Origin of the sequence: Weizmannia sp. FSL W8-1119 (genome assembly GCF_038008605.1) — a bacterium.
GTDB classification, from domain to species: Bacteria; Bacillota; Bacilli; order Bacillales; family Bacillaceae_C; genus Weizmannia; species Weizmannia coagulans.
The window spans coordinates 2,701,639-2,759,309 of sequence record NZ_JBBOZL010000001.1 but is presented as its reverse complement, the minus strand read 5'-3'; the positions used below and the strand labels follow the sequence as shown (position 1 = coordinate 2,759,309).

Sequence of the window (57,671 nt, the reverse complement as noted above, 5' to 3'; positions counted from 1 at the left end):
TTCAAGTCGGCCTTTCGATTCAAATACGCCAGCTTCAATTAGCTTTCTTACGCGATATTCGAGAAATGAATCCCCCACGTATTGGTCTAAATGCCCAATTACCTCACCAATGACCCGGGCTGATTTTATAAATGCTCTTTCCTTTCCTGTACCATGCAGTTTTTTTACTTTGCCTGTAATAAATTCATCGAAATAGTCTTCTGAAACGCCAAATATTCTTCCATTCTGCCAAATCCGTAAAGTCTCCCGGGTTTCTGCAAGATTAAGCCATTCTTTTTTCAAACTTATTCTATCATGGTCCGTTAACAGATTTCCAGTTCCATGTTCATATAAGTGTTGGAATTTTTCAGGGATCATTTCGCCTGAATGAAGCAATGTATATTTGACCTTTTTTACCGGAAATCGCTTTTCATACTCTTTTGACGTATTTATAACGGTTATATCAATATTTTTATCTTTTAAAAGATATACAGCAAATCGCAATCCTGCTTGTTCGTGTGCATTATCAGCGGCCCAAATTGTTACATGTTCCCCTTCAGCTACTGAGATGATCTGATTGAGTGATCTTTTAAATTCTTTGAGATAATCTGGAAGTTCATCAAATTCATCACTCATGCACTTTTCCATCCACTTAAATCTGGACTTAACTCCGATTTCCTTATTTAACTTGTAAATGGGGCCAATGGAAAATATATCCGAAAAGGAGATGACCTTATCCTTCTTGTCAAGCCCCATTTTTCTTAATGCATGTTTCAAGCTGCCTGAAGCGGAGGCACCAAATAGAATATGTATCATTCTTTATCTTTCTCCTTTAGTTTTGCCGTTTTCCTTCCTTCCATCCAAACCAAACCAGAAATTGCCCGAGAAACCTTCTATTGGATACAGATCGAATAGAAAACCTATCAAATCCTTCATGTGTCGTATATGATAAGAGAGATTCGTTAAGCCTTCAGGTGAATTGAACCACACCATTTATTTTTTTCTTCTATTTTAACATTTAATTTTGGAGAAAAAAGAGGTGATGCTTTTATGCCGAGTTATGCAAGATCTAGTCCCCCTGTAAACTTTTGTGTGCCACAATGAAAGATTGCAAAATGGCCATTCTAAAATCTGCATCGAATGGCCTATTTTATTGCCGTTATTTGGAAAATTTTATGGAAAAAGAGTCAGATTGGCTTTCAAATAAGTGCATATTTCTGTGTTTTTCTGTCATCTCCCCCTTCCATTTACCTATGTGCCGCCGTTCACCAAATTGACAACGTTTCCGCTTCGCTGGATAATAAAACCAAAATATTACGAAATCCGGGGGTAAACATGAGTATCATTCCGTTAATGAATCTTCAACTCTCACAAAACCAGGAAGAATTGGAACGTCTGAAAAAAAGCAAACAGGCATTGCTGGAATCAAAGCACGCACTGGCGGAGAAAGAAAAGCGCTCTCTCCAGCCCGCCCTGTCCGCCTCAACATGGGAGGGGCAACTCGCGAAGCAGTTCCAGGCAGTCCGAAAAAACGAACTGCTTGAAAGCTATAACGCAACGGAAAAGCAAATCAATTCAGCCCTGCAACTGCTGGACGAGAAAATCAGCAAGCTCATCACTCAAAACATCCAGATTGAAAAAGCCATCCAAGCCGAAATTGTAAAAATGCGCAAAAAAGAGGTGTGAAGATGGAAGTCAAAATCCAGTTCGAATCAGTTGAAAAGTCGCTTGCAAAGATTCGCTCACAAGCCCAAAATTTGGACATTTCAATGGATGGCAGGGGTTCGTATCCTTTACCTTCCCTTCAGCAGCTTGCTTATTTGAACCAAAAACTGGAGAACCTGTTCACTGCATATCAGGCCGTCACATTAAAAAATGAGGCTGCAGCTAAAAAAGCCGTCCATGCCATGAAAGAATATGATGAACAATTGGAAAAAGGTTTCGAAGGCCGGGCGATGAGCAGGTGAAGCAATGAAAATTCTTGATGTCCAAGCATTTGAACAAGCGGTCACGGACACGCAAAGGGCTCTGAAGGAGAAGGCTGAACAAATCACGGGCCTCCAGCAGGCAATCGACTCTTTTGTAAATATGGAAGATGCGTTTAAAGGAAAGGCCGGGAATGCCATACGCGGCTACTTCCGGGATTTTCACCAGCCGTTTCTCATATACCTGCAGTCATTTTTAGCCGGGTACAACGGGCAGCTGAACGAGATTCTTAAAGACTTATCAACTCTCGAGCCCGATCCGAACGGCTATATTCAAGAAGCTTTTATCCAGGACAGCGTCATCCCCGCACTGAAAAAGCTGGAAAATACCGTTGGACACTTGCTGGAAGACGCCAATACTGCAATACAGGAAGTTCCGGATCTTGTTGCACTGCCCAAACTGGACATTGATGAAAAACTGTATCCAATCCAAAAAGCGCGGAAAAAAGCAACCAGGACGCTGGAACAGCTGTATGACTTTGATACAAAAGCCACCCGCTCCCTCGAAGCTTTAGACCAGGACATCGACGCAATGGTGAAGTTTGTCCGGCAAATGGAATCGATGGCGGGTGACGGTTCGTTTGATATTGCCACTTACAACCCGAAACAGTTTGTCACAACCGAAGCCTACCGCAGTTTGGAAGGCGGGCTCATTCAGAAAGCCGGCGTAAAACCGGTTCAAACCGTAGACGGCAAGGACTTTGAAGGCCATTTGTCCGTTAAGTTCCATTTCTATGAAGACGGAGCCATGGTGATGGAATACCGCAAGCCCGCGAGCAAGCAGCCCTATTATGAACTGGTCAATGAAATCCCAAAAGAGGCCATCCCCGGTTCAGAAAATCCGGACGACCCGCTGCTGGTTGACGTTTGGAATGGATTTTATGACGGCGCCGGAAAGACCGTCGGTGAAATTTACACTGGTCTTGTATCATTAGGAAAGTCCGTTTTAGATCAAGATACTTATGCTGCACTCGGAAATGATGGAAACAAGCGCTTATCCTCCCCAATTGCAACCTTGAAAAGCACGGCACATAAATCGGTCGATATGGCAAAGTATATGGGGCTTGCTGTCCAAAAAGCTTTTGAACGGGATGTCATCCACGGCGATGCCAAAAGCCGGACTGAGTTCTTCACCTACGGGCTTGCTTCTATTGGAATTTCTCTTCTTGGCGACAAAGGCCTCAGCAAACTGGGCACAACGGCGAAAATTGCCAAGACCGGAAATCTGGCAGAAAAGGCCGGGAAGCTGAAAGTCAATACAGGTTTTGCTCCTGCACTTGAAGCGGCCGGGGCAGGGCCTGTAAAAATTCCGTATAATGTGATGGATGAGCTGGGAGTCAGGATTCAGAAGGCAACATAAAAGTTCTCTATGCAAAAAAGGGGATGAATTCGTTTACGACGCACACATGAAAACATCATCCTCGAGGTTCGTCAAAATGATAAATTTTTTGTTTCTGTGGTTTAAAAAGCCCAACCCTGTTTCACTTTGTATCCTGAAACCAGGCCCGGGGGTTAAACCGCCAAGCCTGTGTGTTTTGGTTAAAGTAAGTTTAAATTTTTTACAATATGTCTTGGACCGCCGCCTGCTGTCATTCCACCGTCCACTGCCAGTTCGGCGCCGGTGATGTAGGAAGCGTCGTCAGAAGCCAGGAAGGCAACGGCTTTGGCGATCTCTTCAGGTTCGCCCGGACGCTCCAGGGCTGTGATTTCATTGAAAGCATCCACCATTTTGCTTGCAGCTTGCGTCAGCGGCGTATAAACAAATCCCGGATGGACGGAGTTAACGCGGATGCCCCAATCGCTGAATTCCATTGCGGCAGCTTTTGTCATCCCCCGGATTGCCCATTTGCTTGCAGTGTAAGGCACGGCAAAATAACCGGTCAGGCCGGCAATCGAGGACACGTTCACAATTGCGCTTTGCTGCTGCTCTTTTAACAGCTGGCAGGCGTGCTTCATGCCTAAAAAGACGCCCGTTTGGTTAACGGCAACGACCCGGTTCCAATCTTCAAGCTCACAATCGGCAAACTTGGCCCGCTTATTGATGCCGGCATTATTGACGAGAATGTCAAGCTTTCCGTAAGTTCTCCGGATTGTTTCCATAACCTTCGCCCAATCTTCTTCCGAACTTACATCAAGCTGAACCGGAAGGACATTAGTTCTGAATTGTTCTTTAATCTTTCCGGCAGTCTGATTGGATTCTTCCTGCAGCACATCACCCAGAATCAAATTCTCTGCGCCCTCTTCTGCAAACGTAACGGCCATTGCCGCCCCAAGGCCCCGCGATCCGCCGGTAATAAGGGCAGTTTTTCCTTTTAATTTTGCCATCATCAACACCTCCAATATGTTGATCTAAGTATACGCCCTTTTGTTTCCGCTTTCATGTTTTTTTGCAGACATTCACCGCTTTGTAAAAAATTTGGCGTGTGTAACCGGCAAAAGCTGGTCCGGGTTTACCCGAATATAGGTGCAGTTCTTATACCACCAATCTCATAAACCGCTGATACCGTTTGGCAATTTGGATGTTTTTTTGTCTGCCTCTAAAACAGCTTGAAAAAATGATAAATTTTTTGTTTTAGTGGTTTAAAAACCAATGCCTATTTCACTTTAAATCATAAAAACAGGCCCGGGGGTTAAACCGCCAAGCCTGTCTGTTCATTCAAGTAAGTTTAAATTAAAGCCTTGTCTTTGCCTGCGCTCCTTTCATGATCTGGATTTCGGCGCCGGGGCCCAGAGGCTCCGGGCCCCCTGCTTTGTAAAAGCCTTCACAAAGGCCCTGCCCTAAAAAGTTAAGCCAGGTTCACTTCAATGTTGATTTTGTTATCCGTGATCGTGTATATATAATCTTTTGTAATCCATCTGGCATTTTTAATTGTGCAATGGACGAGGTCAGGATCTTTGTCTTCAAGCAAAATTTCCAGCAAACTTTTTAATTCTATTAAATAGTCGTAATCCATTTTCATGAACGGATTGTATCCGACTAAATAACTGGCACGCTTCATCAGTTTCACTTTCTTTGTTACATGGCTGTGCCAAAAAATATCGCCTTGAATGATCAATTGGTTTTCCTGAAGGTTCTTCATGGCTTCGCCAACATAATTTTCTTCAATTTTATAAATACCTGGGGTCACTTTACTCAGCTTTTCCATATTCATGCGTACTCACCTATTTTCTCATCGCAGTATGGCAGAGAGGTTTTTATTTTTATACCCTGTTTCAAAGAAGGTAAGCCAGACATATACGGGGTGGAAAAACCGAAAAATTTTCCAAAAAAATCTTGATCGCCCAGAGAGAGGCCATTATAATAAAAATGAAGATTGCAAAGTATCAAACTAGTTTTCCGGGAGGGATCCGCATGAGAGCAGCAGTCGTCAGTTCTGATAAGCAAAAGCTGGTAGAGGTCAAAGATGTGCAGTTGCGTCCGCTTGAGTACGGGGAAGCTTTGGTGGATATCGAATACTGCGGTGTCTGCCATACGGATTTGCATGTGGCAAAGGGCGACTTTGGCGATGTGCCGGGACGCATTCTCGGCCATGAAGGGGTCGGCATTGTCAGGGAAGTCGCGGATGGTGTCACTTCTCTTAAAGTGGGCGATCGTGTAAGCGTTGCCTGGTTTTTTGAAGGCTGCGGGCATTGTGAATACTGTTTAACGGGAAATGAAACATTTTGCCGTAATGTGAAAAATGCAGGCTACAGTGTCGACGGGGCCATGGCAGAGCAATGCATTGTCAAAGCGGATTACGCCGTAAAAGTGCCGGAAGGGCTGGATCCAAGGCAGGCGACAAGCATTACTTGTGCCGGTGTAACCACTTATAAAGCTATTAAAGTCGCAGATGTGAAGCCGGGCGAATGGATTGCCATTTATGGAGCAGGGGGCCTCGGGAACCTTGCTGTCCAGTACGCCAAACATGTATTTAATGCGAAAGTCATTGCGGTCGATATCAATGACGACAAACTTTCACTGGCAAAAGAAGTCGGTGCTGATCTCACCTTTAATTCCAAAACGGATGGCGATCCGGCTGAGTGGATTCAGAAAGAAGTTGGCGGCGCGCATGCTGCAGTGGTAACGGCTGTTTCGAAACAGGCATTCAACCAGGCTGTCCACTCCGTACGGCCGGTGTCAAAAGTCGTTGCTGTCGGGCTCCCTCCGGAAACAATGGATCTTGAAATTGTGAAAACAGTCCTTGACGGGATAGAAGTCGTCGGGTCTTTGGTTGGCACAAGAAAAGACCTTGAGGAAGCTTTTATGTTCGGTGCGGAAGGAAAAGTCGTCCCGGTTGTGCAAACGCGCAGGCTGGAAGAAGTTGGAGATGTTTTTAAGGAAATGGAAGAAGGCAGAATACAAGGCAGGATGGTTCTGGATATGTCGTTGAAATAAGTGCAGGCAAAACATCATAAAGTAAGCGAAAATGAAAATCCCTGTTTGCACGGGGATTTTTCGCTTTTTTGCCGGTTTGTTCGTATAATAGGGATGAGTACCGTGTACAGGGAGGCGCCGAACTTGCGGAGGGAAATCATTGCTTTTTTAAAAGAAAAAATAGATCCGGATTTTATCATTGTTCGGTTCGTATGCAAAAGATATGCCCGGCCGGATAGTGATGTTGACATCGCTTTTACAAAGAAGGCGGTATACTGGCACCCTATGAATGTTTTTTATTTGCCCAGGAACTTGCAGATAGATTAAATAAGGATGTGGATCTTATTGATCTGAACCAGGCCCCTACTGTATTTCAGGCGCAGATTTTTGCAACCGGCATCGTCATGGATATGAAAAATGAAAATGCCCTGAATGTAAAACGAATGCTGGCGTATCGTTTGTATGCAAATCTTAACGAGGAACGTGCCTAAATATTGAAAAATATTGCAAAAAACGGGGCTGTGTATGGAAGATGAAGTGGTCTTGAACAAGATAAACCCCCACTTCAATCAAACCGTAAGGTTGATAAGTGGAGGGTAGTTCACAGTAAATCTTATTTTACAGAAAGCAGGCGTAACTCATGCTATCATATATCGTAATTGGCGGCGGGGTGCTTGGGGCATCTGCTGTATACCATCTTGCAAAAGCAGGCGCAGTTGTTACACTGGTTGACCGGGCGGATCCCGGGCAGGCAACGGAAGCGGCTGCCGGCATCATATGCCCGTGGCTGTCGCAGCGGCGCAACAAAGACTGGTACCGGCTCGCAAAAGCAGGTGCAAAATACTATCCTGATTTAATTGCCCAATTGGAAAAAGACGGGGAGACGGAAACCGGTTATAAACGGACTGGCGCCCTCAGCATACATACAGATGAAGAAAAGCTTGATAAAATGCAGGAACGCGCGTTAAAGCGAAGGGAAGATGCGCCTGAAATCGGGGAAGTAAAACGGCTGTCTGCCGCCGAGACGCATGCCATGTTCCCGATTCTGGACGAAGGGTTCAGTGCGGTCTATGCCGGCGGTGCCGCGCGCGTAAACGGGAAGGCATTGCGCAATTGCCTGTTAAATGCTGCTTGCAAACGTGGAGCCAAAGTCATTCATGGCAATGCCCGGCTGCTTGTGGAAGGCAGAAAAGTCATCGGGGTTGAAGTCGGAAGCCGCACGCTGCATGCGGACAAAACAATTGTGGCAGCGGGTGCATGGGCAAAAGATTTGTTCAAACCGCTCAGTGCGGCTTTTCAAGTCAGCCACCAAAAAGCGCAGATTCTCCATTTAAAACTGCAAGGTATGGACACAAGCAGCTGGCCGGTCGTCATGCCGCCGAATGATCAGTATTTGCTGGCATTCGATGGCGGCCGTATCATTGCCGGCGCCACCCATGAAAACACGGAAGCTTTTGATTTGCACACAACAGCCGGAGGGGTCCACGAAGTTTTAAATAAAGTGCTGCCGGTTGCACCGGGTTTGGCTGAAGCTTCCCTTGTTGATGTGAAAGTCGGATTCCGGCCGTTCACGCCGGGTTTTTTGCCTGTGATCGGCACATGGCCCGGTTATGATGGGCTACTTTGCGCAAACGGGCTCGGGGCATCCGGTTTAACGGCCGGCCCTTTTCTCGGCGCTGAGCTTGCAAGGATTGCGCTCGGCCGGAAAACAGAACTGGATTTGTCACCGTACGGGCTGGAACAGGCAATTGCCCCTTTATAAACAGCAGGGCCGGTCTTTTATCAAGAAAAAACAGGAGCGAAACAATGAACGATTCCTACTTTGACGGAATTTTGCATATCAAAACAACCGGTGAGCAAAAAGGGTTTAATGCATCACTGCATTACAACCGTTATGAGCCGACGCCTTATCATGCGCTTGATGAACTGTTCGATCATTATGAACTGGATAAAAGCGACCATGTGGTAGACTTCGGTTGCGGCAAAGGGCGGCTCAATTTTTATATCCATCATTTGTTTCGCGCAACCGTGACCGGCATTGAAATGAATGAATGGTTGTACCGGGAAGCCCTCGAAAACAAGAAACGCTATGAGAGAAAATTCCCGGTCCAGCCCGCCCGTATTCGGTTTATATGCTGCCTTGCCGAAAATTATAAGATACTGCCGGACGACAACCGTTTTTACTTTTTTAATCCGTTTTCCGTTCAAATCTTTATGAAGGTTGTGCAAAATATTTTACGCTCGGTGGAAGAAGCATACCGGGAAACAGACATTATTTTATATTATCCGTCGCAGGACTATATTTACTTCCTTGAAGACCATACACCATTTGAAAAAAAACTCGAAGTCCCGCTAACGCTTTTATACAAGCATAATCCATACGAAAAATTTGTCGTGTACCGGCTTGCATGATTATAATGGACATTTTTACGGTGCGAATAAGAGGCAGCGATGGCAGGAACCGTTCAAAAACGTCGTCAGCATTGCTGGGATTTTTAAAGACAATATGGACGACCCCCCGGCATCATTGAAGTTATTAACCGGAACGCGGAGGAAACTGCCGGGGCATAAGGGGACACGGAAGAAGCAGTGCCTGTCGTTTCTCCCTATTTCTGAAATATGGCATTGATTGCGAAGCGATGAGACTAATCCTTATATGATCATTAATGTAGGACATTCCCTGTATCATGAGTGGCACAGCGATACGGGGAATGTCCTTTTCTCTTCTCCAGATTCTCATTAAATTCAGTTTGTTACCCGTAATAAGGAGATGGTTGCCTTTTTTCCTCTTTAATGCTGCACATACAAATCATGATAGTTTCCCACGCTCGAGTTTCCCCTTCACGGCAAGAAATTTTTTCTCCAGCTCCAAAATGTATTGTCCTGTCTCCTCATACACACGGTCATCCGGTCTTTCCTTTTCTTTTTCTTCTGCCAGGTACTTAAGGAGCCCAAAGTCTACGGTGTAAGACGGCTTGACCAAATTTTCATTTAAAGACAGCTCCTTAAATAAGCGGATCCAGTCTGTAACGCTAAAAGTAAGATCAAAATTTGCCTTGATTTCTTCCTGGAGTGTCGTGTTTTGATACGTTATTGCGGATTCATACAGCTGGATAAGGATTGCTTTATAAGGGGCTTTGAATAAGTCCATGCATATCGCCGCACGATGAATAAATTTTTCTTCTTTTAAATGGATAAAAATAAGGATACAAATCTTTACTGATCAGCATTTGACTCGCAAAATAGTCCGCCTTGCGTTCTGTTAAATCAAATTCAGTAGAAATTTCATGTGAAACAACGGGCAAATTGTCTTCCGTTAAATGGTAAATTTCATGCCAGCAAATAAAGTATTGATATAAACGGGGCTGCGCTGTATTGATGACAGGTACCTTTTCCCCATTGGGAAGCTCCCTGATAGCGCCTCCCCAGTCCGGGTCAGGTATCGGAAGCTGAATCAATAATGGTTTTTTAAAATCTGAAGAGCTTGTTTTTCAGGAGAATGGATTTCATATTTAGCAAGATGGATGGAGAAAAAACTAATACGCCATTGAATTGTAAAAAAAGCAATCAAAATGATTTTTCAAAAATAGCAAGGGGCGCATCGTATGGCCCCTTTTGCATGTATTTTTTCCAAGTCCCTTTGTTTTTGGCGATCTCTGACTGTTTATAGTTGAGGTCCAGCTCATAAGCTATTCACTTTCAATAGGTTAATGCCCAAAACCATTTTCTTCAAATAGCCCTTCTTTTTCTAAACGGGCCAGCATATTGAAAATTCCTTCCTGGTTATGGCTGTCAGTAAGGTAATTGGCAAACTGTTTTGCATTAGGAAGCGCATTTGCCATGGCTATGGAATATTTTTTTCTGTTAAACATAGAAATATCATTTTCACTGTCGCCAAATACAATGATTTCATCATCACGGATCCCGTATTTCTTCATAATGATATCTAATGCTTTTCCTTTTGAAATTCCCTTGTTTGTAACTTCCATTTTTCGTTCATCTGAAAAAACAAATTCATATTTGTGATAAAAGGGATTGTTCATTAATGTTTGACGGACAAACCCCATATAAAGAGGGTCCTGTACAATAGAAATTTTATTGCAAAAATCAGGCGAGCCTTTCAAGTCCCTGATCAAAATTTGATTTGGATATCCGTCACGGGTATCACATAGCCAGCTGTACATGCCACCTGTCCATGGGTAATCTTCAGGAAGCCGCATTTCCGCTCGAATGTTACGTTTGATATTATAAATGGATTCCGGCAAATAAGTATAGATGGTATCATCCTGGCTGTACTGTAATTCAACATTAAATAAAGAAAAGAAATCGTTAATTTCTTTAATGTTTGAAGCGTCCAAAACGCTTATTCGAGTCCGTTTACGGGTTTTAACATGATAGATGGAAGTGCCGTTCACGTCTATCAAAATTCCATCATATTTATCCATATTCAGTTTTAAGGCATCCGGAAGGAGTCTGATATAGCTACGGCCACTGGCCAATATGAGCCTAACCCCTTTCTTTTGCAGTTCAATCAACTTATGGAATGTTTTCGGTGATATGTTATTTTCGGATGTAAGCAGGGTTCCATCCATATCACAAACAATCGCTTTAATTGTCATTCTTGTGCACCACTCTTTTTTGTGAAATATAGCGCTTTCCGTATCTTTTCAAGCGACTTCTTATTTTCCTCTTCATCATAATACATGACAGATACGTATAAAATATCAATAATGGTTAGATAAAGAATACGTGCAGTTAGTGACTCCGATCGAAAAGCAGATTCCTCAGAATAAACAACAAAGGCAGTATCCGAGAGTTTGACTAATTCCGAATCATAATTTCCCGTTAATGTAATAATTTTTGCCCGGTTTTCCCTCGAAATTTTTGCTATTTCAATGGTATCAAGTGTCTCTCCTGAATGTGAAAATAGAAACACACAATCATCGGGACCTAATTTTGTTGCATAACTGAGCTGCATATGTAAGTCAGCAACATAGTTACAATGATATTTGGTTCGCAGGAATTTATGGTAAGCATCAAGGGCAATGACGGATGAGGCCCCCTGGCCAAAAAAGTAAATGCACTTTGCCGGATAAATTAAGCTCAATGCTTTATTTAGTTGCTCCTCTTTCAAAGATTGAAGTAAATTTTCTAACAGCCCTTTATTTGAATTTATAATTTTTTGTGCAATAACATGCGTAGAATCAGATTTACAAATATCCGGAAAAACAACAATCTCTTGGCTGCGTTCTTCGTTTGTACGAAAGTTTGAGGCAACAGTAATTTTAAAGTCTTGAAAACCGTCGAATCCGATTTTTTTAACAAATTTAAAAATTGTAGATTCCGAGACGCCAGTATCCTCAGCAATATTGGAAAGGGTTTTGTTTACAACTTTCTTACCAAGTTGCATGAAATATTCTGCAATGATTTTTTCGGTATCAGTAAAACTTTTCAAACGAGGGCGAAGTAAATTTCTCAAATAATCGTAGGTCATCGTATTTCACCTCTTGGAAGTATAGTATCCTAATTGAATCCGTTTTATTGTTTAAATTCTCCTTGTGTGCTTGAATGAAAATCATTTATCGGCCTGTGACCTTTTTAGCTTTTTCAACCGCCACTTATGACGTTTTTTCTTTCGGCTAACTGCCACGTTTTTGAAATATTTGTATGGATATTTGGTGTTTGCTTACGAGCTTCAAATGACTGTGTCATCTATGATAAATCCTTTAGCAATGCCTGGGTATTCATTTCCCGCTTCCAAAGTATTTGGACCCTTTCAGTTTGATATGAGCCGGAAAAACGGGGTTTTCTGACAGATGAAGGCAATATTTTCATTTAACCGTTTCACAAGGGTTTCGCCACCCCCCATAGGTTACTTCTCCCGGTGTCCCAAAATGGAATCATTGCAAGTGGTGTGGCACTTTAATAAAGATTCATAGCAATGGACTGTTTCCATCATCTTTATTCTTAGATGCCAAATAAGATCTTTGTGGTAGAAGGTCAGAAGCAAGCGTCACTTCAATCTCTTTTTTGTCTCTAATCAATTTTCATTATACAAGACTTAGGGAGAGATATTTCTTATTTTGTCCTCTCAAATCCTGGAGAAACGGGAAAGAGGAAAAAAATCAATTAAATTACTGCAGGTTTCATCCTTTAAAGTTATGATATCACACTCACGGGATTGAAAAAAATATTTTTCCTGTAAGCCTTTACAGATAAAAAAATATTTGCTAAGATGAACTTGATCATTGATATACCCCAAAATTTCTCAGGGAAGTGATAAAAAACAAAAAAATCCAGAGATTGATATTCAAAGCTGCTTTATAAGAATCAGCCGTTTTTGACATGAGTTTTTCCAAGCTAAGCCATGTATTTTTTGGGAAGCTGGTTTTGTTTTTCGCCGAGTAAATTGATCAATGGAGGTTGGTCTGATGAAAGTAGGCATGATAGGGTTAGGCAAAATGGGATGGAACATGCTGCTGAATTTGCAGGAAAAATCGGTGAATGTTGCAGGATATGATGCTTCAGAGAGTGTTAGAAAAAAAGCTTACGAGGAAAACTTGCCTGTTCAAGATTCACTTGATGCGTTATTAAATGTTTTAGAAGAGAAAAAAATTGTTATGTTAAGTACACCTGCGGGCAACATTACGAACACATTAGTAAAAACGCTTTTAGACAAACTAAACCCCGGGGACATTATAATAGATGCGGGGAATTCCTATTACAAAGATAGTGTCAAAAACTTCGAATTGGCTCAAGAAAAAGGAATCGGGTTCCTCGATTGCGGAACGTCCGGGGGCATAGAAGGGGCCAGATACGGTGCATGCTTGATGGTCGGCGGAAAAAAAGAAATTTTTGATCAAGTTGAAGAAATTTTTTCTAAATTGGCATGTGAAAAGGGTTATACCTATACAGGCAAACCAGGGAGCGGCCATTATTTAAAAATGATTCATAACGGGATTGAGTATGGCATGTTACAGGCTATCGGAGAAGGATTCGATGTTTTGCATGCAAGCCAGTATGATTACGATTTTGAAAAGGTTGCTTCAGTCTGGAACCATGGTTCTGTGGTTCGCTCCTGGCTGATGGAATTGGCGGAAAAAAGTTTTAAAGAGGATCCAAAGCTGGATCATTTGCGCGGGATTATTGACGCAAGCGGTGAAGGAAAATGGACTGTAGAAGAAGCGCTTGATTTGAATATTCCTGCTCCGGTTATTGCAAGTTCATTGTTCGTACGGAACGCTTCAAAAATTGAAGATAGTTTCTCTGCAAAAGTTGTATCAACAATTCGGCATCAATTTGGAGGACACAAAATAGTTGAACACTAAGGAGTAGTCATTATGGGTGAAAAAAATAAAATTGCAATCGTAAATTCAAGCAGTTTTGGAAAGATTTTTCCGGATCATATGGAAAGATTGCGTCAGTTAGGGGAGGTTGAAAGATTTCATTTTGATAGTGAAATTGATGGGAAAACACTGGCGAAAGAGTTAAAAGACTTCAATATGATCATCGCAAGTATAACGCCCTTTTTTACAAAAGAATTTTTTGAGTACAAAGATGAGTTGAAGTTAATTACACGACATGGGATCGGCTTTAATAATATCGATCTTGAGGCTGCAAGAGAACATAATACAGTTGTTTCCATTGTACCGCCTTTAACGGAACGTGATGCAGTTGCAGAGAATAATGTTACGAACTTACTAAATGTGATGCGGCAAACAAATAAAGCGCATCAAAAAGTTATAAAAGATAAATGGGAAGAACGGGCAAATTTTATTGGCCATGAGATCAGTGGCAAAACAGCCGGGGTCATTGGAGTAGGAAACATAGGCAGCCGTGTTGCCGAAATATTCTATTATGGATTCCGGTGTGAAGTACTAGGATATGACCCTTATAAAACTAAGCAAGACCTGGCGGCATTTGGTGTTAAAAAAGTTGAACTGAATGAGCTGTTGGAAAGAGCTGAAATCATTAGTATATGTGCAAGTCTTAACAAGGATAATTATCATATGTTATCCGAAAAAGAATTTGCCAGGATGAAAGATCATGTCTATATATCGAATACTGCCAGGGGGGCATTAATTAAAGAAGAAGCGATGGTAAAAGCATTGCAAGATGGGAAAGTGGCTGGTTTTGCAACAGACGTATTGGAAGATGAACCCGGCAGATCGGACCATCCTTATTTAAACTTTGATAACGTTATCATGACGCCGCATACTTCTGCATATACAATGGAATGTCTGAGAGGTATGGGGGATAAGTGTGTTACGGACTGTGAAATGATGGCAAAAGGAATCCTCCCGAACCGTTCTGTACAACCGGTTAGTTGCTATTTAAAGTAGGAGGTTTTTAAAATGATCCAGGATTTAAATGTGAAAGTTGGCCCTCAATTCTATCGATATAGCGAGGGTGCAATAGATATTATACCTGAGATACTCCAGGAATATCAAGCTAAAAACATCATGATTGTCCATGGGACGGTATCTTGGGAAAAAGCAAAACCCTTTATGAAAAAGGTAATGGGTTTAGATAAAAAAATTATTTATGAACAATACCATGGCGAATGCAGTTATAATGAGAGCCACCGGATTGCAGAAATCATCCGGGAAAATGATATTGATTTTGTAATAGGCGTCGGGGGAGGAAAACTAAGTGATTTGGTGCTGCTCACCAGTCATTTAACAAGTACCCCATTTGGCTTAGTCCCCACTTTAGCCAGCAATTGTGCGGCATGGACGCCACTTTCTGTTATGTATAAAGACAACGGCTTAGCAGAAGGGAAAACGGAGCATGTGAAACGCCAAGCTGCATTTCTTGTTATGGATCCAGCACTTGTCATTGATTCGCCCGTAAAATATTTTATTGCTGGCATTGCAGATACTATGGCGAAATGGTATGAATCTGATTTGATTTTGGAACAAGACAAATTTAGCAGAGAACCTTTTCCACAGCTGGCACGGTATACAGCACGGATGTGCAAAGATACGATTTTAAATGAGTCCATGAAGGCGATTGAAGATATGAAAAATAAAACAATCTCCGATGAATTCACGCATGTTTCAGAAATTATTATAGCCATTTCCGGTTTGGTTGGGGGATTGGGTGATAAATATGCACGCAATACTGCAGCACACGCAATCCATGACGCGATCTCTGCCTATATACCGGAAGTGCATAAATATTTACATGGAGAAAAAGTAGCGTATGGCATATTTTATCAATTGGCATTGGAAGGAAAGTGGAAAGTCATTGATGAATTAACTCCGTTTTATGAGAAATTGAATTTACCGAAGTCTTTAACGGAAATGGGCGTATACCCTATGTCTGAAAGTTTATTGAAAGACATTATTCAATTTGTTAATAGCAAACAAAAAGTACACTTGCTTCCAATTGAAATAAATGAAAACGTTTTAACGGAAGCGTTAATCAATTTGGAGAATTATATTAATAAATAAGGGGGTTGCAAAGCGTGGAAACATTAACATTTTGGCAAAGTTTGATCATAGCGCTTTGGGTAGCAGCCATAATGTCGCGCGCGTTTTTAGGAGGGGCAACATTAACATTACGCTTTTCCCCATTAATGACAGGTTTAGTTGTAGGGATAGTAATGGGGCATGTAGCAGAAGCAATGATCATCACCGCAGCCATTCAGTTGATCTATATGGGGGTTTTTTCTCCTGGGGGGACAATGCCTTCAGAGCCCTCAATTGCAGCAGCCATCGCTGTTCCGGTTGCAATATTAGGTAATCTAAAGCCGGAAGCAGCCATCGCGGTAGCAGTACCTGTTGGGTTGTTAGGTGCATATTTATATCAATTCCGCTTTTTCATTAATACTTTTTTAGGCAAAATAACTGATAGGGCTGTAGAAAAGTTGGATGATGGTGCAATTACTCGCAGTATTGTTCTTTATCCTGTTATAGCGTCCTTTATCCTGTTTGTTCCGTTGGTCTTTATTGCATTGTATTTTGGCGCTCCTGTTATCGCTGATGTTATTAAAGCTTTGGAAGGAACTGTCGTATTTCATATCCTTGAAGTCATTGGAGGCGGTTTAGCAGCAATTGGTATTGCGACAACGATTTATGTCATCGGGCGCCGGGAATATATTGTCTTCTTCCTATTAGCCTTTTTTATGAGTGTTATTTTTGCAAGTTTAAAAATCACAATGGTAACATATGCAATCCTGGGCGCATTAATCGCTGCGATATTCGTGCTTGCTAAAAGTTCGAATAATAGAACGGCTTCAACAAATGCAAATGATGCAAGCGGTTTTGATGACGATGATGATGACTTCTAATAGGCTAAAAGAAAGGAGAATTTAAAATGCAGGACAAAGGAAATAAACTGCCAAATGCATCAGGTTCAAATTTGGAACCTGAGCAAATTACAAGTAAAGATGTATCCAAATCCTATATAAGATGGCATTTTGCGAATGAAATCCCGCACTCTTTTGACCGTTATCTGGCAGCTTCATTATTATGGGCTATGATGCCAATACTGCGTAAATTGTATAAAGATGATGAAGCTTTACGTGCGGCATATAAGAGGCAACTGTTGTTCTTTAACACGCAGTTAACCTGGGGCGGCGGTATCATTACCGGTTTAATGTCTTCAATGGAGCAGGAACGTGCCCGAGAAGAGTATAACCGTGAAGAAATAAAAATGACCGACGACTTAATGTATAATACGAAGGCCGGGTTGATGGGAGCTTTAGCAGGTATCGGGGATTCAATTGACTCAGGTACGATTCAATACATTTTTATTGCAATTGCCATTCCTTGGGCTCAACACGGTAGTGCCTTGGGTGCACTTTTCCCGTTTGTTTGCTTTGCTACCTACCAGGTATTGATTGGTTTGTTTTTCGCACGCCAAGGATTTACAAGAGGCCGTAATGCGACTACATTGATGCAAAGTTCAGGGATTCAAAATATTATTGACTTGCTTTCAATTTTAGGTTTGTTCATGATGGGCATTCTGGCCGGAAATTATGTAAAAGTTTCATCGTCTCTGAAGTTTGAGTTATCCGGGCGCGAGTTTAATATACAAGAAACATTAAACTCTATTCTGCCTGGAATGTTGCCTCTGGCAGTAGTATTAGGAGTATATTGGTACTATACGAAGAAGGGGTTGAAAGTTACCCGGGCATTAATCTGGCTAACCGTAATATTGGGTGTACTTGCGGCTGTTAGAATTTTATAACAAAAAACTTTTAGCAAAGGGGATAGAATGAATGGGTGTTGTAAATCTGGCTCGTGTTGATGAACGTCTAATCCATGGACAAGTGATGATCACCTTATCGAAGCGCAACGGTGTTAACTCCATATTCGTAGTGGATGATGTTGTAGCAAAAGATAAATTTATGAAAGACCTCTATAAGAGTGCAGGCAGCCGTACAGGTCAAAAAACAATTGTAATGACCCTGGATAAATGTAAGTATTATTGGGATGAATATCGTTTTAAAGAATATAGCTGTATTCTCATTGCCAAAACCATTGATGTCATGTATGAGTTAGTAAAACATGGGGTTCCGATGAAAGAACTAAATATCGGCGGCATTGCTCAAAAGGATTCTGAAAAAGACGTGCTGGTCACCAAATCTGTTTATTTAAATAAAGAAAATGCACTGAAATTAAAAGAATTAAACGAAAAATATGGGGTTGAAAATATCTATTTTCAAGCAACGCCCTCAGCTCCCCGTACCAGCTTGAAAGAGGTATTAAGTAAATTCAAGTTATAAAATTCGTTATTAAGGAATGATATGGATGAACCGACAAGAACTTTTGCAGGATTGGTATGTTCGCTATCGTTTGATTTTTAATAAGCGTTATACAATAAAACAGAAGGATCGTTTTTTGAAAAGCTTATCTGCTGATATCCTTCCGTTTCGTAAGGATATCAAGCTTGATATATTTAAAATAAATGAGAAAGATAAAAGCGAATACAAAAATCTTTATGTGGGCAATGTAAAAAAAGCGGATACCATTTTCTGTACTTATTATGATACGCCAGCAGCCCGGTTCAGTCCATATCATTTTTTTGATGTCGAGAACAGGAAGAGAAGTATAACAAAAACCATTTTATTTTCTTCCATTTTATATATTATTGTTGGATTGCTATTTACTTTATTTGTAGCCATTCCAATATTCCAAGCAAAAGAAACAGGGAAAACTTGGTTCGTATTATGTATTTTGATATACATCCTGTATTTTTATTTCCTGAATAAAATTACACGAGGGTGGCCTAAAAAAAATAATGTAATACAAAACACTTCTTCTATATTATTGCTTTTGAATTGTATCGCCTCTTTCCGTTCAGAACGGCTGGCGTTTGCTTTTGTGGATGCTGGTTGTACAAACAATGCAGGTTTGAAAAAAGTCATGCATGACAGTCATGCGAAAATTTTCATGCTGGATAGCATTGGTGCTGAAAAACCACTCTATCTGGTAAATCCAAAATCCGGGCAATACAGCGCCATAAAACAGGGGGGCCAAGAGGATTCACTAGCTTTAAAGAATGAACGTCTGGTTTATATCATTAGCGGAGATAAAAAGGATAACCAATTTGTATTATCACGGAATGATTTGAAGAAAAAGAAGCTGAATGAAAGTAATATGGAGAATGCGTTTGCGTTTTTAGAGCAAGTCGCAAGGAGGAAATCCAAATGATCGGGATCATTGTCGCTACCCATGGGAAATTGAGTGATGGTTTAGTGGACGCTGCCGAACTTATTATAGGCGGGACAGACAATATTGTAACCTTGAATTTGTTTCAAGGAGACAATGTTCAGGATTTAAATAAACAAGTACTTGAAGCAATTAATAAAGTTGATCAAGATAATGGCGTTATGATTTTCACAGACCTTTTTGGTGCAAGCCCCTACAATCAGGCTACCTTAGCCGTTCATTCACTCCCTGTTGAAAAGCAGGAAAAAATATTTGTTATTACCGGTGTTAACTTGCCAGTGTTAATTGAAGCGATCAATCAGAGAATGATGGGCACTCCTATTCATGAGGCAGTGAATGCTATTTTAAATGAAGGCCAGCAGAGTATGGTGGTATGGCCGTCAGAAAAAGATCCTTCTGATGAAGAGAATGAAGACTTTTAAGGCAATGTAATATAGTTGATCAGGCTGCTTAACTTTCTCTGGAAATGGATATTCTCTCCTTTAAGGCAGTACCAGTGGGGAGAAGCTGGAAATAAGTCGGTACTGTAAAAGAATCATTAAGGGCAATTCTGGGTTCTCTTAATAGAGATAAAGGGTGTGAGCATTTTGAAAAAAGGTAATATATTAAGCGCTTTAGAAAAAAATGGGCTTATTGCTGTTTTACGGACTAATACCGTTGAACGAGCGATTACAATTACAGATGCTTTAATTGAAGGCGGTATCAAAAATATTGAATTAACATTTACGGTCCCTAACGCGGATATCGCAATAAGAAAAATTACAGAGAAATATAAAGATCGGCGGGGCATATTGATAGGGGCTGGCACTGTTCTTGATTCCGCGACTGCTCAAATCGCACATCTTTCCGGAGCGAAATTTATTGTTTCACCAACTTTCGATAAGGGAACTGCCCTGCTATGTAATCTTTATCAAATTCCTTATATCCCGGGGTGTATGACTGTTAATGAAATGAAAGAAGCGATGCAGGCAGGTGCGGAAATAATAAAATTGTTTCCAAGTAACATTGTCGGCCCGGCTTTTGTAAAAAATGTTAAAGCCCCTTTGCCTCAACTGGAAATTATGCCTTCAGGCGGCATAAATCTGGATAATATGGGGGATTGGATAAAGGCAGGCTGCAGAATAATTGGCGTTGGCGGAAGCTTGTTGAAGCCTGCGGAAAACAATGATTTTGCGGGAGTTGCCAAGATGGCCAGGGCTTTTGTACGGGAATATCAATTACAGACTGAAGAAATGAGTAATCAGTACGTATCATTTTGATAAGTATACAGGACAGCACTTCCTTTGATGGATACGAAGGAGGTGCTGTTGTTTATTGTGCTATTCAATGGAATCTTGAAAGACTCATAGCAGTTAAAACATTATATAAACTCGAAAGTATTACCAACCTCAAATAGTTCACTTAAATTCTCTCCATTAAGTTAACCCAACATCTTTTGTTGTGCTCCATATCAGACAACAGCCAAACAAGGCTGCCTGCGTGAAACAGGCAGCCTTAGGCTAAATGCGTTCGATTCGCGTTTTTTCTTTTGCAATCAGTTTGATTAAAACCGGCCCTAAAATTAAATAAAAGAAGAAGTTTCCCGCGGCATGGTAGCTGTCAAACAACAGCCCGCCGAGGTAGTATGTCCAAAATGCAAACGGCCCGCCGATAAATAAATAATTTAATGAAACCATAAAGCCGAACAGGAAGCCGGTAAAAGCTGCATACAGACATAACACGAGATGCGGGATTTTTTTGTATAACTCTTTCTTGCCGAGCAGGCCGGAAAGCACCGCGATACTCCCCCACGCAAGAAATTGCATGATCGCAAACAGCCCCATGCCGAGAAACATGTCGGAACCGAAGACCGTCAAAAAGGCAAGCGCCAAACCGAAGCGGATGCCGAAAACAAAAGAACTGCAAATGATGATCACGGTGCACGGCTGGACATTCGGGACCGATGCCATCAAAATCCGCCCGGCGACGCTCAGGGCCGCCAGCATGGCAAGAAGCGCCATTCTCCTTGTCAGCCGTGAAGCGGTTTTCGCTGACTTCCTTTTTTCAAGCGGCTGATTCCCCATTTTATGCATCTCCTATTTAGAATAGAACCAGACAACCTGATCGCCGGTTTTTAGTTTATACGACCCTGCGGAAACGTTTGGCTCTTTTCCGTTTACTTTATATTTCCAGCCGCTCATGCCGCCTTGATCCCCTTCATACTGTCCATTAATGCCCTTTACATAGACGGTTGCACCGGACCCGGAATAATCGAGGCTTACGCCTTCAGAAGCGGCGGCTTTTTTTAAAGCGGAAAATGCAGTGTCTCCGCTTTTATAACTGTATTTGCCGCTGAAAACCGGCCCTTTGTAGCCCTTTACGGTTAAGGAAACCGTTTCGGCTTTTGCTTTAGATGGCGCTGCGGTGTTGCCGGAAGCGTGGCTGCTGCCGGACCCGGACGAAGAAGCCCCGGTTGTCGTTTTCGTTGATGTGCTGGTTGTGACCGCCGTTTTGGTATTTGTGGCAGGTGCTTTATCCGTCTTGCTGTCTGCAGAAGCCTTTTCTTCAGCATTTTTGGAGTGGGCAGCTGAATCCGCCGCATTGCTTTCGGATCCGCCCGTATTGCTTTTTTCATCCGTTTTGTTGCTGCCGGCGGCGTCCGTTTTCTTTCCGGTTGTACTGTCTTTTGCTGCCGTATCCTTTTCCTTCGCTGAAGTGTTTGCAACTTGTGTTGTTTCAGAATAAGTTTTAACGGTTTTCGATTCAAAATGGAAACCGTCGATAAAAAACCAGGTGCCGAATGCAATCAATAAAACGGCAATACTATCAATAATGATACTTTTATATTTCATTCCTGCTCATACCCCCAGAAATTTTTTACGGATGATTAGCAGGATGACGCCTGCACCCGCAGAAAGGGAACCGACCCAGCCGTGCACAGGAGAAACACCCGTTGTTTTGGTAATGACGACTTTTTTCGGCTCTTGCTGCGCATCTTCTGCAGGGGGTGCCTGGGCAGCTGCAGTTGCAGGTTTGTCCTCTTTTTTTGCATTTGAAGCTGTTTTTGTTTTTGCCGGCGTTTGTTTTTTGGCTGCGGCCGGTTTTTCCACCGTATTGGTTTTTGTAGTGGTGTTGTTATGCGTAATCGTATGGTCTTTCGTATTCGTAATGATGTTCGTTTTGGTTACGACTTCTTTCGTATGCTTTTCAACCACTCTCGGAGGAGCTGCAGCCGGGCTGTGACCGGGACTTTTGCCTGGATCTTTGTCTTCAGCATCCGAATCAGTTGCGCCCGTACTGCCGGCATGGGATCTGCTAATATTCCTGAAGTTATACAGGGTATCTCCTTTTAGAAAAAGGTCATAGGCGACAAGGGCTTGGAAAACCTGTTCTGTTGAAAAGCTGTCTGAAGATTCGCTTGTCGTTTTCCATTTGTATCCGCCGTTTTTGGAATCTTTATATGTGCTGAGTGCAGAAATAGGATTCGTGCCTTTTTTAACAAAATCACGGGTTGTCGGGTCAACGCCGACAGAGACAAGACCGATGATGGCCTGGGCGGTTGTGCACGAATTAATGCCGTAGTTGTCAAAGCTGGCGTTTTCTTTTTCTGCTGCCTTCAAGTATTTGATGCCGTCCCGGATTGCCTGGTTCACATCTATATCATGTTTATCCTGATAAGTGCCAAGTGCGGTCAGTACCATGCCGGTTGAGTCAACATCCGAATTTTTGGCGGAAGAACTCCAGCTCCAACCGCCGTCCGGAAGTTCCGCATCAACCAGTTTTGCTGCAATTTTAGCAGGTGTATTTGGTGCATCACTCGGAATCTCATAGTCATCCGTATTCAAAGCGATTAAATCATAGGCATATCCGGTTACCGAGCTTTCTGCCGCCGTATCGTATACGCGTTTGATCAAATTCTGCTTTTGAAAGTTTTCCGGATCCTCTCCAATCGCTTTTAGAGCGATGATGGTCTTAACGAGTTCCGTACCGGTTACCTTTTTGGCATTCACCCGGTCTGTTAAAACTTTCCGGTACTGCTTTATCTCATTGGCTGTTAGCAAATTCTCCTTTGCCAGTGCGGCTACTGCAAAATCAGAGTTTAAAGCGGAAGATTTAAAATATGATGCCGTATTCTTTATGTCTTTGCTGACAGATACTGCTGCAAAGCTTTCGGACGGGAAGGATAACACAAAAATAAGAACAATTCCCCAGAGAATCCCGAACCATTTTTTCCCCACCATTACCGCTCTCCTTTCCATAAAAAAACCCTGTACAAAAAGAGGTATACAAGGGCAAAAATTTTTCGCCTATACCTCGTAGGCTTCAAATAAACCGACAGCTTGGGAGAAAGATCTGACTTAGGAAAATTTTTTCCATCACAGTGGCGGGACCGTACAGGAATTTCACCTGTTTCCATCGCCCAGGCCCGTATTTAGATGTCAGTTACTAATTATAGAACAACCCCTGCCTGTTGGAAAGGACAATTTCTGCCACTGTTTCATTGACAAACAAGCGGTGCTGTGCTAAAAAATAAGATGTTAGCACTCTTGCGTTCGGAGTGCTAAAGGGGCATTGCCATCATTTATACATATAAAGGAGAGATCGAAGTGGCGGTAAAGGAATTTAAAGCAGAATCCAAACGGCTTCTCGACATGATGATCCACTCGATTTACACGCAAAAAGAAATTTTCTTGCGCGAGCTGATATCCAACGCCAGCGACGCAATCGATAAAATTTATTACAAGGCTTTGACAGATGAAAATTTAACATTTGATAAAGACAGCTACTACATTAAAATTACCCCGGACAAAGAAAACAGGACACTGACGGTTTCCGATACCGGGATCGGCATGACAGAGAAGGAACTGGAAGAAAATCTCGGCACCATTGCGCAAAGCGGTTCACTTGCGTTTAAAAATGACAATGAAATGAAAGACGGATATGACCTCATCGGCCAGTTCGGCGTCGGTTTCTACTCGGCATTCATGGTGGCAGATGAAATTACCGTCATTTCCAAGGCTGCAGGGAGCGATCAGGCTTATAAATGGCAGTCGAAAGGCGCGGAAGGCTATTCAATTGAACCGTGCGAAAAAGACGGCAACGGCACGGATATTATATTGAAGCTGAAAGAAAACACAGAGGATGAAGACTACGATCAGTACCTGGAAGAGTACCGGCTGCGGGCCATCGTGAAAAAATATTCTGATTTTATCCGCTACCCGATTAAAATGGAAGTAACGGAAAGGCGCCTGAAAGAAGGCAGCGAAGATGAGTACGAAGAGGTCAAAGAAGAACAAACGCTCAACAGCATGGTCCCGATCTGGCGCAAAAACAAAAACGAACTGACAGACGAAGATTATGAGCAATTTTATATGGAAAAGCATTACGGCTTTGACAAACCGGTTAAGCATATCCACATCAAAGTCGACGGCACTGTGCGTTACAATGCGATTCTTTACATTCCGGAAAAAATTCCGTTCGATTATTATACGCCGGAATATGAAAAAGGGTTGGAACTGTATGCGAATGGCGTCCTGATTATGGAAAAATGCCCGGATCTTTTACCGGATTACTTCAGCTTTGTCAAAGGGATGGTCGATTCCGAAGATTTGTCTCTGAACATTTCGCGGGAAATGCTCCAGCACGACCGTCAGCTGAAGCTGATTGCGAAAAATATCAAAAGCAAAATCAAACGCGAACTGGCAAACCTTTTGAAAGAGAACCGCGAGCAGTACGAAGCGTTTTTCAAATCATTCGGCCGCCAGCTGAAATTCGGTGTGTACAATGAATTTGGCGCGCACAAAGAAGATTTGCAGGATCTCCTGATGTTTTATTCTTCAAAAGAGAAAAAGCTTGTTACGCTTGATGAATACGTAAGTCGCATGCCGGAAGACCAAAAATACATTTATTACGCAACCGGCGAGTCGATCGACCGGATTGAAAAATTGCCGCAGACGGAACTTGTGCTTGATAAAGGATACGAAATCCTTTATTTTACGGAAGATATTGATGAATTTGCGATTAAGATGCTCATGAATTATAAGGAAAAAGAATTCAGGTCCGTGTCAAGCGGCGACCTCGGCTTTGAAACGGAAGACACAAAAGAAACCGATGCCGAGGAAAAAGAAAACAAAGATCTCTTTGCATTTATGAAAGAGTCACTGGACGGAAAAGTGAAAGATGTCCGCGCCTCGCACCGCTTAAAATCGCATCCGGTCTGCTTCACCACGGACGGCGAAGTGTCAATTGAAATGGAAAAGGTGCTGAGCGCCATGCCGAACGGGCAAAATGTGAAAGCCGATAAAGTGCTCGAAATTAACATCCATCATGATGTATTTAACGCATTAAAAGAGGCGTTCGCCCATGACAAGGACAAATGCAAGCTTTATACAAACCTGTTGTATAACCAGGCGCGGCTGATTGAAGGGCTCGAGATTGAAGACCCGGTTGCATTTTCAAATGATATTTGCAAAATGATGGCATAAGGAAGCCCGCATATTGCAAAAAAGCCACGGGACATCCAGCAAATCTACGGCCCCCGCGACGGCCGGCATGGTTGCTGTGCCCGTGCCGGTGAGCACCGGGGCATTTGCAAACCATATGGCTGGAACATTTCATGAATAGCAGTAGTTTATATGACGAAGAAGGCTCCATCTGAAGCAAGATGGGGCCTTTTTGTATTTTTTTAAAAAAAAGGCTTGTCGAATAAGGAAAGGTGATGTATATTTATAACATATTATTTATAAATATTAACTTTGGCGCACACGAACAATACAAGGGGGCCATCTAATGAAGGAACAGCTTAGACACCATTTGAGTCAAATCGAGTCCAAGCTTTGGGAAATGAGCGACTACTTATATCATCATCCCGAACTTGGCGACCAGGAATACCAGTCCATGAAATTGCTCACGGACTTCCTTGCGTCACACGGCTTTGCAGTGGAAAAAGGAATTGTCGGCAGGCCGACTGCTTTTAAAGCCGTTTATGACAGCGGAAAACCGGGACAGGTAGTTGCCTTTTTATGCGAATATGATGCGCTTCCGGGTGTCGGCCACGGCTGCGGCCACAATATGATCGGAACGATGAGCGCAGGTGCGGGTGTGCTTTTAAGCAAAGTCATTGATGAAACCGGCGGCCGTGCGGTGGTGCTCGGAACACCGGCGGAAGAAACGAACGGCGCGAAAGTTGCGATGGCAGAACAGGGCATTTTCAATGGGATCGATGCCGCGATGATTGTCCACCCGGCCGATGAGTCGTATGAAAGCGGCGAGTCGCTTGCGATGGACGCGATCCAGTTTGACTTCCGCGGGAAATCAGCCCATGCGGCATCCAATCCGGAAGACGGCATTAACGCACTCGACGCGGCGATCCAGTTGTTTAACGGCGTAAATGCGCTCCGCCAGCATGTCACTTCCGATGTCCGTATCCACGGCATTATCAAAGAAGGCGGCATTGCCGCAAACATTGTCCCTGATAAGGCGGTAGCCCAGTTTTATGTGCGCGCCAAAGCACGCGCTGTTTTAAACGAAGTGGTTGAAAAGGTGAAAAGAATCGCACAGGGTGCGGCGATGATGACCGGTGCCGCCGTGCAAATATCCAATTACGAACTAAGCTATGACAATATGATCACCAACAAGACATTGTCGAAAATGTTCACGGAAAACCTTTTACAAACAAAAGTGAAAAAAGTCAATCCGCCAAAAACCTCATACGGATCCATTGATATGGGCAATGTCAGCCATGTCGTGCCGGCGATCCACCCGTATATTGGCCTGGATGCCCCGGGGCTTGTCGCACATACAAAAGCATTTGCCGATATGACGATTACGGACAATGCGCATCAGATCTTATCGAGCGGCGCGCTGGCTTTGGCCATGACCGGATTTGACCTTCTCACAAATGGGGAACTTTTGGAAAAAGTAAAAGGTGAGTTTGCAGAAACCGTTAAAAAAATACCGGTAAGCAGCTGAAAAATGGCAATCCTTTTTAAAATAAGGATCTTTTCAAACATTGCGCATCGTGTTAAAATACATTTTGTTGAATAAAGATACTTACCAAGAATGATATATTCATAGGGGGAAACATTGTGAAAAAGATCGTGTTAGGCATCGCAATTGTATTTTCAATGGTGATTGCGGCAGCTTGCGGCCAAACGAACAGCAGCAAAAGCACCGCGAAAAAAGAAAAAACGCTCGTCATGGGCACTTCAGCCGACTTTGCCCCGTTTGAAACAAGGGACACAGCAGGAAAAGTCATTGGATTTGACGCGGATCTCGCCAACTATATTGCAAAAGAACTGGGATACAAACTCGAAATTAAAGATATGAAATTTGACGGATTGATCGGGGCGCTGCAATCGCATCGTGTTGACATGGTCCTTTCCGGGATGTCCGCAACGAAAGAACGCGCCAAAAACGTCGACTTCTCCACCCCGTACCATCATTCAGGGGAAATGTTCGTTACGTTAAAAGGTTCCCCTATCAAGACACTGAATGACTTGAAAGGCAAAACTGTCGGCGTCCAGCTCGGCACCATTCAGGAAGAGGGCGCGGACAAGCTGAAAGGGAAGTACAATTTTACGGTCAAAAAACTGGACAATTCCACAAACTTAATTGAAGAATTACTTTCAAAACGGATTCAAGTAGCCTATCTGGATAAATCGGTCGCAGAAGGTTATATCAAGAAGCAAAACCTGGTTGGCTTTGATGACCCGACCTCGAGCTCACCGGGCATGGCCGTTGCTTTGCCAAAAGGCAGCAAATTGACGGTGAAAGTCAACAAAGTGCTGGCAAAAGCAGAAAAGAACGGGAAGCTGGATGAGCTGAGAAAGAAATGGAAACTTGACAAACAGTAATGCATGCAGGCGCCTTGCTGAGCAGGGCGCTGTTTTTTCAAAATAATCAAAGTGAGGTGTAAGGCATGAATTTGGATTTCAGCCAAATTGTGCCTTATATTCCTTTTATTTTAAAAGGAATATGGGTAACTTTAAAATTTGTATTCTTTGCGATCCTTTTCGGGTTCGTGCTCGGCACGATTTTTGCCCTTTTTAAAATTTCACATATCAAAACATTAAAATGGATTGGCGATATTTATACATCGATTTTCCGGGGCACGCCGCTTATTGTGCAGCTGATGCTCATTTATTTTGCCATCCCGCAGCTGACCGGTTACGATATTCAGCAGTTTCCGTCCGCAATTCTCGCATTCGGCCTGAACTCCGCCGCTTACGTTTCGGAAATCATCCGGGCCGGGATCCAGGCGGTCGACAAAGGCCAGACCGAAGCTGCCCAGGCGCTCGGCGTACCGTATTATTTAATGATGAAAGACTTGATTTTACCGCAGGCGATGAAAAATATTTTGCCGGCGTTGATGAATGAATTTGTTTCCCTGACAAAAGAGTCTGCCCTTGTATCGACCATTGGTTATCTCGATTTGATGCGCCGTGCCCAGGTTGTCGGCGCGCAAACGTATCACAATTTTGAACCGCTGCTGTTTGTTGCCGCGATTTACTGGGTGCTTGTCTTTATCCTCACCATGCTTGGCAGACAAGTGGAAAGGAAGATGAAATACAGTGATTAAAGTCGAACATCTCCATAAGCAGTTCGGGCATAATGAAGTTTTAAAAGATATTACAACAGAAGTCGGAAAAGGGGAAGTCGTCGTTGTCATCGGACCGTCCGGATCCGGCAAATCGACCTTTCTGCGCTGCCTGAATTTCCTGGAGGAGCCGACAAAAGGGCGGATTTGGATTGACGGGGAAGAAATCACCGATAAAAAAACGAATGTAATGAAAGTCCGCTCGGAAATTGGAATGGTGTTCCAGCACTTTCATCTTTTTCCGCATAAAAAGGTGCTGGACAATCTGACTTACGCGCCGATGAAAGTAAAGAAGATGAACCGCCATACCGCCGAAGCAAAAGCGCGCGAATTGCTGGCAAAAGTCGGCCTGACGGAAAAAGAAGGCGCATATCCGGACAGCCTTTCCGGCGGGCAGAAGCAGCGTGTCGCGATTGCGCGCGCGCTGGCGATGGAACCGAAACTGATGCTGTTTGACGAACCGACATCCGCACTTGATCCCGAGATGGTCAAAGAAGTGCTGAACGTCATGAAAGACCTTGCCCAAACCGGCATGACGATGGTCATCGTCACACACGAAATGGGCTTTGCCCGCGAAGTGGCCGACCGCGTCCTGTTTCTTGACGGCGGAAAAATTTTGGAAGACAGCACACCGGATGAATTCTTTTCGCGCCCGAAAACAACCCGGGCACAGGACTTTTTGGACAAAGTATTGTAAAAAACACAGTTGTTCACCGAAAGGAGCTGCTGGAAACGAAGGCAGCTCCCAAAAAGCGAAGCTAAGAAAAGACGTTGGGACACCGCCTCAACGTCTTTTTCCGTTCTATATGTTGTATACTGACATGCAAAATCACTTTTCCAATGGCTTCCCAAACAGCAGGGCAGCCTTTTTCTTTTTTCACAGTTGCCTGCCGTTCCAGTCAGCCGGCTGTTTTCACCGTAACTTCAAGCTCCATTTCCACATTTCCCTGAATGGCCCGGCTGATCATGCATGATTTTTCGGCTTTTTCCGCGAGTTTCCGCGCGAGCCGGACGTCGCTCTCGGATGCGCCCGGTTTCAGCACAATTTCCGGCCGGTGGATGATCTTTTTATACGTAAATACGCCGCCGGTCACATCGACGATCCCTTCTGATGCCATTGTCAAACTTTCTTTCTCCAGGCTGCTGCGTTCCATCATCGCCGCCAGCGTAATGATATAACATGTTGCGGCAGCCCCGAGCAACATTTCGTCCGGATTTGTGCCGGCACCCGGACCGCCCATCTCCGGAGGAATGGAAATTTTTGCCACCAGATTTCCGCATGCGATGTTCCCTGTATCATTGCGAAGCCCCGGCCAGTCTGCTTTTAAATGAAAGTGATGTTCTGCCATGTGCAACCCCTCCTGTTAAAATTTACTTTCTGCTGCTGTTGTGTTTTTGCTGGCTGCTGCTTTTCTCCCATGGACGGCATAATAAACGGCAATACACAGGACAACCCAGCCCGAAACCGCAAGATACAACATCCGGAAATCCATCAAACCGGCAACTGTCCCGAGCAGATAAGGCCCAGATCCGCTTGCCAGGTCAAGAAAAATGAAAAACGTCGAAGTTGCCAGGGCTTTCCGGTTCGGCGGCGAAAGCTGAATGGCAATTGCCTGGAAACTGGACTGCACGGTGCCGTAACCGATCCCGATCAAAGCTCCTGACAAAAGCAGCATCCATCCGCTGTGCGCCTGGCTGAGCAGGACGAAACCGGCAATTAACAAAATAAACAGCGGGTAAACGACAACATTTTCCCCGCGTTCATCAAACCATCTGCCTGTGAAAGGCCTTGTAATGACGAGCGCTGCCGCATATACAAGGAAAAAATAAGTGGCGGCGCCGGTTAGTCCAATGTCCCTTGCATACAAAGATAAGAAAGACAGCACGCTGGAATAGGCAAGCGTAACCGCAAAAACTGCACCAGAAATCGGCACGGCAGCCGGTTCAAAGTAATCTTTTACTTTAAAACGGGCCATTTCCTTCACTTGTGCATTCGCAGGCGCCGGTTTTGGAACGGATAACAAAATGGCAGAAATCAGATCGATGAATGCAATGATGCTTGACACCAGCACGATCATCTGAAAATCGGCAAACCGGGTAATCAGAATCCCTAAAAACGGCCCGATCGCCATCGCTAGATTCATGCTTGTCGCATAATAGCCGGTGCCTTCCCCGCGCCGTTCATTCGGGATGATATCCGCGACAATGGCGCCGGCCGCTGTCGTAATCACGCCGTGCATTGCTCCCTGGATAAAGCGCAAAACCATCAAAAACAGGAGACTGTCAGCTTTAAAATGAAGCAACATCACCGCCAGAAAAACAACCAATCCGCTGACCAGCATCTGCTTGCGGCCGATTTTGTCGAAATATTTCCCGGCAAATAACCGTGCAATGAGCGAAGCGAGCACAAATATTCCCGCCGCAAGCCCTGCCATCCCCTGGCTTGCATGGTAGGCGGTTGTGACATACATGGCAATACTGGTCATTAACAAGTAAAATACAACGTGCGTAAAAAAATTTGTGGAAGAAATCATAATGAAGTCTTTCGTCCACAATTTCGGTTTATCCAAAGGAAGTCCCTCCCCATTTCTAACATACAAAAACAGGTAACTTCATTATAGAACGTTTCAGCAAGAATATTCAATTTGTTTCTATACCAGAAATAACAGAAGCTCTTCTTCGAATATGTCCATGCCGCATTTTCCACCTGGCATGGTGGGGGTGCCCGGCGCAGAACCGTGCTGCAAAGAGTGCAGCACCGGCAAAGGGATGAAAATCAGCCGACGCAATTTTTTAATATAGGTGCCCATGCTTCAGGGGGTGCGGCACCCAGCGAGAAAGATTACCAAGCACACTTTTTCAGCAGCCCCCTTGCGTTTCTAACGCAGCGCCATCGAAGAACATTACAAAGTCAGAACAAGCATTCGGTCCGATGGTTTACCATGGGGGAAACGTGCACATGCGCAATCGTTGCCTTATCCCTTAATGCCGGTGTATACTTTGAAATATAAATGTTTACAAAGTGAATAATTTAAATATAGAAATACTTTCCAAAGTTATCACAAAATATTATTCTCATGGCTGTCAAAACGCCTGCTATCAGCACGGCTTTTCCATCCGCAAGCTTCCCGCAACCGGTTTGCCGGGAGACAGATTTTTTAAAAAACAATCTTGAAACCGGATACGGTTGCGCTGCTTAAACAAAGGGTTCGAAAAACGTTAAAGCAGCCAACTGCTACTTCTTTCTTGCAGCAAATCAAAACGAAATGCTGTGGCATTACCGGCTGGGTTTTTTCAGTGACAAAATAGAAAACATTTGTTATTATATGATAATAATCTTTTTAAATGAATACAAGGATGGAGGCGTCTATATGGATTTTCAATTGTTTCCGGAAGGCGACGGCGCAATCCTGATTGAAGCAGGGAAAGAAATCAGCCTTGCAAACCACAGGAAAATCCGGGCGATCGTTTCATTAATCGAAAAAGCGGCGCCTGCGTGGATGATTGAATATATTCCCGCCTACACAACAGTCACCGTTCTGTATGACCCTTTCAAAGTTTATGCAAAATTTGGCGAATATCCCTACAGATATGTATCCCGCTATTTCACCCGGCTTCTTGAAAAAGCGCAGCCTACATTTATCCCGGAACCGCGCACAGTCGATATCCCGGTATGCTACGGCGGCAAATTCGGGCCGGATCTCGAAAATGTTGCCCGCATCAACGGCCTTACGCCTGAAGAAGTGATCCGCATCCATGCTTCCGGCGACTACACCGTATACATGATCGGATTTGCACCAGGTTTTCCTTATATCGGCGGCATGCCTGAAAAAATCGCAGCGCCAAGGAAAAAAACGCCGAGGCTCAAAATACCGGAAAGATCGGTCGGAATCGCCGGGAAACAAACCGGGATTTATCCGATCGAAACACCCGGAGGCTGGCAAATCATCGGCCGGACCCCTGTCAAACTGTTCCGGCCGGACCGGGATGGGCCAAGCCTCCTGCAAGCGGGCGACAAAATCCGCTTCCGGCCGGTGAGCCTTGAAGAATACCAGGAACTGGAGAAGATGCCGTCATGATTAAAATCATCAAACCGGGCATGCTGACAACGGTGCAGGATCTCGGGCGGCACTACCAAAAATACGGGGTTGTCCAAAGCGGGGCAATGGATGCTTTTGCCCACAGAGTCGCAAACTTGCTTGCCGGCAATCCGGAAAATGAAGCAACACTGGAAATTACGCTCACAGGGCCGGTGCTGGAGTTTCAGAACGATACACTGATTGCCATTTGCGGCAGCGGGTTCCATGCTGTTTTGGACGGGAAACCGGTCGGGCTATGGCGCCCCGTGAAAGTGAAAAGCGGCAGTGAACTCAGACTGAAGCAGGGCGGGACCGGCTGCCGCGTCTATTTGGCAGTGGCCGGCGGGATATCTGTTCCGGAAGTGCTGAAAAGCAAGTCAACTTATTTGCGCGCAAGGATAGGCGGTTTCAACGGCAGGGCGCTCCAGGCGGGCGATGTGCTCGAAACCGGGACTCCCGGGGAAGTCTGCAGGCAACTGGCTGCATCTCTTGAATACCCGCCGGCATGGTCTGTATCGAAAAACATGCTGCCGGATTACAGTCCGTTTCCAACGATCCGGGTCATTCCGGGCCGCCATCACGATTTATTTGCCGCAGAAAGTATTGAAACATTTTTCCATGAACCATACCGCCTTTCGCAAAATTCCGACCGGATGGGGTACCGCCTCGAAGGTCCGAAACTGGCGGTAAAAGCGGCGCAGGAGATGTTATCTGAAAGTGTCAGCTTTGGAACCATCCAGGTGCCGTCCGGCGGGGAGCCGATTGTCCTGTTGGCAGACCGGCAAACGACAGGGGGATATCCGAAAATCGCCCAGGTTGCTTTTGTAGATTTGCCGTTACTCGCCCAGCTGAAGCCGGGTGATAAGCTCAGGTTCAAAAAAATAACGTTGCAGGAAGCACAGTTGCTTTATATAGAAAGAGAAAAACAAATTCGCATGTTGAAGGGAACAATTGCCTATCAGGCGAGAAGGAGGGGCACGCATGCTGAGCGTTGATCTGAACTGTGATATGGGCGAAAGTTTTGGTGCCTATACCATTGGGAGAGATGAAGAAATACTGGATTTGGTCACTTCCGCCAATATTGCGTGCGGTTTTCACGCCGGCGATCCGGCTGTGATGCGGAAAACGGTCCGGATGGCGGCTGAAAAAGGGATTGGGATCGGCGCGCACCCCGGGCTCCCGGATTTGATGGGGTTCGGGCGCCGGAATATGCAAATTTCCCCGCAAGAGGCTTATGATATGACCATCTACCAGGTCGGTGCCCTTGCTGCGTTTGCAAAAGCGGAAGGAAGTACCGTCCGGCATGTAAAACCGCACGGCGCACTTTACAATATGGCAGCCAAAGATGCGAGACTCGCCGAAGCCATTGCGGAGGCGGTTTATGACGTCAGCCCCGGCTTGATTTTATTCGGGCTTGCCGGCTCGGAACTTGTGAAAGCCGGAGAGAAAGCCGGCTTAAAGACGGCGAGCGAAGTTTTTGCCGACCGGACTTATCAACAAGATGGCTCTTTGACACCGCGGCGCGAACCGAATGCCTTGATTGAAGACCGTGAAACGGCGGCAAAACAGGTGATCCGGATGATCAAAGAAGGCGTGGTCACCTCCGTGCAAGGAGAAGATGTCAGCGTCCGTGCGGATACAATCTGTATCCACGGCGACGGCAGACAGGCGCTTGCATTCGCGGAATTTATCCGCCAGTCGCTTGAACGGGAAGGAATCAAGATAGAAAAAATCAGCCATTTGAGCTGAACAGGGTGGCGCCAACTGGAATTCCGGCCGCCACCCTTGGAACGGGAGGAAAGCAGCATAACGGCTTATCCCGAAAAATCGCAGTCTCTCCGCGAAAAACCGGGCCCAATGCTATGACCAATATATTTCCCGAGTCTGCAAGGGTTAAACATTCATAACCTTCCCTCGCAAAGCCGGGCCCAACCAACTGCTGGCAGAAAACAAGCAGCACAACGGCATATGCCCGATTGGTTTAACAAATCACCGCGGAACTGCTGCAGATTGAAATTATACATTTTCCCATCACACGTGAATTCCCCCGCCTTAAAGATTACAGAACAAAAAGTACGGGCGGGGGCTATCTGTATATAGAAAAGGAGTGAACGGGTATGGTATTGATCGGTGTTGCACTGATTATCATTGGATTTGCACTCAAATTTAACCCGCTGGTCGTTGTGACCGTTTCGGGCCTTGTCACCGGATTGATCGCGGGCCTCCCGCTGAAACAACTGATTACGCAATTCGGGGAAGCTTTTACAACAAACCGCTATATGTCCATCTTAATTATTACCTTGCCGGTGATCGGCCTTTTGGAAAGAAGCGGGTTGCAGGAACAGGCGAAACATCTCGTTTCCAAAATCAAAGCAGCAACGGCCGGTAAAATCCTCACGTTTTATCTGCTGATCCGTGAAATTGCCGCAGCACTCGGCCTGAACAGCCTTGGCGGGCACCCGCAGACAGTGCGGCCGCTCATCGCGCCGATGGCTGAAGGGGCGGCGGAAGCAAAATACGGCGATGTTCCGGAAGAAGACAGAGAAGAAATCCGTGCCCAGGCGGCTGCTGCCGATAATATCGGCCTGTTTTTCGGAGAAGATATCTTTGTTGCGGTCGGCGCCATTCTTTTAATGAAAGGATTTTTTGACCAAAACGGCATTAAAGCGGATCCGATTTCGATGGCGCTTTGGGGGTTGCCGACAGCCATATTTGTATTTATCGTCCATTCCATCCGGCTCCGTCTCTTTGACCGGAAACTGGACCGCAAGCTTGGAAAAACCGGAAGCAAGGATGTGGAAAAATGATCATTTCAACTGAGTGGATTTATATCATCATGGGAATCGTTTGCTTTTTCTGCTCTGCCTACACTTTTTTTGATCAGGCAAACAGCAGGCGCATCCCGTCCGGCCTTTTTTACCTGATTTATGCCGTTACACTCTTGTTTGGAAAAGTGATCCCGCCTTTTTACACCGGGTTAATGGTGCTTGCCATGGTGGCAATTGTCGCATTTGGCGGCCTGCAAAAGGGAAGCTACAACGGGGTGAGTGCGGATGAGCGGGAAAAAAGCCGCAAGCGGTTGGGAAACAAGCTTTTTCTGCCGGCAATTCTCATCCCGGTTTTAACCGTATTGGGCTCAAAATTGCTGGCCAATGTAAAAATTGGCTCGCGTCTTTTGCTGGATCCTTCCAATCCGACGCTTGTCGCGCTCGGGGTGGCGTGTATGATTGCCATCCTTACCGCAATGATGCTGACAAAAAGCCGCCCGCAAACCACGTTTAAAGAATCACGGCGCCTTTTGGAAGCAATCGGCTGGGCTGTTGTCCTTCCGCAAATGCTGGCGACGCTCGGTACCATTTTTACAAAAGCAGGGGTCGGTACAGTGGTGTCAGGCCTGATTACAAAAGTGATTCCGGAAAATTCGGTTTTCTGGGTCGTGTTTGTTTTCTGTGTCGGGATGGCACTTTTTACGATGATCATGGGCAATGCGTTCGCCGCTTTTCCGGTGATGGCGGCCGGGATTGCGATTCCGTTTTTGATCGAGCGGTTCGGTGCCAATGCGGACCAGATTGCAGCCCTTTCGATGTTCGCCGGTTACTGTGGCACGCTCATGACCCCGATGGCAGCAAATTTTAATATTGTGCCGGCTGCGCTGCTTGATTTAAAAGATAAAAACCATGTCATCCGTGTACAAGTGCCAACCGCGTTGCTGACACTTGCATTTAACATTGTATTGATGTATCTGTTAGTCAAATAGGAGGCTGGGCCTTACCCTGCTTATATCCATTTGAAATTTGGAGAATACGAGATTAAACGAGAGATCATTGCACTTTATTGAAGGAGGAGAGGAAAATGGAGAAAAAAGTACTCTTAACCGGTTTTGATCCTTTTGGCGGGGATAAAGTAAACCCTGCCCTGGAAGCCATCAAGCAATTGGACGGAAAAAATATGGAAGGCATTCACATTGTCACGCAGCAAGTGCCGACCGTATTTCACGAATCGATCCGGATCGCTGCTGAGGCCATTGAACGCGAAAAGCCCGATGTTGTCATTTGCGTCGGGCAGGCAGGGGGGCGCACGCAAATCACGCCGGAACGTGTGGCGATAAATATCGATGATGCCCGCATCCCGGACAATCAGCATAATCAGCCCATTGACGACCCGATTGCAGCGGACGGCCCCGCGGCTTATTGGTCAACGCTGCCGATTAAAACGATCACGAGGCAGCTGCGGGAGGCGGGAATCCCGGCTGCTGTCTCCAACACAGCAGGCACATTTGTCTGTAACCACCTGTTTTACGGCGTCATGCACCATCTGGCAAAAAACAACATATCGGCCCGCGCAGGTTTTATCCATGTGCCTTATATTCCGGAACAAACAACCGAAACAGGCGCTCCAAGCATGTCCCTTGAAACGATCGTCAAAGCGCTTGAAATTGCTGTTTCCGTCTCCGCCACGACCGAAAAAGATCTGGTGGAAACAGGCGGAGCCCTGCACTAAGACGGGGCGAACGGATGAAGGGCAAAACGGCATGGGCTGCAGTCAGAAATGTTTTCAACAGGGGTGTCTGGGCAGGGCAATGATCGTCAGCGTGCAACAAACGGAGAAAAATTGTAGCAAATCAAACAGTGTCCCGCTGCCAGCCGGCTTGCGGGACACTGTTTGATTTTCCAGGAATTTTCCTATCCGAAATGTTCTCCCGCGGCATCGCGGCGCCTCAAAAAAACCCGCCTGGAAAGTTCATTTCCTGACGGGTTTTTCGCTTTTCTTCCTATTATAATAAAGCACTGCAGATCAAGTTGATCAGAAATAAAGCCCCTAATAAAATCATTACAGGGTGCAATGTTTTTGCCTTCCCTTCCAGGATTTTCAGAACGGGCCAAGCTACAAAACCAAAAGAAAGGCCGGTGGAAATACTGGACGTAAAAGGAATCAGCACGATGATCAAAAATGCCGGAAACCAGCTGCTGAAATCATCGAAATGAAGGTCTTTTAACTGCTGCATCATGATTGCGCCGGTAATGAAGATAATCGGCGCAATGGCAGCCTGCGGAATATAACCCAACAGCGGCGTAAAGAAAAGCGATAAGGCAAACAGAATGCCGGCTGTTACCGCCATGATCCCCGTTCTGCCGCCGCTTTCGATTCCGGCCGCGCTTTCTGCAGCGGCAACGGTCGGGCTTGTGCCCAATATACCCGAAATCAAGCTTGTCGCAGCACTCCCTTCGAAAGTCCGTTTGAAATTCCTTTTATCAGGGAGGATTCCTTCCAGCATGCCCATCGATTCAAAAATAAGGATCATCGACATGGAAAAGACTGCAAGCAAAAACGGGAGAGAAAGCAGGTGTGAGAAATCCCCTTTCCCAACAATCGCGCCATAGCCCGTAAAATTGGATAAGGACACATGCGCGGATTCGCTGCCGCGGATGCCAAACAGGATGCCGGTAATAGCTGTCACTGCAATGCCGATCAAAAATCCGCCGTTAACTTTTTTGATAAAAAGCATCAAGTTGACAAAAAGGCCGAACAAGAAAAGAAGGACATTCGGATTGGTGAGAGAGGCGAGTTCGATTAATGAAGCTTTCCCCGGCTGGATCAAAGATGCCTTTTCCAGCCCGATTTCAACAAGAAACAACCCGATTCCGACTGTAATGCCGGTTTTCAAGGAAGCCGGGATGGCCGCCGATAACACTGTGCCCAGTTTTGTAAAAGCCACAAGCATATACAGCACACTGGCCAGCATGGAAATCGCAAGCGCTTGTTGCCATGGCAATCCCATATTGACCACAATCGTATACGTAAAAAAGGCATTGACTCCCATTCCGGGCGTCAGGATGATGGGTGCATTTGCCCAAAACCCCATAATCAGGCAGCCAGCCACGGAAGATAAAATGGTGGCAAATACACTCAAGTTGACGGGAATCCCGGCATCCGCCAAAATCATCGGATTCACAATGATGATATACGAAATGGCAAAAAAACCGGTTATTCCGGCTGTGATTTCCCTTTTTACAATGGATTTATCAGAAAAGGCCTGCCATAAGGATGGCCGGCCGGAAGACAGCGTGCGATCATGATAGAGCTGGTGATGAGACATTTTGATTCATTCCCTTTTTATTTGTATGTTCTATTGGCAACCGCCCTGTTTAGAACGGGATGTTTGCTACACCTCCCGCCGGCATGAACAGACAGAAACCGTTTTTTCAAACAGCAGAAAGATGAAAAGCCAGCAACAAGTCGGAAAACGAGCGGCTCCTTCGACACCTCTTCACCATCTGTCCAGGTATCAGATAGAGAAGGAGACCTCATCTAAAGAGCCGTACACCCCATCCGCGAACAGGAAGGGTGCACGGATTTTTTTATATTTATTCTTCCGGAACGAATCTCCCTGTTTTCAGGGGAAATTTTACACATGATCATCCTATCACCATACAAACAAACCGACAAAGCCGGCGCTCATGAGTGAGACAAGGATACCGGAAAGGATTAAATAGCCTGCATTTTTCGAAATATGGTTGACGGTGGCCTTGTCCGACAAATCTTTAAACGCACCGATCACCATCCCCAGCGTCGAGAAGTTCGCAAAAGAAATCAGGAACGTGCAAAGGACGGCGCGGAAATGTGGTGCGAACGTATTGACTTTTGGCGCAATTTCACCCATTACGACAAATTCATTGGTAACCAGCTTTGTCCCCATATATTGTGCCATATGGAAAGCCTGGTCTGCCGGCAGCCCGAGCAAAAAGCTGAACGGGAACAAGATGATGCCCAAAATCGATTCCAGTGTCAGCCAAGGGGCTATGAGCATCAGAAGTTTGTCAATCAATGCGGCAAGTGCGACAAAAGCGATAACAGAAGCGGCAATGATCAAAATCAATTTGCCCGCTGCCAGAATGGAGTCGCCAAGGAAAGAAAAGAAAGGTTCTTTTTCTTCTCTTTTGACTTCCACCACTTTATCTTCATCCGGATCTATCTTTACAGGGTTCAGGATGTTGACCACAATAATGGTGTTGATAATATTGAGCGGAATTGCAGAGAGCACAAACTGTCCCGGCACCATTTGTGTATAGGCCCCGACAATAGCCGCGGTAATGCAGCTCATCGACATCATCGCCAGCGTTAAATTCCGCTCCGAGCTGTTCTTTTTAATTTGCAGGCTGGAAACCGCCAACGCTTCCGTATTGCCCAGAAACATCATTTCAACAGAGAAAAACGACTCGAATTTCGGCTGGCCGGTAATTTTGGACAAAATCCATCCGAGTTTGTCGATAATCCAAGGCAATACATTGAAATAAGTTAAAATGTCAAATAAAGGAACGACGAGCAGGATCGGAAGCAACGCACTGACGAAAAAGTCCATTTGCTTGACATGCACCCAGCTGGAAAATGCAAACCCGATGCCGTCGTAAGCCGTCTGCACGAGCCAGTTAAAACCGTATGCTGCCCCATGCACCATGGCGCGCCCTACCGGAAAACGGATTAAAAACCAGGCCAGGAAAATATTGAGGATAACCATCACGGAAATGGATTTCCAATGAATATTCTTTCTATCCTTTGACAATAAATAAGCGACGCCAATAAATACCAAAATGCCAACGATGTTGAGAAGCAAATATCCGAACATGGCACAGACCTTCTTTCCATTAAGATAAACAAAACATTTATGAAGCTTTCAGCATGTCCCTTGTACGCTTCCGGTTACATCTGAAACTTCAAATGTTTTCGGAAAAAAATCATACAAAAACATGGTGGCTGTGTTCTGTTTCACAAAGTGAATATAACACTGAATTGAACAATTATAAACGCAAACATAAAATTATTTTCAAAGATTAAATTTTCAGTTTACAGGAAAGGGAAGAAAAACCAGGAAGGGCAATAGATTCCGGGAAAAAGAAGAGCCGGCCGATAAACCGGCCGGCAACATTTTTTGCTTACTTTACAGCAGCATCTAAAGCAACGCGGATCATGTCATTGAATGTAGTCTGGCGTTCTTCGGCCGTTGTCGCTTCCCCTGTTAACAGGTGGTCGCTGACCGTTAAAATTGCCAGTGCTTTTCTGCCATATTTGGCTGCCAGCGTGTAAAGGGCTGCAGTTTCCATTTCTACGGCCAAAATGCCGTATTGTGCCCATTTTTCGTGGTCAGCGTAGTCATCATAGAATAAATCTGCACTGAACACATTGCCGGCTTTCAAATTCAATCCTTTTTCCACGCCGCTTTCGTATGCGCTTTTCAGCAAGTCAAAATTTGCCAGCGGTGCGTAATCCATTGCACCGAAAATTTTCCGGTTGATTTGGGAGTCGGTCGATGCCCCCATGGCTAGAATGACATCGCGGATTTTGACATCTTTTTGAATGCCGCCGCATGTCCCGACACGAATTAAATTTTGCACACCGTAATCCTTCATCAGTTCCGTGATATAAATCGAAATGGAAGGAATGCCCATGCCTGTGCCTTGGACCGATACTTTTTTGCCTTTATACGTTCCCGTAAATCCGAACATATTTCTCACTTCGTTATAGCATACCGCGTTCTCAAGGAAATTTTCCGCAATATACTTCGCCCTGAGCGGGTCTCCCGGCAACAGGATCGTGTCAGCAATCTCGCCTTGTTTTGCGCCAATATGTGTGCTCATTTTATGATGCTCCTTTACTGAAATTGTCATCCGTAAAAATGGCCGGATGCAGCATGCCTGAATTGTTGAAAAAGGTGAAAAGATAGTCAAACCAAGATGCATCTTGAATTCTAGTGCCAATATAACACGCCCGAAAAATTTTGTAAACGCGGACATGAAAATAATTTCACAAACCCGATTGCCAAATGAAAAGAAGAATGGTTAAAATAAAGGCAGAAAGGGCTGCTGCATGTTTGCATGCCAAGCCATGCTGCCGCGCTGCACGAATTTCCAAAAAAATTTTACACAAAGCGCCATTTTCGTGTCAGGCCGGGGAGGGGAACCTGATGAAGAAAGAAATGGAGAAAAGCAAGTTAAGCATTGAAGTGGCAGAGCTCTATTATCAATTGAACTACAGCCAGCAAGAGATATCTGAACATTTGAAAATATCACGCCCGACGGTTTCCAGATTGCTGCAATACGCGAGAGAAAAAGGATATGTGCAAATTAAAATTGCGGACCCTTTCGTGGATTTGCAGCAACTCGAGCAGCAGCTGGCCGAAAAATACCGCCTGAAAGAGGCGTGTGTCGCGTTTTCACCTGCATCAGATCCGGCAACCATTCTGCATTATGTGAGCATCCGGGCGGCCGAATATTTAAGCGGGTTGATCCGAAACGGTATGAGTATCGGCATCAGCTGGGGATCGACCATCTATGAGGTCGCGGCAAAACTTCCGAAAATGCATGTAAAAGGGGCAGAAGTGGTACAGTTAAAAGGCGGGACGAGTTTCTCGCATGTAAACACGTACGCATGGGAAACGTTAATGCTTTTCGGCAATGCCCTGCAGACGCTCCCTGTCTATTTTCCGTTGCCGCTGTTGTTTGAAAAGGCGGAAGCCATGGAAATCGTCATGCAAGATCAATCCATCAAAAAAATTATAGAGAAAGGCAGGGAAGCCCAGGCAGCCATTTTTACGGTCGGGGCTGCAGATGAAGAGGCCTTGCTGTTTAAGCTCGGTTATTTTACCGAAGCAGAAAAAGAAAAACTGATGGAAAAAGCGGTCGGGGATGTGTGCTCACGGTTTATAGACCGAAACGGAAAGATATGCGACACGTCGATTGACAGGCGGACGGTGAGCATTGAACTTGCGGAACTGCGCAAAAAAGAATGGTCCATCCTCATTGCGGGCGGCAGGCGGAAAGTCCTTCCTGCCCATACGGCACTTACAGCCGGCTATGCAAATGTATTGATTACCGATCAACATACCGCCAAACAATTGCTGGGCATGGAACAGGGATAAAGTAGGGGTTCCGATAAAAGAAGAAAACAGGCATGCGGTTTCCTGCATTGTGATAGCCAAGCAACATAGCGCAATACAAATGCCGGGATAAAAGGTCCGCGGAAAACGGGTGTGCTGATTGGCTGGATTTTCCGGATTGCCGGCTTGCAATAAAGCCAATCCTGAATGGACGCAACGCGCGAAAAAACAGGCGCCCCCAATATCGCTGTGTCCCAGATATTGACAAAGAAAAAACAGAGGGCTATGATGGGGGCGAAAGGAAGCGATTACAGCAGGTAAAAATATTTACCGCGTTTTCCGGGTCTTCCTTGCTGCCTGCCGGCCAACCGTTTTTTCAGGTAAACCTTTCAATGTGGCTGTCATTCTGTTTTCACAACGGGGTGCCTGAGCAGTACCAGCAAATGAGGCAAGTGAGTTTTCAAACCATGTTTTGGCATAAAGGAGAGAACAATGATGGCAGAAAAATTTAAAAGAGTATCGATTATTGTACTGGATTCGGTCGGAATTGGAGAAGCGCCCGATGCAGAAAAGTACGGCGATGAAGGGTGCGACACACTCGGCCATATTGCCGAAAAAATGAACGGGCTCAACGTCCCGAATATGGCAGCGATGGGATTGTCCAATATCCGTCCAGAAAATCCGCTCGTTGGGGTGCCGGTTCAGGAGCATCCGAAAGCTTTCTTCACCAAAATGCAGGAAATTTCTGCAGGGAAAGACAGTATGGACGGCCACTGGGAAATGATGGGCCTTCCTGTCACAAGCCCGCTGCACACGTTTCCGGAAGGTTTCCCGGATGAATTGATAAAAAAAATCGAGGATTTTAGCGGCCGCAAAGTGCTTTGGAACAAACCGGCAAGCGGCACGGAAATCATTAAGCAGTTCGGTGAAAGGCAAATGGAGACAGGGGAGCTGATTGTGTATACTTCCGGGGATTCTGTTCTCCAGATTGCGGCCCATGAAGAAATCATCCCGCTTGAAGAATTGTACAAAATCTGCGAATATGCGCGGGGGCTGACGATTGATGAGCCTTACCGGATCGGGCGCGTCATTGCAAGGCCGTATGTCGGAACGTCCGCCGATAATTTTACAAGAACATCCAACCGGAAAGATTTTACGCTGGAACCAACGGAAGAAACTGTGATGGATTTTATCAAAGACAGCGGGCTGGATTCCATCGCCATCGGCAAAATCAACGACATATTCAGCGGTCACGGGATTACAAAAGGATTCCACACGGAAAGCAATATGGACGGCATGGATAAATTAGTAGACGAACTGAAAAAACCGTTCCACGGCCTCTGTTTTACAAACCTTGTCGACTTTGACGCGAAATACGGCCACCGCCGTGATCCGATCCGTTACGGACAAGCGATTGAAGCGTTTGACAAACGGCTGGATGAAGTGCTGCCGGAACTGTCGGAAGAAGATTTACTGATTATTACAGCTGACCACGGAAACGACCCGGCGTTTAAAGGAACGGACCATACACGGGAATTCGTGCCGCTGCTTGTCTACTCCCCGCGTTTTAAAGAAGGCCGCGCCCTTCCTGTAAGGCAGACGTTTGCCGATCTCGGCGCAACGGTCGCAGAGAACTTCGGTGTCCGTGCGCCCAAAATCGGGACCAGCTTTTTGAACGAACTACGCTGAAAAGAAAGGTGACGAGCCATGCGGATGATCGATATTATTGAGAAAAAACGGAACGGCAAAGAACTGGCAACAGAAGAAATCAACTTTTTTGTGAAGGGGTATACAGAAGGCACCATTCCCGATTATCAGGCAAGCGCCCTGGCTATGGCCATCTATTTCCAGGATATGTCAGACCGTGAAATCGCGGATCTGACCATGGCGATGGTCCATTCCGGGGAAACGCTTGATCTGTCCGCCATCCACGGCATCAAAGTGGACAAACATTCAACCGGCGGTGTCGGTGACACAACAACGCTTGTCCTGGCCCCTCTTGTCGCAGCACTCGGCGTCCCGGTAGCGAAAATGTCGGGCCGGGGCTTGGGGCACACAGGCGGTACCATTGACAAACTGGAATCCATTCAAGGGTTTCATGTTGAAATTACGACAGACCAGTTTATTGATTTGGTGAACCGGGAAAAAGTCGCGATTATCGGACAAACCGCCGACCTGGCCCCCGCTGATAAAAAGTTGTACGCACTCAGGGATGTCACTGCGACGGTGGACTCCATTCCGCTGATTGCAAGTTCAATCATGAGCAAAAAAATTGCTGCGGGTGCAGATGCCATTGTTTTAGATGTCACAACAGGCGCCGGCGCTTTTATGAAAAATGAAGAAGATGCCATCCGCCTCGCTGAAACAATGGTCCGGATCGGCAACCATGTCGGCCGCAAAACCATGGCCGTGATTTCCGATATGTCCCAGCCGCTCGGATATGCCATCGGGAATGCCCTCGAGGTAAAAGAAGCCATCGATACGCTAAAAGGAGAAGGCCCTGACGATTTAACGGAACTGGTGCTTGCGCTCGGCAGCCAGATGGTGGTGCTTGCCGGAAAAGCAACGACATTGGAAGAAGCAAGGAAGATGCTGAAAGAAGCCATCGCGAATGGCGCCGGTCTTGAAAAGTTTAAAAAATTTGTCGCCAACCAGGGCGGGGATCCTTCTGTGATTGACCATCCGGAAAAACTGCCGCAAGCGAATTATGCGATCGATCTCCCGGCAAAAACTTCCGGGTACGTTTCCAAAATGGTTGCAGACCAGATCGGGGTTGCGGCAATGATGCTGGGGGCAGGACGCGCCACGAAAGAAGATAAAATTGATTTTGCAGTCGGAATCGTTTTGCGGAAAAAAGTCGGGGATCGGGTAGAAGCCGGGGAACCGCTCGCCACGATTTATGCAAACCGGGAAGCAGTCGAAGAAGTAAAGGAAAAAATATACGACAATATCACCATCTCCGATCACGGCGAGGAACCAAAACTGATCCATAAAATCATTACAGAATAATCGATCCTATTGAAAGGGGAAATTTTATGACGAACCTTGCAGCGTATATTGATCATACCTTATTAAAACCGGAAGCAACCGAAAAAGACATTTTAAAATTAACAGCAGAAGCTGCACAATACCATTTTGCATCTGTCTGCATTCATCCTTACTGGGTGAAATTGGCTGCCAAAGAGCTGGCTGGAACAGATGTGAAAGTCTGCACCGTCATCGGCTTCCCGCTTGGCGCCACAACGGCTGAGACAAAAGCCTTTGAAACGAAAAAAGCAATCGAGGACGGTGCGGATGAAATAGATATGGTCATCAATATCGGCGCATTGAAAAGCGGCAATACAGAAGCCGTGGAAGCGGATATCCGTGCGGTCGTGGAAGCGGCACAAGGAAAATTGGTCAAGGTCATTATTGAGACCTGCTTATTGACAAACGAAGAAAAAGAATTGGCTTGCAGGCTGTCTGTCAAGGCTGGCGCCCATTTTGTCAAAACGTCAACCGGATTTTCAACAGGGGGTGCCACGGTAGAGGATGTAAAACTCATGCGGCAAACAGTCGGGGACAAAGCCGGCGTCAAAGCTTCGGGCGGAATCCATACAAAAGCAGAAGCGGAAGCCATGATTGAAGCCGGCGCGACAAGAATCGGGGCCAGCTCTGGCGTGAAAATTGTGAGCGAATCGTAAGCGGGGGTTCGCCCGTTTTGGCTGTCGGGCCGGTGCAAATCTTAAGCGATTAAGAAAGGGAGTGCGAGACATGGATGTTGAAAAATGGGTCAAAGATGCCATTGAAATCCGGAAAGCCGCCTATGTTCCTTATTCCCACTTTGAGGTCGGTGCCTGCCTTGTTACAAAAAGCGGGAAGGAATATTTAGGATGCAATATTGAAAATGCATCATACGGATTATCCAACTGTGCGGAAAGAACGGCTATTTTTAAAGCTGTATCCGAAGGGGAAAGGGAATTTCAATACATGGTCATCGCCGGCGATACGGATGAACCCATTGTGCCATGCGGGGCATGCCGCCAAGTGATGAGCGAATTTTGCGGGAAAGATATGCCGGTCCTGCTTGTCAACACAAAAGGCGACAGGCGGCTAACCACTGTCGGAGAACTCCTCCCCGGCGCATTTTCCAAAGACGATATGTAAGCCAAAAACAGGCAGCAAACATGTTTGCTGCCTGTTTTTGTGCGGCGATATGCGGGACCAGCATGCACTTATATGCAGCGGATTCCTGCAATTATTTGGAATGCATAAAGATAATTCGTACGGTTTTACCGTTTAAAATGGCATTTCGAACGATTTTCCCTCGAAAATAATCACCAACGTATTCGCCGAATCCAATTTTTCCTTGCATTCAGGCACCAGCCTGTATACAATAAGAAACATAACTTCAGTATTTTTCATAACTTCGGTATTTTTTCATAACTTCGCGGCAGAACCCCTTATACAGGGTCACGAACAAGGAGGAGAACGATGTCAAAAGTAAAAAGTTCCAACTTAGGTTACCCCAGAATTGGAGAAAAAAGGGAGTGGAAACAGGCGCTCGAGCAATTTTGGTCAAAAAAGCTTTCTGAAGAAGCGTTTTTAAAACGGGTAAAGGAATTGCGCTTGAGTTATTTGGAAAAGCAAAAAAATAGCGGGATCGATCTGATTCCTATCGGTGATTTTAGCTTATATGACCATATTCTCGATACTTCAGTTCTTTTCGGCCTTATCCCTGAACGGTTTCACCATCAAAACGGCGCTGTCAGCTTAGATACATATTTTAGTATAGCCCGCGGCAATTCTGACGCGGTTGCTTCCGAGATGACAAAATGGTTTAATACTAATTACCATTACATCGTCCCGGAAATAAACGCCGGCACTCAACCTTATATTACTGAAAATCGTTTGCTCAATCTTTATCTTGAAGCGAAGCAAGAGCTGGATATTGACGGAAAGCCGGTTATTGTGGGCCCCGTTACCTTGTTAAAACTATCAAAAGGGTTTGAAAAGAAGGACTTCCCGAATCTTTTGCGCTCCCTTATCCCGCTTTATATCGAAGTCTTTGCTGATCTTCAAAGAGCGGGAGCAACATGGATTCAAGTCGATGAACCCATTCTTTCGACAACGCTTGACAAGGAAGAGCTTGGCTGCTTTAAAGAAACGTACGAAGCTTTTCATCAAGCTGTTCCCAATTTGAATATTTTACTTCAAACGTACTTTGAATCTATTGATCATTATCAGGACGTAACAGCCCTCCCTGTCCAAGGGATTGGCCTTGATTTTGTATATGATGGCGGCGCAAATCTTGAATCACTTAAAAAATACGGTTTTCCGGAAGATAAAGTGCTTGCCGCCGGAATGGTAGATGGCCGAAATATTTGGCGCACCGATCTGGATGAAGCATTACATCAAGTAAATGATCTCCTCCATTTTGTGGATCAGGAACGGCTTTGGATTCAGCCATCCTGCAGTTTACAGCATGTTCCCGTCACGGTCCGCCAAGAAAACGAGCTGGAGCCTGTTTTAAAAAATGCGATCAGCTTTGCAGATGAAAAACTGAAAGAAGTCGTGGCACTTGTAAAAGGCGTGAATGAAGGGCGCGATGCCATTCTTGAAGAAATAAAAGAAAGCAAAGAAGCGATACAGGCATTAAACCGCTCATCACATCGAAACATTGATTCGGTTAAAGCGGAAATTCAATCGCTTGGAAATAGCATGCCAGCACGTCCGTTGCCATTTTCCAAGCGGCAGGCCATACAAGAAAAGAAGTGGCAACTGCCGCTTCTGCCGACGACAACCATTGGCAGCCTGCCGCAAACCAAAGAGATCCGCTCAGCCAGGCAAAAATGGCGCAAGGGTGAATGGACGGAAAGCCAGTATGCGCAATTCATTCAGCAAAATATCGCAAAATGGATTAAAATTCAGGAAGACCTCGGCATCGATGTGCTCGTCCATGGTGAATTCGAACGGAATGACATGGTCGAATACTTTGGCGAAAAACTTCGTGGCTTCGCTTTTACCCGTTTTGCCTGGGTTCAATCCTATGGTTCCAGATGTGTCAAGCCGCCGATTATTTTTGGCGATGTGGACCTGGAATCGCCAATGACCGTAAAAGAAAGCACCTATGCCCAAAGTCTGACAACCCGGCCGGTCAAAGGCATGCTCACCGGCCCTGTTACGATTTATAATTGGTCATTCGTTCGAAATGATATTCGCCCATTTGATGTCATCAATCAAATTGCGCTTGCCCTGAAAAAAGAAATTCAGGCCCTTGAGGAAAATGAGATTCGGATGATCCAAGTAGATGAACCGGCTATTCGCGAAGGGTTGCCATTAAAAGAGGAGAAAAAAGAAAAGTATCTTCATGATGCTGTTTATGCTTTCCGTTTGGCAACCAGCTATGTGGAGAATAGCACCCAAATCCATACACATATGTGCTATTCGGAATTTGATGAAATCATTGATGCCATCGACCAACTGGATGCTGATGTGATCTCAATCGAGGCTGCCAGAAGCCATGGGGAAATCATTTCCACTTTTGAAGACCATCAGTACGATAAAGGGATCGGCCTCGGTGTCTATGACATTCATAGCCCCAGAATACCAAGTGTCGAGGAAATCAAGACGAGCATTGAACGTGCGCTTCGCGTGATTGACCCTAAATTATTCTGGATCAATCCTGACTGCGGCCTGAAGACAAGAAAACCGGAAGAAACGATTCCTGCGCTTAAAAATCTTGTCCAAGCGACGAAAGAAGTCAGGGAAAAACATTTACAGCTCAAGTAAAAGCGAAAGGATATGGGCTTCAATCGGGCTCATATCCTTTTTTAACGCCTTCGTGAGGAAACCGTGCCTTTATAATGCCCCCGGGAATGGCGATATTTGTGGCCATTAACTGCCGAAGCCGAATATTTGTGCCGCACCCAATTTTTGTCTCTCTGAAACGAGCTAGCAAGCAACCCTATAATGAAGGAATTTGAGGTTTGCACAAAAAGAGTCCCTTATGACATTCATATGATGGGTTCAACTGTGGCGGGCGTTAATATACCCGGTCCCCGTTAAAAATGGAGCTTTTCACGATGACATAGTCCACTTTCCGGATGTCCGCCAGTTTGTTGCCGCCGGCATAGGAAATGGCAGATTGCAAGTCTTCTTCCATTTCTTTCAGCGTATCCTGAAGCGGGCCCCTGTATTCCACGTACATTTTTTTTCCTTCGACGTTTTTGCGTTCCCCTTTTTGAAACTCCGATGCCGAACCGAAATACTCTTTGTAAAGTTTTCCGTCCATTTCAACCGTTTCACCCGGGGATTCTTCGTGCCCGGCGAAAAGGGAGCCGATCATCACCATTGTCGCCCCGAACCGGACCGATTTGGCGATATCGCCGTGCGTGCGGATCCCGCCGTCCGCAATAATCGGCTTGCTTGCCGCCTTTGCACACCAGCGCAATGCCGCCAGTTGCCAGCCCCCTGTTCCGAACCCGGTTTTAATTTTTGTAATGCATACTTTCCCCGGCCCGATCCCGACTTTTGTGGCGTCTGCCCCGGCATGTTCCAGTTCCCGGACAGCTTCGGGCGTGCCGACATTTCCGGCAATGACAAAGGTTTCCGGCAAATGCTTTTTGATGTGATGGATCATATCAATCACGGCATTCGAATGGCCATGTGCAATGTCAATTGTTATATACTCCGGCTCCAGGTTTCTTGTAGCCAGCTCTTCAATAAATGCATATTCTTCCGGCTTGACGCCTGTGCTGATAGAAGCATAAAGCCCGCGTTCCTTCATCTCCTTTACAAACGAAAGCCGCTTTTCCGGCTGAAAACGGTGCATAATGTAAAAATATCCGTTTTCCGCAAGGTAGACTGCGATTTTTTCATCTATAATTGTTTGCATATTAGCCGGCACAACAGGCAACTTGAATTTCCGCCCGCCCAATTCCACACTCGTATCACATTCCGACCGGCTGTTTACAATGCATTTTTCCGGAATCAGCTGAATATCTTCATAATCAAACACTGTATCCATGGTCTTACACCCCTAAAAACGAATATTATTTGAATATAACTCAATAAACGTTCGTACATTGGTACTTTACCTGATTTTTTTACAATTGTCAAAGGTTTTCATGAAAGTGCACCATCCACCCCGATGCCGGCGGCCAGCACGAATCTTAAAAAAATATAATAATACTTTACATGTCGGAATAGTGGAATTAAAATGAATTTAACCTTTCAAACGGGAAACCACATCTGACGGGTACAGATGTGGAAAGACAATTGAAATATTTTGAAGCCGGCCGGTCAACCGAAGGCTCCTCACTTTATTTAAAAGATGAGGGGCCTTTTTTGCGGCCTTATACCCACTAAATAAATCGGAATGATAGGAAAGGAGACGGTGCCCATGTGTACCTCCTACATAATGCTATAAAACAGGAAAGGAGAGAGGGAAATGTTAAAAAAAGGAAAGCGGCTGGTGCCGGTCTATTTGCTGCTGATCACAGCCATTTTTTTACTCATTAGCGGATGCAGCACCGCAAAAGAGGATGCAGCGGCGGCAAAACCGGGCGCAAAAAGCGGCAAAGTGGTCCGGATTGGCTATCAGAAATTCGGGACCTTAAACATTTTAAAAGCGAAAGGGACACTTGAAAAAGCACTGAAACCGCTCGGCTATTCCGTAAAATGGACGGAGTTTCCCGGCGGCCCGCAGCTTTTGGAAGCGCTGAATGCGGGGAGCCTGGACTTTGGCCACACGGGGGAAGCGCCGCCCATTTTTGCCCAGGCGGTAGGGGCGCCGCTCGTATATTTTGCCAATTCGGCCAGCAATCCAAAAGGGGAAGCCATCATTGTCCCGAAAAATTCCAACATTCACAGCCTCAAAGATTTAAAAGGCAAAAAAATTGCGTTGAATAAGGGTTCGAATGTCCACTATTTGCTTGTACGGGCATTGGAGAAAGCCGGCATTTCCTACAGCAGCATCCATCCGGTTTTTCTGGCGCCCGCCGATGCGCGCACTGCATTTGAAAAAGGGGATGTCGATGCATGGGTGATCTGGGATCCGTTTTTGGCTGATGCACAGCTGGCAACGAAAGCCCGCACCATAGTGGACGGCACCAGCCTTGTCGAGAACCGGGAGTTTTTCCTGGCAGCAAAGCCGTTTGCACAAAACCATGCGGACGTTCTCCAAGTGATTTTTAAACAACTTGAGAAAACAGACCTATGGGTGGAGAAAAATCCAAAGCAGGCGGCTGAATTCCTGGCGCCGCAGATTGGAATGGATAAAAAATCATTGGAACTGGCGCTCAGCCGCAAACAGTTTGGCGTTGAAAAAATCACAGCGCAAACGATTAAGGGCCAGCAGCAAATCGCAAATGAATTTTACAAACTGAAGTTAATTCCGAAACCAATCAAAGTGAAAGAAGCCTTTTTATCCGACTAAATGAAAGGGGAAATGATACATGAAAGTATTCTGGTTTATACCGACGCATGGCGATTCGCGCTACCTAGGGGTAACAACCGGCGGGCGGGCCGTCACTTATCATTATTTAAAGCAAGTGGCACAAGCGGTCGACCAGCTCGGCTACACCGGGGCGCTGCTCCCAACCGGACGATCTTGCGAAGATGCATGGGTGGCGGCCTCGAGCCTGATTCCGGTTACTTCAAAAATGAAGTTCCTCGTTGCGGTCCGGCCTGGGATCATGTCTCCATCGCAGGCAGCGAGAATGGCCGCAACATTTGACCGGTTTTCTGAAGGGCGGCTGCTCATCAATGTTGTCACCGGAGGGGATCCGGTTGAACTGGCGGGGGACGGTCTCCATCTCAGCCACCGCGAACGTTATGAACTGACCGATGAATTTCTGACAATCTGGCGGAACTTGCTCGAAAACAGGGAAGCCGATTTTACAGGCAAATATTTAAACGTAAAAGGGAGCAAACTGCTCTACCCGACGGTGCAGCAGCCTTATCCGCCGCTTTATTTCGGCGGGTCGTCGGAAATCGGGCAGGAAGTGGCGGCAAAACATGTCGATGTCTATTTGACCTGGGGCGAGCCGCCGGAAAAAGTAAAGGAAAAAATCAGCCATGTCAAAAAACTGGCGTCAGCACAAGGAAGGACAGTGCGTTTCGGCATCCGGCTCCATGTCATTGTCAGGGAAACAGAAAAAGCGGCGTGGGATGCTGCCAATGACTTGATCCGGTATGTGGATGATGAACTCATCCAAGCGTCCCAAAAGATTTTCTCACGGTTTGACTCGGTCGGCCAGCAACGGATGACATCCCTGCACAACGGCAGCCGGGACCATCTTGAAATCAGCCCGAACCTTTGGGCCGGCGTCGGGCTCGTGCGCGGCGGGGCGGGAACGGCGCTTGTAGGTAGCCCGGAAATTGTCGCAGAAAGAATGAAGGAATATGCAGAACTTGGCATTGAAACGTTCATTTTATCCGGTTATCCGCATCTTGAAGAAGCGTACCGGACGGCTGAGCTGTTGTTCCCGTACCTGCCGCTTGAGCAGCCTGATGCCCCCGCTTCCAATATCATCAGCCCGTTCGGCGAGATTGTGGCGAATGATGCACTGCCGAAAGTATTAAAGTAAGGAGGCCGCTCTGATGTTGAAAAAACACGTCACGCCTTGGGTGGTGCCGGTTTTCCTGCTGTTTGCCTGGCAGCTTGCAAGTTCGGCCGGCATTTTGCCATCCAATGTGCTCCCAAGCCCTGTTGCCGTTGTAAAAGCGGCTTGGAGCCTCACACAATCCGGGCAGCTTTTCGATTATATCGCCGCCAGCGCAAAACGGGCACTGGTCGGATTTTTGGTTGGCGGCGGAATCGGATTTGGGCTCGGGCTGTTTACCGGGCTGTCCAAAAAAGCGGAGGGCCTGCTCGACAGTACCGTGCAGATGGTCCGGAACGTTCCCCATCTCGCCCTGATTCCGATTGTTATTTTATGGTTCGGGATCGGGGAAGAGGCGAAGCTGTTTCTCGTCGCGCTCGGCACCTTTTTTCCAATCTATTTAAATACGTTTCATGGCATCCGTTCGGTGGACAGAGCGCTGATTGAAATGGGGGGGGTTTACGGGCTGAAAGGGCCGGCGCTTTTTTGGCATATGATCCTGCCGGGGGCGCTTCCTTCCATTTTGGTCGGTGTGCGCTATGCGCTCGGGGTCACATAGGTAACCCTGATTGTGGCCGAAACGATTGCATCCAACTCCGGTATTGGTTATATGGCCATGAACGCCCGCGAGTTCATGCAACTTGACGTTGTCGTTTTGAGCATTGTCTTATATGCCCTTCTTGGAAAACTTTCCGACTGGCTGGCAAAAATCGCGGAACAACGATTGTTAAAGTGGCACCCGTCATATCAAAAATAAAGGAGGAGGAAACGATGACGAATAAGGTGTTTGCTGTGGAAATTGAGGGGCTGGAAAAATCATTCGGCAGCCATCGCGTCCTGCGCCATCTTCATTTGAAAATAAGAAAAGGGGAATTTGTTGCGATTGTCGGAAGGAGCGGATGCGGCAAAAGTACGCTCCTCAGGCTGCTTTCAGGGCTTGAAGCGGCAAGCGGCGGAAAAATTCTTATAAACGGGGCGCCTTTATCCGGCATAAATAGATCGGCGAAAATGATGTTTCAGGACGGCCGCCTGCTCCCGTGGAAAACCGTGCTTCAAAATGTCGGCCTGGGCCTTGCAGGAGACTGGAAGCATGCGGCCCGTGAAATGCTTAGAAAGGTCGGACTGGAAGGGCGTGCGGATGATTGGCCTTCATCCTTATCCGGCGGGCAGAAACAAAGGGTGGCGCTGGCGAGGGCATTAATCCATGAGCCGGACATCCTTCTCCTCGATGAACCGCTTGGGGCGCTTGATGCTTTAACCCGGATTGAAATGCATGCGCTGATCCAGTCTCTTTGGCTCGAAAAACATTTTACAGCCATATTGGTGACGCATGACGTGGAAGAAGCAGTCGCCCTCGCCGATCGGGTAGTGTTAATCGAAGAAGGGGAAATTGCGATGGACTGCCCGGTAAAACTCCCTTATCCGCGGAAAAGGGACCACGCCCTCTTTGCAGCAACGGCCAATCATATTTTAAACCGCATTTTAGGGAGCGGCCACCCGGTTTTGCATGCAATGAAAAATTAAGGAAGAAATGGAGGGATTCATATGGCGGAAAAAATAGTACTGCTGAACGGGAGCCCTTCTGCGTATACGAGATTAAATGGGATCCGTGATTATATCAGGGCCGGGTTAAGGGGGCACGGGTACGAACCGGAGCTCATCAATATCCGGGAACTTCCGGCCGGCGATTTAATGCATGCCCGGCAAAGCCCGCCCATCACCGGGGCATTAGGAAAAGTGGAAGAAGGCGATACGATAATCATTTTGACACCGGTCTATAAAGCGTCTTATTCCGGACTGCTCAAGACGTTTCTGGATCTTTTGCCGCAAAATGGCTTATCCGGCAAACAGGTGCTGCCGCTCGCCATGGGCGGCACATTCGGCCACTTGCTCGCGCTCGATTACGCCTTGAAACCGGTTTTGGCCTCACTCGGGACAACGTGCATCGAAAAAGGGGTGTTTATTCTCGACCAACAAGTGAAAAAGAGGGGTGGTTTTTATGAGCTGGACAGGCAAGCAGCCGACCGCCTGAATGCTGCTTTAAAAACAGCATTTCCGCAAATTTCCATACCGCTGTACTCTTAAACAAATCCGGCATTTGGACGATATCCAAATGCCGGTATTCGTGTAGCACGAACAACGGGAAAAGAGATAACCGGAATGCCGGCGCCCGTCATCCCATCTTTTGCTTGGGAAGTGCCGCTTTTTTCTTTTCCAGTGCAAACCGGACTTTCTCGGTTGTTTCGATCTGTGTGATGTTTCCTTCATGGATCGAAATGACCACTGTTCCAAACTCCAGTTTTTGCAATGATTCCATAATGCGGGCTACTTTCGTTTCATCAATATGAGCCATTTTTCATACCCCCAAAAATAAATTTCGTGTGTGCGTGGTGGTCCGGCCGGCAATGCGGATGATCCAAAAAAGAAAGGCCCCCTTCAAGAAAAGTTAAGAAGAGGGCGAGGCTCCTTAACTTATCTTCCAAGCTTGGCGCTTGCTGGAATTAGCACAGTATTCCCAAAAAGAATCTGTTGCTGAGGTTTCCTCGGGCCAGTCCCTCCCCCTCTCTTGATAAGCTGTATAGAAATAATTTGTTAAAACTATGATAAATAATATTATTCCGATTTGTCAACTTATATTTTCGACATTTCAGCTGCTTTTCGGGCAAAACCGATTCGGATAGGGTATGATAATAGAAAAAGTGTGTTAAGGGTGTGAGATTGTGCCAGAGACAGATGTATCCAAGTTTGAGAAGAAAATCGAGGTGCGGAACATCCGCTTTGAAGACATTGATGATATTATGGCATTGTCGAAAAAATGTTTTCCGGGGATGGAGCCGTGGAAACACGAGCAGCTGGAAAGCCATATCCGGATTTTTCCGGAAGGGCAGTTTTGCGTGGAATACGAAGGGAAAATCGTCGGTTCCTGCTCCAGCTTAATTGTCAATTTCGATGAATACGAAGACCAGCATACATGGGATACGATCACTGCGAACGGCTACATTACCAACCATAATCCGCACGGGCTCAACCTGTACGGCATTGAAGTGATGATCGACCCGGAATACCGGCGCATGAAGTTCGGGCACCGTTTGTATGAGGCACGGAAAGAGCTTTGCCGGAAAATGAACCTTCAAAGCATCATCATTGGCGGCCGGATTCCGAATTACAGCAAATATAAAGACAAAATGACCCCGCGCGAATACGTGGAAGAAGTCGAGATGCACAATATTTATGACCCGGTTCTGTCCTTCCAGCTGCTTGAAGGGTTCCAGATTATGCGGATCAACAGGCAGTATTTGCCGGATGATACAGCATCCGCTTCATTTGCAACGCTTATGGAATGGCATAACGTCGATTATTTGCCGAAGTCCCGCCGTGTCTATCATGCTTCGTTCCCGGTCAGGATTACAGCGATCCAATATATGATGAAAAAAATTGATTCCTTCGATGATTTTGTCAGACAGGTAGAATATTATGTCGATGTGGCCGCGGATTTCGGTTCTGATTTCGCCGTTTTTCCGGAAATTTTCACCACGCAGTTGATGTCCTACCTGGAAGAAAAACGCCCTGACCAGGCAGTGCGCCGGCTTTCCGGGTACACAGACCAATATATTGAACTGTTTACAGAGCTTGCCGTACGCTACAATGTCAACATTATCGGCGGGTCCCATTTTGTGGAAGAAGACGGGGGCATTTACAATGTCGCTTTTTTGTTCCGGCGCGACGGGACGATTGAGAGGCAGACCAAACTCCATATTACGCCAAATGAGCGGAAATGGTGGGGGATCGCGGAAGGAAACGAACTCAATGTATTTGATACGGATTGCGGGAAAATTGCGATTCTGATTTGCTATGATATCGAGTTTCCGGAGCTGGCCCGTGTCGCTGTCGACCACGGTGCGAACATTATTTTTGTCCCGTTTTGCACGGACGACCGCCAGGCCTATTTGCGCGTCCGCTACTGCGCACAGGCGCGGGCCATTGAAAACCAGGTGTACACCTGTATTGCGGGAACAGTCGGCAACCTGACCCACGTGGAAAACATGGATATCCAGTACGCCCAGTCCGGGATCTTTTCTCCCTCCGATTTCGGCTTTGCCCGCGATGGCATTGTCGGAGAATGCGATCCCAATGTCGATACCGTCGTTGTCGGCGATGTCGATCTTGAGAAGCTGCGCCGCAACCGCAACAGCGGCTCCGTCCGGCAACTGGCCGACCGGAGAAGAGATTTGTATCAGATTAAGATCAACACCAGGTCCTGAGCATGACGGACTGGACGCAAGACCGGCCGGGCAGCCGCCAAGTGCCTGAACGGCTGCTTGGAAAACCCGGATACCGTATCAAAAAACCGCTTAGAGGATGGAAGCTCTAAGCGGTTTTTCATGATTCAGGCGATCTTCAGCACGACCATCAGGCTGGTCATCAACACAATGCTGATCAAAATGGACAACGAGTTCAACGTGCTGGACATGGCGACATTGCCGCCGCATTTCTGGGTAAATGCCGTGCAGACGGCGTAAATCGGCGCAAACGCGATAATCACGAGCACGAGCCGAACTT

Annotated in this window: 55 protein-coding genes, 1 pseudogene and 2 riboswitches (2 of these 58 only partly in view); of the genes and pseudogenes, 39 read left to right on the top strand and 17 right to left on the bottom strand. The window is 45.8% G+C overall.

Going from position 1 to position 57,671, the window contains the following annotated elements; all coding sequences use genetic code 11:
- Positions 1-795, bottom strand: partial view of a DUF1835 domain-containing protein gene (locus NSQ19_RS13510; RefSeq protein WP_340703028.1) — the 5' portion only. Its footprint begins 36 nt before the window's first position; 795 of the gene's 831 nt are visible here — the first part of the coding sequence; the start codon lies at positions 793-795; its stop codon lies off the left edge, out of view.
- A gap of 519 nt (positions 796-1,314) precedes the next feature.
- On the opposite strand from NSQ19_RS13510, the gene NSQ19_RS13505 reads away from it, so the two are divergent.
- From NSQ19_RS13505 to NSQ19_RS13495, 3 genes are read left to right on the top strand one after another with little or no spacing between them, the layout of a single operon-like run.
- Positions 1,315-1,665 (top strand): YwqH-like family protein, encoded by a 351-nt coding sequence (locus NSQ19_RS13505; RefSeq protein ID WP_328013694.1) that lies wholly within the window; start codon positions 1,315-1,317, stop codon positions 1,663-1,665.
- A gap of 2 nt (positions 1,666-1,667) precedes the next feature.
- Positions 1,668-1,946 (top strand): DUF5344 family protein, encoded by a 279-nt coding sequence (locus NSQ19_RS13500; RefSeq protein ID WP_328192551.1) that lies wholly within the window; start codon positions 1,668-1,670, stop codon positions 1,944-1,946.
- A gap of 4 nt (positions 1,947-1,950) precedes the next feature.
- Positions 1,951-3,324 (top strand): LXG domain-containing protein, encoded by a 1,374-nt coding sequence (locus tag NSQ19_RS13495; protein WP_340703027.1) that lies wholly within the window; start codon positions 1,951-1,953, stop codon positions 3,322-3,324.
- 179 nt (positions 3,325-3,503) lie between these two features.
- Here the strand turns inward: NSQ19_RS13495 and NSQ19_RS13490 are convergent, their stop codons facing one another.
- Together NSQ19_RS13490 and NSQ19_RS13485 are read right to left on the bottom strand one after the other, a co-directional pair.
- On the bottom strand, positions 3,504-4,289 hold the full coding sequence (locus tag NSQ19_RS13490; protein WP_340703026.1) for an SDR family NAD(P)-dependent oxidoreductase: 786 nt from the start codon (positions 4,287-4,289) through the stop codon (positions 3,504-3,506).
- 461 nt (positions 4,290-4,750) lie between these two features.
- Positions 4,751-5,116, bottom strand: coding sequence for a hypothetical protein (locus NSQ19_RS13485; protein WP_061566662.1), 366 nt, complete (start codon positions 5,114-5,116; stop codon positions 4,751-4,753).
- A 200-nt stretch (positions 5,117-5,316) separates the two neighbouring features.
- On the opposite strand from NSQ19_RS13485, the gene adhP reads away from it, so the two are divergent.
- The 4 genes from adhP (at position 5,317) to NSQ19_RS13465 (ending at position 8,730) form a co-directional block, all read left to right on the top strand.
- On the top strand, positions 5,317-6,339 hold the full coding sequence (adhP, locus tag NSQ19_RS13480) for an alcohol dehydrogenase AdhP (RefSeq protein WP_061566663.1): 1,023 nt from the start codon (positions 5,317-5,319) through the stop codon (positions 6,337-6,339).
- Between the two features lie 314 nt (positions 6,340-6,653).
- Positions 6,654-6,809 (top strand): hypothetical protein, encoded by a 156-nt coding sequence (locus NSQ19_RS13475; RefSeq protein WP_340703025.1) that lies wholly within the window; start codon positions 6,654-6,656, stop codon positions 6,807-6,809.
- Between the two features lie 149 nt (positions 6,810-6,958).
- Positions 6,959-8,080, top strand: coding sequence for an NAD(P)/FAD-dependent oxidoreductase (locus tag NSQ19_RS13470; protein ID WP_013860563.1), 1,122 nt, complete (start codon positions 6,959-6,961; stop codon positions 8,078-8,080).
- Positions 8,081-8,124: 44 nt separating this feature from the next.
- Positions 8,125-8,730, top strand: coding sequence for a class I SAM-dependent methyltransferase (locus NSQ19_RS13465; protein ID WP_019721595.1), 606 nt, complete (start codon positions 8,125-8,127; stop codon positions 8,728-8,730).
- A 397-nt stretch (positions 8,731-9,127) separates the two neighbouring features.
- Here NSQ19_RS13465 and NSQ19_RS13460 read toward each other — a convergent pair whose 3' ends face one another.
- The 3 genes from NSQ19_RS13460 to NSQ19_RS13450 all read right to left on the bottom strand — a co-directional run bounded on the left by NSQ19_RS13460 (position 9,128) and on the right by NSQ19_RS13450 (position 11,812).
- Positions 9,128-9,469 carry a hypothetical protein gene (locus tag NSQ19_RS13460; protein ID WP_340703024.1) on the bottom strand — a complete coding sequence of 114 codons (342 nt, stop codon included), beginning with the start codon at positions 9,467-9,469 and terminating at the stop codon, positions 9,128-9,130.
- Positions 9,470-10,025: 556 nt separating this feature from the next.
- Entirely contained in the window at positions 10,026-10,937 is a 912-nt protein-coding gene (locus NSQ19_RS13455; protein WP_340703023.1) for an HAD family hydrolase, read from the bottom strand.
- Positions 10,934-11,812, bottom strand: a complete 879-nt coding sequence (locus NSQ19_RS13450; protein ID WP_340703022.1) for a MurR/RpiR family transcriptional regulator — start codon at positions 11,810-11,812, stop codon at positions 10,934-10,936. The genes NSQ19_RS13455 and NSQ19_RS13450 overlap by 4 nt, the downstream gene beginning before the upstream one ends.
- 937 nt (positions 11,813-12,749) lie before the next feature.
- Here NSQ19_RS13450 and gnd point away from each other — a divergent pair.
- From gnd to NSQ19_RS13405, 9 genes are all read left to right on the top strand, one after another.
- A complete protein-coding gene (gnd, locus tag NSQ19_RS13445) occupies positions 12,750-13,646 on the top strand; it encodes a phosphogluconate dehydrogenase (NAD(+)-dependent, decarboxylating) (RefSeq protein ID WP_340703021.1) in 897 nt (298 codons plus the stop codon).
- A 12-nt stretch (positions 13,647-13,658) separates the two neighbouring features.
- Positions 13,659-14,660 carry a D-isomer specific 2-hydroxyacid dehydrogenase family protein gene (locus NSQ19_RS13440; RefSeq protein ID WP_340703020.1) on the top strand — a complete coding sequence of 334 codons (1,002 nt, stop codon included), beginning with the start codon at positions 13,659-13,661 and terminating at the stop codon, positions 14,658-14,660.
- Positions 14,661-14,672: 12 nt separating this feature from the next.
- The gene (locus tag NSQ19_RS13435) at positions 14,673-15,773 is read left to right on the top strand and encodes an iron-containing alcohol dehydrogenase family protein (RefSeq protein ID WP_340703019.1); all 1,101 of its coding nucleotides are present in this window, start codon (positions 14,673-14,675) and stop codon (positions 15,771-15,773) included.
- 14 nt (positions 15,774-15,787) lie between these two features.
- Positions 15,788-16,612: a PTS mannose/fructose/sorbose/N-acetylgalactosamine transporter subunit IIC gene (locus NSQ19_RS13430; protein WP_340703018.1), complete on the top strand. Its 825-nt coding sequence runs from the start codon at positions 15,788-15,790 to the stop codon at positions 16,610-16,612.
- 26 nt (positions 16,613-16,638) lie between these two features.
- A complete protein-coding gene (locus NSQ19_RS13425; protein WP_340703017.1) occupies positions 16,639-17,514 on the top strand; it encodes a PTS system mannose/fructose/sorbose family transporter subunit IID in 876 nt (291 codons plus the stop codon).
- A 31-nt stretch (positions 17,515-17,545) separates the two neighbouring features.
- Positions 17,546-18,052 (top strand): PTS system mannose/fructose/N-acetylgalactosamine-transporter subunit IIB, encoded by a 507-nt coding sequence (locus tag NSQ19_RS13420; RefSeq protein ID WP_340703016.1) that lies wholly within the window; start codon positions 17,546-17,548, stop codon positions 18,050-18,052.
- A gap of 25 nt (positions 18,053-18,077) precedes the next feature.
- Entirely contained in the window at positions 18,078-18,980 is a 903-nt protein-coding gene (locus NSQ19_RS13415) for a hypothetical protein (RefSeq protein ID WP_340703015.1), read from the top strand.
- Positions 18,977-19,420 (top strand): PTS sugar transporter subunit IIA, encoded by a 444-nt coding sequence (locus NSQ19_RS13410; protein WP_340703014.1) that lies wholly within the window; start codon positions 18,977-18,979, stop codon positions 19,418-19,420. The genes NSQ19_RS13415 and NSQ19_RS13410 overlap by 4 nt, the downstream gene beginning before the upstream one ends.
- 165 nt (positions 19,421-19,585) lie before the next feature.
- The gene (locus NSQ19_RS13405; RefSeq protein WP_340703013.1) at positions 19,586-20,257 is read left to right on the top strand and encodes a bifunctional 2-keto-4-hydroxyglutarate aldolase/2-keto-3-deoxy-6-phosphogluconate aldolase; all 672 of its coding nucleotides are present in this window, start codon (positions 19,586-19,588) and stop codon (positions 20,255-20,257) included.
- 240 nt (positions 20,258-20,497) lie between these two features.
- Here the strand turns inward: NSQ19_RS13405 and NSQ19_RS13400 are convergent, their stop codons facing one another.
- From NSQ19_RS13400 to NSQ19_RS13390, 3 genes are read right to left on the bottom strand one after another with little or no spacing between them, the layout of a single operon-like run.
- Entirely contained in the window at positions 20,498-21,061 is a 564-nt protein-coding gene (locus NSQ19_RS13400; RefSeq protein WP_328013698.1) for an ECF transporter S component, read from the bottom strand.
- Positions 21,062-21,073: 12 nt separating this feature from the next.
- The gene (locus NSQ19_RS13395) at positions 21,074-21,829 is read right to left on the bottom strand and encodes a DUF4430 domain-containing protein (RefSeq protein WP_340703012.1); all 756 of its coding nucleotides are present in this window, start codon (positions 21,827-21,829) and stop codon (positions 21,074-21,076) included.
- 6 nt (positions 21,830-21,835) lie between these two features.
- Positions 21,836-23,218, bottom strand: coding sequence for a terpene cyclase (locus NSQ19_RS13390; protein ID WP_340703011.1), 1,383 nt, complete (start codon positions 23,216-23,218; stop codon positions 21,836-21,838).
- A 53-nt stretch (positions 23,219-23,271) separates the two neighbouring features.
- A riboswitch (adenosylcobalamin (AdoCbl) riboswitch) is annotated at positions 23,272-23,419 on the bottom strand.
- Positions 23,420-23,584: 165 nt separating this feature from the next.
- On the opposite strand from NSQ19_RS13390, the gene htpG reads away from it, so the two are divergent.
- The 5 genes from htpG (at position 23,585) to NSQ19_RS13365 (ending at position 29,272) form a co-directional block, all read left to right on the top strand.
- Positions 23,585-25,462, top strand: a complete 1,878-nt coding sequence (gene htpG / locus NSQ19_RS13385) for a molecular chaperone HtpG (RefSeq protein WP_207369281.1) — start codon at positions 23,585-23,587, stop codon at positions 25,460-25,462.
- A 304-nt stretch (positions 25,463-25,766) separates the two neighbouring features.
- Positions 25,767-26,948 (top strand): M20 family metallopeptidase, encoded by a 1,182-nt coding sequence (locus NSQ19_RS13380; RefSeq protein WP_340703010.1) that lies wholly within the window; start codon positions 25,767-25,769, stop codon positions 26,946-26,948.
- 116 nt (positions 26,949-27,064) lie between these two features.
- Positions 27,065-27,832: an ABC transporter substrate-binding protein gene (locus tag NSQ19_RS13375; protein ID WP_340703009.1), complete on the top strand. Its 768-nt coding sequence runs from the start codon at positions 27,065-27,067 to the stop codon at positions 27,830-27,832.
- Positions 27,833-27,897: 65 nt separating this feature from the next.
- Positions 27,898-28,557, top strand: coding sequence for an amino acid ABC transporter permease (locus NSQ19_RS13370; protein WP_029141871.1), 660 nt, complete (start codon positions 27,898-27,900; stop codon positions 28,555-28,557).
- Positions 28,550-29,272: an amino acid ABC transporter ATP-binding protein gene (locus tag NSQ19_RS13365; RefSeq protein ID WP_019721589.1), complete on the top strand. Its 723-nt coding sequence runs from the start codon at positions 28,550-28,552 to the stop codon at positions 29,270-29,272. Before NSQ19_RS13370 ends, NSQ19_RS13365 begins: the two co-directional genes overlap by 8 nt.
- A 202-nt stretch (positions 29,273-29,474) precedes the next feature.
- Here the strand turns inward: NSQ19_RS13365 and NSQ19_RS13360 are convergent, their stop codons facing one another.
- Positions 29,475-29,924, bottom strand: a complete 450-nt coding sequence (locus NSQ19_RS13360; protein ID WP_013860551.1) for an OsmC family protein — start codon at positions 29,922-29,924, stop codon at positions 29,475-29,477.
- Positions 29,925-29,939: 15 nt separating this feature from the next.
- Positions 29,940-31,145, bottom strand: a complete 1,206-nt coding sequence (locus NSQ19_RS13355; RefSeq protein WP_013860550.1) for an MFS transporter — start codon at positions 31,143-31,145, stop codon at positions 29,940-29,942.
- A gap of 801 nt (positions 31,146-31,946) precedes the next feature.
- On the opposite strand from NSQ19_RS13355, the gene pxpB reads away from it, so the two are divergent.
- The 6 genes from pxpB (at position 31,947) to pcp (ending at position 37,154) form a co-directional block, all read left to right on the top strand.
- The gene (pxpB, locus tag NSQ19_RS13350) at positions 31,947-32,654 is read left to right on the top strand and encodes a 5-oxoprolinase subunit PxpB (RefSeq protein ID WP_017554682.1); all 708 of its coding nucleotides are present in this window, start codon (positions 31,947-31,949) and stop codon (positions 32,652-32,654) included.
- On the top strand, positions 32,651-33,649 hold the full coding sequence (locus NSQ19_RS13345) for a 5-oxoprolinase subunit C family protein (RefSeq protein ID WP_340703008.1): 999 nt from the start codon (positions 32,651-32,653) through the stop codon (positions 33,647-33,649). Before pxpB ends, NSQ19_RS13345 begins: the two co-directional genes overlap by 4 nt.
- Entirely contained in the window at positions 33,636-34,403 is a 768-nt protein-coding gene (locus NSQ19_RS13340; RefSeq protein ID WP_013860547.1) for a LamB/YcsF family protein, read from the top strand. Before NSQ19_RS13345 ends, NSQ19_RS13340 begins: the two co-directional genes overlap by 14 nt.
- Positions 34,404-34,771: 368 nt before the next feature.
- Entirely contained in the window at positions 34,772-35,461 is a 690-nt protein-coding gene (locus NSQ19_RS13335) for a DUF969 domain-containing protein (RefSeq protein ID WP_013860546.1), read from the top strand.
- Positions 35,458-36,411 (top strand): DUF979 domain-containing protein, encoded by a 954-nt coding sequence (locus NSQ19_RS13330; protein ID WP_019721583.1) that lies wholly within the window; start codon positions 35,458-35,460, stop codon positions 36,409-36,411. Before NSQ19_RS13335 ends, NSQ19_RS13330 begins: the two co-directional genes overlap by 4 nt.
- A 95-nt stretch (positions 36,412-36,506) precedes the next feature.
- Positions 36,507-37,154 carry a pyroglutamyl-peptidase I gene (gene pcp / locus NSQ19_RS13325; RefSeq protein ID WP_161655669.1) on the top strand — a complete coding sequence of 216 codons (648 nt, stop codon included), beginning with the start codon at positions 36,507-36,509 and terminating at the stop codon, positions 37,152-37,154.
- 274 nt (positions 37,155-37,428) lie between these two features.
- Here the strand turns inward: pcp and NSQ19_RS13320 are convergent, their stop codons facing one another.
- The 3 genes from NSQ19_RS13320 to deoD form a co-directional block, all read right to left on the bottom strand.
- Entirely contained in the window at positions 37,429-38,751 is a 1,323-nt protein-coding gene (locus tag NSQ19_RS13320; protein ID WP_340703007.1) for an NCS2 family permease, read from the bottom strand.
- Between the two features lie 327 nt (positions 38,752-39,078).
- Positions 39,079-40,278 carry a NupC/NupG family nucleoside CNT transporter gene (locus NSQ19_RS13315; protein WP_340703006.1) on the bottom strand — a complete coding sequence of 400 codons (1,200 nt, stop codon included), beginning with the start codon at positions 40,276-40,278 and terminating at the stop codon, positions 39,079-39,081.
- 307 nt (positions 40,279-40,585) lie between these two features.
- Positions 40,586-41,287, bottom strand: coding sequence for a purine-nucleoside phosphorylase (gene deoD, locus NSQ19_RS13310; protein WP_013860540.1), 702 nt, complete (start codon positions 41,285-41,287; stop codon positions 40,586-40,588).
- Positions 41,288-41,613: 326 nt separating this feature from the next.
- Here deoD and NSQ19_RS13305 point away from each other — a divergent pair, with 326 nt between their 5' ends.
- From NSQ19_RS13305 to metE, 6 genes are all read left to right on the top strand, one after another.
- The gene (locus tag NSQ19_RS13305) at positions 41,614-42,567 is read left to right on the top strand and encodes a sugar-binding transcriptional regulator (RefSeq protein ID WP_340703005.1); all 954 of its coding nucleotides are present in this window, start codon (positions 41,614-41,616) and stop codon (positions 42,565-42,567) included.
- A gap of 453 nt (positions 42,568-43,020) precedes the next feature.
- Positions 43,021-44,214, top strand: a complete 1,194-nt coding sequence (locus NSQ19_RS13300) for a phosphopentomutase (RefSeq protein ID WP_017554393.1) — start codon at positions 43,021-43,023, stop codon at positions 44,212-44,214.
- Between the two features lie 18 nt (positions 44,215-44,232).
- Positions 44,233-45,534 carry a pyrimidine-nucleoside phosphorylase gene (locus NSQ19_RS13295; protein WP_340703004.1) on the top strand — a complete coding sequence of 434 codons (1,302 nt, stop codon included), beginning with the start codon at positions 44,233-44,235 and terminating at the stop codon, positions 45,532-45,534.
- A 26-nt stretch (positions 45,535-45,560) separates the two neighbouring features.
- On the top strand, positions 45,561-46,208 hold the full coding sequence (gene deoC, locus NSQ19_RS13290; RefSeq protein WP_340703003.1) for a deoxyribose-phosphate aldolase: 648 nt from the start codon (positions 45,561-45,563) through the stop codon (positions 46,206-46,208).
- Between the two features lie 70 nt (positions 46,209-46,278).
- Positions 46,279-46,671, top strand: a complete 393-nt coding sequence (locus NSQ19_RS13285) for a cytidine deaminase (protein WP_013860534.1) — start codon at positions 46,279-46,281, stop codon at positions 46,669-46,671.
- Positions 46,672-46,998: 327 nt separating this feature from the next.
- Positions 46,999-49,296, top strand: coding sequence for a 5-methyltetrahydropteroyltriglutamate--homocysteine S-methyltransferase (metE, locus tag NSQ19_RS13280; protein ID WP_340703002.1), 2,298 nt, complete (start codon positions 46,999-47,001; stop codon positions 49,294-49,296).
- 253 nt (positions 49,297-49,549) lie between these two features.
- On the opposite strand, the gene guaC is transcribed toward metE, so the two are convergent.
- A complete protein-coding gene (guaC, locus tag NSQ19_RS13275; protein ID WP_061574654.1) occupies positions 49,550-50,533 on the bottom strand; it encodes a GMP reductase in 984 nt (327 codons plus the stop codon).
- A gap of 423 nt (positions 50,534-50,956) precedes the next feature.
- Between guaC and NSQ19_RS13270 the strand changes: the two genes are divergently transcribed.
- The 5 genes and pseudogenes from NSQ19_RS13270 to ssuE all read left to right on the top strand — a co-directional run bounded on the left by NSQ19_RS13270 (position 50,957) and on the right by ssuE (position 55,196).
- Entirely contained in the window at positions 50,957-51,943 is a 987-nt protein-coding gene (locus NSQ19_RS13270) for a sulfonate ABC transporter substrate-binding protein (RefSeq protein WP_340703001.1), read from the top strand.
- Positions 51,944-51,962: 19 nt separating this feature from the next.
- Positions 51,963-53,096 carry an FMNH2-dependent alkanesulfonate monooxygenase gene (ssuD, locus tag NSQ19_RS13265; RefSeq protein ID WP_340703000.1) on the top strand — a complete coding sequence of 378 codons (1,134 nt, stop codon included), beginning with the start codon at positions 51,963-51,965 and terminating at the stop codon, positions 53,094-53,096.
- A gap of 13 nt (positions 53,097-53,109) precedes the next feature.
- A pseudogene (gene ssuC / locus NSQ19_RS13260) lies at positions 53,110-53,868 on the top strand (aliphatic sulfonate ABC transporter permease SsuC).
- A gap of 14 nt (positions 53,869-53,882) precedes the next feature.
- Positions 53,883-54,635 (top strand): ATP-binding cassette domain-containing protein, encoded by a 753-nt coding sequence (locus tag NSQ19_RS13255; RefSeq protein ID WP_013860528.1) that lies wholly within the window; start codon positions 53,883-53,885, stop codon positions 54,633-54,635.
- Between the two features lie 21 nt (positions 54,636-54,656).
- A complete protein-coding gene (ssuE, locus tag NSQ19_RS13250) occupies positions 54,657-55,196 on the top strand; it encodes an NADPH-dependent FMN reductase (protein ID WP_013860527.1) in 540 nt (179 codons plus the stop codon).
- An 88-nt stretch (positions 55,197-55,284) separates the two neighbouring features.
- Here ssuE and NSQ19_RS13245 read toward each other — a convergent pair whose 3' ends face one another.
- Positions 55,285-55,464, bottom strand: coding sequence for a YezD family protein (locus NSQ19_RS13245; protein ID WP_017553067.1), 180 nt, complete (start codon positions 55,462-55,464; stop codon positions 55,285-55,287).
- A 116-nt stretch (positions 55,465-55,580) separates the two neighbouring features.
- Positions 55,581-55,687: riboswitch (SAM riboswitch) on the bottom strand.
- A gap of 144 nt (positions 55,688-55,831) precedes the next feature.
- On the opposite strand from NSQ19_RS13245, the gene NSQ19_RS13240 reads away from it, so the two are divergent.
- The gene (locus NSQ19_RS13240; protein WP_019721568.1) at positions 55,832-57,373 is read left to right on the top strand and encodes a bifunctional GNAT family N-acetyltransferase/carbon-nitrogen hydrolase family protein; all 1,542 of its coding nucleotides are present in this window, start codon (positions 55,832-55,834) and stop codon (positions 57,371-57,373) included.
- Positions 57,374-57,498: 125 nt separating this feature from the next.
- Here the strand turns inward: NSQ19_RS13240 and NSQ19_RS13235 are convergent, their stop codons facing one another.
- A protein-coding gene (locus NSQ19_RS13235; protein ID WP_237348592.1) for a hypothetical protein crosses the window boundary here: on the bottom strand, positions 57,499-57,671 show its 3' portion. 40 nt of this gene lie beyond the right edge of the window; 173 of the gene's 213 nt are visible here — the last part of the coding sequence; its start codon lies beyond the right edge, outside the window; its stop codon occupies positions 57,499-57,501.

Coding starts and splice junctions, on each gene's coding strand:
- NSQ19_RS13315 (WP_340703006.1), bottom strand. CDS start 40,278: ATGTTCGGATATTTGCTTCTCAACATCGTTGGCATTTTGGTATTTATT.
- NSQ19_RS13330 (WP_019721583.1), top strand. CDS start 35,458: ATGATCATTTCAACTGAGTGGATTTATATCATCATGGGAATCGTTTGC.
- NSQ19_RS13380 (WP_340703010.1), top strand. CDS start 25,767: ATGAAGGAACAGCTTAGACACCATTTGAGTCAAATCGAGTCCAAGCTT.
- ssuE (WP_013860527.1), top strand. CDS start 54,657: ATGGCGGAAAAAATAGTACTGCTGAACGGGAGCCCTTCTGCGTATACG.
- NSQ19_RS13470 (WP_013860563.1), top strand. CDS start 6,959: ATGCTATCATATATCGTAATTGGCGGCGGGGTGCTTGGGGCATCTGCT.
- ssuD (WP_340703000.1), top strand. CDS start 51,963: ATGAAAGTATTCTGGTTTATACCGACGCATGGCGATTCGCGCTACCTA.
- NSQ19_RS13505 (WP_328013694.1), top strand. CDS start 1,315: ATGAGTATCATTCCGTTAATGAATCTTCAACTCTCACAAAACCAGGAA.
- NSQ19_RS13245 (WP_017553067.1), bottom strand. CDS start 55,464: ATGGCTCATATTGATGAAACGAAAGTAGCCCGCATTATGGAATCATTG.
- deoD (WP_013860540.1), bottom strand. CDS start 41,287: ATGAGCACACATATTGGCGCAAAACAAGGCGAGATTGCTGACACGATC.
- NSQ19_RS13410 (WP_340703014.1), top strand. CDS start 18,977: ATGATCGGGATCATTGTCGCTACCCATGGGAAATTGAGTGATGGTTTA.
- NSQ19_RS13395 (WP_340703012.1), bottom strand. CDS start 21,829: ATGAAATATAAAAGTATCATTATTGATAGTATTGCCGTTTTATTGATT.
- NSQ19_RS13500 (WP_328192551.1), top strand. CDS start 1,668: ATGGAAGTCAAAATCCAGTTCGAATCAGTTGAAAAGTCGCTTGCAAAG.
- NSQ19_RS13340 (WP_013860547.1), top strand. CDS start 33,636: ATGCTGAGCGTTGATCTGAACTGTGATATGGGCGAAAGTTTTGGTGCC.
- NSQ19_RS13270 (WP_340703001.1), top strand. CDS start 50,957: ATGTTAAAAAAAGGAAAGCGGCTGGTGCCGGTCTATTTGCTGCTGATC.
- NSQ19_RS13335 (WP_013860546.1), top strand. CDS start 34,772: ATGGTATTGATCGGTGTTGCACTGATTATCATTGGATTTGCACTCAAA.
- deoC (WP_340703003.1), top strand. CDS start 45,561: ATGACGAACCTTGCAGCGTATATTGATCATACCTTATTAAAACCGGAA.
- NSQ19_RS13400 (WP_328013698.1), bottom strand. CDS start 21,061: ATGGGGAATCAGCCGCTTGAAAAAAGGAAGTCAGCGAAAACCGCTTCA.
- NSQ19_RS13465 (WP_019721595.1), top strand. CDS start 8,125: ATGAACGATTCCTACTTTGACGGAATTTTGCATATCAAAACAACCGGT.
- NSQ19_RS13295 (WP_340703004.1), top strand. CDS start 44,233: ATGCGGATGATCGATATTATTGAGAAAAAACGGAACGGCAAAGAACTG.
- pxpB (WP_017554682.1), top strand. CDS start 31,947: ATGGATTTTCAATTGTTTCCGGAAGGCGACGGCGCAATCCTGATTGAA.
- NSQ19_RS13425 (WP_340703017.1), top strand. CDS start 16,639: ATGCAGGACAAAGGAAATAAACTGCCAAATGCATCAGGTTCAAATTTG.
- NSQ19_RS13440 (WP_340703020.1), top strand. CDS start 13,659: ATGGGTGAAAAAAATAAAATTGCAATCGTAAATTCAAGCAGTTTTGGA.
- NSQ19_RS13370 (WP_029141871.1), top strand. CDS start 27,898: ATGAATTTGGATTTCAGCCAAATTGTGCCTTATATTCCTTTTATTTTA.
- adhP (WP_061566663.1), top strand. CDS start 5,317: ATGAGAGCAGCAGTCGTCAGTTCTGATAAGCAAAAGCTGGTAGAGGTC.
- NSQ19_RS13460 (WP_340703024.1), bottom strand. CDS start 9,469: ATGGACTTATTCAAAGCCCCTTATAAAGCAATCCTTATCCAGCTGTAT.
- NSQ19_RS13435 (WP_340703019.1), top strand. CDS start 14,673: ATGATCCAGGATTTAAATGTGAAAGTTGGCCCTCAATTCTATCGATAT.
- NSQ19_RS13320 (WP_340703007.1), bottom strand. CDS start 38,751: ATGTCTCATCACCAGCTCTATCATGATCGCACGCTGTCTTCCGGCCGG.
- NSQ19_RS13450 (WP_340703022.1), bottom strand. CDS start 11,812: ATGACCTACGATTATTTGAGAAATTTACTTCGCCCTCGTTTGAAAAGT.
- NSQ19_RS13305 (WP_340703005.1), top strand. CDS start 41,614: ATGAAGAAAGAAATGGAGAAAAGCAAGTTAAGCATTGAAGTGGCAGAG.
- metE (WP_340703002.1), top strand. CDS start 46,999: ATGTCAAAAGTAAAAAGTTCCAACTTAGGTTACCCCAGAATTGGAGAA.
- guaC (WP_061574654.1), bottom strand. CDS start 50,533: ATGGATACAGTGTTTGATTATGAAGATATTCAGCTGATTCCGGAAAAA.
- NSQ19_RS13455 (WP_340703023.1), bottom strand. CDS start 10,937: ATGACAATTAAAGCGATTGTTTGTGATATGGATGGAACCCTGCTTACA.
- NSQ19_RS13390 (WP_340703011.1), bottom strand. CDS start 23,218: ATGGTGGGGAAAAAATGGTTCGGGATTCTCTGGGGAATTGTTCTTATT.
- NSQ19_RS13255 (WP_013860528.1), top strand. CDS start 53,883: ATGACGAATAAGGTGTTTGCTGTGGAAATTGAGGGGCTGGAAAAATCA.
- NSQ19_RS13345 (WP_340703008.1), top strand. CDS start 32,651: ATGATTAAAATCATCAAACCGGGCATGCTGACAACGGTGCAGGATCTC.
- NSQ19_RS13495 (WP_340703027.1), top strand. CDS start 1,951: ATGAAAATTCTTGATGTCCAAGCATTTGAACAAGCGGTCACGGACACG.
- NSQ19_RS13300 (WP_017554393.1), top strand. CDS start 43,021: ATGGCAGAAAAATTTAAAAGAGTATCGATTATTGTACTGGATTCGGTC.
- NSQ19_RS13490 (WP_340703026.1), bottom strand. CDS start 4,289: ATGGCAAAATTAAAAGGAAAAACTGCCCTTATTACCGGCGGATCGCGG.
- NSQ19_RS13420 (WP_340703016.1), top strand. CDS start 17,546: ATGGGTGTTGTAAATCTGGCTCGTGTTGATGAACGTCTAATCCATGGA.
- pcp (WP_161655669.1), top strand. CDS start 36,507: ATGGAGAAAAAAGTACTCTTAACCGGTTTTGATCCTTTTGGCGGGGAT.
- NSQ19_RS13285 (WP_013860534.1), top strand. CDS start 46,279: ATGGATGTTGAAAAATGGGTCAAAGATGCCATTGAAATCCGGAAAGCC.
- gnd (WP_340703021.1), top strand. CDS start 12,750: ATGAAAGTAGGCATGATAGGGTTAGGCAAAATGGGATGGAACATGCTG.
- NSQ19_RS13485 (WP_061566662.1), bottom strand. CDS start 5,116: ATGAATATGGAAAAGCTGAGTAAAGTGACCCCAGGTATTTATAAAATT.
- NSQ19_RS13360 (WP_013860551.1), bottom strand. CDS start 29,924: ATGGCAGAACATCACTTTCATTTAAAAGCAGACTGGCCGGGGCTTCGC.
- NSQ19_RS13415 (WP_340703015.1), top strand. CDS start 18,078: ATGAACCGACAAGAACTTTTGCAGGATTGGTATGTTCGCTATCGTTTG.